Source organism: Acidovorax sacchari, from assembly GCF_042847045.1.
Taxonomy (GTDB): domain Bacteria; phylum Pseudomonadota; class Gammaproteobacteria; order Burkholderiales; family Burkholderiaceae_C; genus Paracidovorax; species Paracidovorax sacchari.
Window position 1 is genome coordinate 2,776,358 of sequence record NZ_AP035783.1, and the last position, 57,671, is coordinate 2,834,028.

General features: G+C 67.4%; 48 protein-coding genes and 1 tRNA gene (2 of these 49 running past the window's edge). 40 read left to right on the plus strand and 9 right to left on the minus strand.

Annotated features, from left to right (window positions below; translation table 11 throughout):
* The 7 genes from ACGHC0_RS12535 to ACGHC0_RS12565 all read left to right on the plus strand — a co-directional run.
* Positions 1–35, plus strand: the 3' end of a protein-coding gene (locus ACGHC0_RS12535; protein ID WP_415268366.1) for an ABC transporter ATP-binding protein. Its footprint begins 661 nt before the window's first position; the window shows 35 of its 696 coding nt (coding positions 662–696); its start codon lies off the left edge, out of view; it ends in the stop codon at positions 33–35.
* Between the two features lie 153 nt (positions 36–188).
* The gene (locus ACGHC0_RS12540) at positions 189–803 is read left to right on the plus strand and encodes an IPTL-CTERM sorting domain-containing protein (protein ID WP_368355507.1); all 615 of its coding nucleotides are present in this window, start codon (positions 189–191) and stop codon (positions 801–803) included.
* A 179-nt stretch (positions 804–982) separates the two neighbouring features.
* Complete coding sequence (locus ACGHC0_RS12545) at positions 983–2,215, plus strand: SpoIIE family protein phosphatase (protein WP_288537211.1); 1,233 nt, start codon at positions 983–985, stop codon at positions 2,213–2,215.
* Positions 2,216–2,256: 41 nt separating this feature from the next.
* Positions 2,257–2,817 carry a SiaB family protein kinase gene (locus ACGHC0_RS12550; protein ID WP_013594777.1) on the plus strand — a complete coding sequence of 187 codons (561 nt, stop codon included), beginning with the start codon at positions 2,257–2,259 and terminating at the stop codon, positions 2,815–2,817.
* Between the two features lie 32 nt (positions 2,818–2,849).
* A complete protein-coding gene (locus tag ACGHC0_RS12555) occupies positions 2,850–3,239 on the plus strand; it encodes a DUF1987 domain-containing protein (protein WP_107129478.1) in 390 nt (129 codons plus the stop codon).
* Positions 3,240–3,242: 3 nt separating this feature from the next.
* Complete coding sequence (locus ACGHC0_RS12560) at positions 3,243–3,995, plus strand: GGDEF domain-containing protein (RefSeq protein ID WP_415268367.1); 753 nt, start codon at positions 3,243–3,245, stop codon at positions 3,993–3,995.
* Entirely contained in the window at positions 3,992–6,241 is a 2,250-nt protein-coding gene (locus ACGHC0_RS12565; protein ID WP_415268368.1) for a putative bifunctional diguanylate cyclase/phosphodiesterase, read from the plus strand. The genes ACGHC0_RS12560 and ACGHC0_RS12565 overlap by 4 nt, the downstream gene beginning before the upstream one ends.
* Here the strand turns inward: ACGHC0_RS12565 and ACGHC0_RS12570 are convergent.
* A complete protein-coding gene (locus ACGHC0_RS12570) occupies positions 6,214–7,560 on the minus strand; it encodes a glycoside hydrolase family 5 protein (protein WP_415268369.1) in 1,347 nt (448 codons plus the stop codon). The two genes, ACGHC0_RS12565 and ACGHC0_RS12570, sit on opposite strands and share 28 nt — an antisense overlap.
* 341 nt (positions 7,561–7,901) lie before the next feature.
* Here ACGHC0_RS12570 and ACGHC0_RS12575 point away from each other — a divergent pair, with 341 nt between their 5' ends.
* The 4 genes from ACGHC0_RS12575 (at position 7,902) to ACGHC0_RS12590 (ending at position 13,660) form a co-directional block, all read left to right on the plus strand.
* Positions 7,902–10,001 (plus strand): 3-hydroxyacyl-CoA dehydrogenase NAD-binding domain-containing protein, encoded by a 2,100-nt coding sequence (locus ACGHC0_RS12575; protein ID WP_415268370.1) that lies wholly within the window; start codon positions 7,902–7,904, stop codon positions 9,999–10,001.
* Between the two features lie 43 nt (positions 10,002–10,044).
* A complete protein-coding gene (locus ACGHC0_RS12580) occupies positions 10,045–11,220 on the plus strand; it encodes an acetyl-CoA C-acyltransferase (RefSeq protein ID WP_368355513.1) in 1,176 nt (391 codons plus the stop codon).
* Positions 11,221–11,227: 7 nt separating this feature from the next.
* Positions 11,228–11,692, plus strand: a complete 465-nt coding sequence (locus ACGHC0_RS12585; protein ID WP_415268371.1) for a PaaI family thioesterase — start codon at positions 11,228–11,230, stop codon at positions 11,690–11,692.
* 72 nt (positions 11,693–11,764) lie between these two features.
* Positions 11,765–13,660, plus strand: a complete 1,896-nt coding sequence (locus tag ACGHC0_RS12590) for an acyl-CoA dehydrogenase (protein WP_368355515.1) — start codon at positions 11,765–11,767, stop codon at positions 13,658–13,660.
* A gap of 75 nt (positions 13,661–13,735) precedes the next feature.
* On the opposite strand, the gene xopG is transcribed toward ACGHC0_RS12590, so the two are convergent.
* Positions 13,736–14,413 carry a XopG/HopH/AvrPtoH family type III secretion system effector gene (xopG, locus tag ACGHC0_RS12595; RefSeq protein ID WP_368355516.1) on the minus strand — a complete coding sequence of 226 codons (678 nt, stop codon included), beginning with the start codon at positions 14,411–14,413 and terminating at the stop codon, positions 13,736–13,738.
* Between the two features lie 277 nt (positions 14,414–14,690).
* Here xopG and ACGHC0_RS12600 point away from each other — a divergent pair, with 277 nt between their 5' ends.
* The 6 genes from ACGHC0_RS12600 (at position 14,691) to ACGHC0_RS12625 (ending at position 19,447) form a co-directional block, all read left to right on the plus strand.
* Positions 14,691–15,482, plus strand: coding sequence for an SDR family oxidoreductase (locus ACGHC0_RS12600; RefSeq protein ID WP_368355517.1), 792 nt, complete (start codon positions 14,691–14,693; stop codon positions 15,480–15,482).
* Positions 15,483–15,579: 97 nt separating this feature from the next.
* Positions 15,580–15,996 (plus strand): PaaI family thioesterase, encoded by a 417-nt coding sequence (locus ACGHC0_RS12605; protein ID WP_368355518.1) that lies wholly within the window; start codon positions 15,580–15,582, stop codon positions 15,994–15,996.
* 71 nt (positions 15,997–16,067) lie between these two features.
* The gene (locus ACGHC0_RS12610) at positions 16,068–17,084 is read left to right on the plus strand and encodes an NADP-dependent oxidoreductase (RefSeq protein WP_368355519.1); all 1,017 of its coding nucleotides are present in this window, start codon (positions 16,068–16,070) and stop codon (positions 17,082–17,084) included.
* The gene (locus tag ACGHC0_RS12615) at positions 17,084–17,554 is read left to right on the plus strand and encodes a GNAT family N-acetyltransferase (RefSeq protein ID WP_368355520.1); all 471 of its coding nucleotides are present in this window, start codon (positions 17,084–17,086) and stop codon (positions 17,552–17,554) included. The genes ACGHC0_RS12610 and ACGHC0_RS12615 overlap by 1 nt, the downstream gene beginning before the upstream one ends.
* A gap of 34 nt (positions 17,555–17,588) precedes the next feature.
* Entirely contained in the window at positions 17,589–18,545 is a 957-nt protein-coding gene (locus ACGHC0_RS12620) for a glutathione S-transferase family protein (RefSeq protein ID WP_415265736.1), read from the plus strand.
* Positions 18,542–19,447 (plus strand): SDR family oxidoreductase, encoded by a 906-nt coding sequence (locus tag ACGHC0_RS12625; protein ID WP_415265737.1) that lies wholly within the window; start codon positions 18,542–18,544, stop codon positions 19,445–19,447. The genes ACGHC0_RS12620 and ACGHC0_RS12625 overlap by 4 nt, the downstream gene beginning before the upstream one ends.
* Before the next feature lie 47 nt (positions 19,448–19,494).
* Here ACGHC0_RS12625 and ACGHC0_RS12630 read toward each other — a convergent pair whose 3' ends face one another.
* From ACGHC0_RS12630 to yedA, 4 genes are all read right to left on the minus strand, one after another.
* A complete protein-coding gene (locus tag ACGHC0_RS12630; RefSeq protein WP_368355523.1) occupies positions 19,495–20,253 on the minus strand; it encodes a 3-hydroxyacyl-CoA dehydrogenase in 759 nt (252 codons plus the stop codon).
* Between the two features lie 127 nt (positions 20,254–20,380).
* Positions 20,381–21,433: an extracellular solute-binding protein gene (locus ACGHC0_RS12635; RefSeq protein ID WP_415265738.1), complete on the minus strand. Its 1,053-nt coding sequence runs from the start codon at positions 21,431–21,433 to the stop codon at positions 20,381–20,383.
* A 229-nt stretch (positions 21,434–21,662) separates the two neighbouring features.
* Positions 21,663–21,968, minus strand: coding sequence for an SWIB/MDM2 domain-containing protein (locus tag ACGHC0_RS12640; RefSeq protein WP_011795954.1), 306 nt, complete (start codon positions 21,966–21,968; stop codon positions 21,663–21,665).
* 209 nt (positions 21,969–22,177) lie between these two features.
* Positions 22,178–23,107, minus strand: coding sequence for a drug/metabolite exporter YedA (gene yedA / locus ACGHC0_RS12645; protein ID WP_415265739.1), 930 nt, complete (start codon positions 23,105–23,107; stop codon positions 22,178–22,180).
* Positions 23,108–23,200: 93 nt separating this feature from the next.
* Here yedA and ACGHC0_RS12650 point away from each other — a divergent pair, with 93 nt between their 5' ends.
* The gene (locus ACGHC0_RS12650; protein ID WP_415265740.1) at positions 23,201–23,692 is read left to right on the plus strand and encodes an Lrp/AsnC family transcriptional regulator; all 492 of its coding nucleotides are present in this window, start codon (positions 23,201–23,203) and stop codon (positions 23,690–23,692) included.
* A gap of 22 nt (positions 23,693–23,714) precedes the next feature.
* On the opposite strand, the gene ACGHC0_RS12655 is transcribed toward ACGHC0_RS12650, so the two are convergent.
* The gene (locus tag ACGHC0_RS12655; protein ID WP_415265741.1) at positions 23,715–24,671 is read right to left on the minus strand and encodes a DMT family transporter; all 957 of its coding nucleotides are present in this window, start codon (positions 24,669–24,671) and stop codon (positions 23,715–23,717) included.
* 64 nt (positions 24,672–24,735) lie between these two features.
* Here ACGHC0_RS12655 and ACGHC0_RS12660 point away from each other — a divergent pair, with 64 nt between their 5' ends.
* The 11 genes from ACGHC0_RS12660 (at position 24,736) to ACGHC0_RS12710 (ending at position 35,014) form a co-directional block, all read left to right on the plus strand.
* Entirely contained in the window at positions 24,736–25,164 is a 429-nt protein-coding gene (locus ACGHC0_RS12660; RefSeq protein ID WP_368355528.1) for a gamma-glutamylcyclotransferase family protein, read from the plus strand.
* A gap of 250 nt (positions 25,165–25,414) precedes the next feature.
* Positions 25,415–26,734 carry an isocitrate lyase gene (gene aceA, locus ACGHC0_RS12665; RefSeq protein ID WP_092833445.1) on the plus strand — a complete coding sequence of 440 codons (1,320 nt, stop codon included), beginning with the start codon at positions 25,415–25,417 and terminating at the stop codon, positions 26,732–26,734.
* 265 nt (positions 26,735–26,999) lie between these two features.
* Complete coding sequence (gene thrS, locus ACGHC0_RS12670) at positions 27,000–28,919, plus strand: threonine--tRNA ligase (RefSeq protein ID WP_368355529.1); 1,920 nt, start codon at positions 27,000–27,002, stop codon at positions 28,917–28,919.
* Positions 28,920–29,006: 87 nt separating this feature from the next.
* Positions 29,007–29,594 (plus strand): translation initiation factor IF-3, encoded by a 588-nt coding sequence (infC, locus tag ACGHC0_RS12675; protein ID WP_074686782.1) that lies wholly within the window; start codon positions 29,007–29,009, stop codon positions 29,592–29,594.
* Between the two features lie 170 nt (positions 29,595–29,764).
* The gene (gene rpmI, locus ACGHC0_RS12680) at positions 29,765–29,968 is read left to right on the plus strand and encodes a 50S ribosomal protein L35 (protein WP_011795946.1); all 204 of its coding nucleotides are present in this window, start codon (positions 29,765–29,767) and stop codon (positions 29,966–29,968) included.
* A gap of 24 nt (positions 29,969–29,992) precedes the next feature.
* Complete coding sequence (gene rplT / locus ACGHC0_RS12685; RefSeq protein WP_011795945.1) at positions 29,993–30,355, plus strand: 50S ribosomal protein L20; 363 nt, start codon at positions 29,993–29,995, stop codon at positions 30,353–30,355.
* A gap of 115 nt (positions 30,356–30,470) precedes the next feature.
* Complete coding sequence (pheS, locus tag ACGHC0_RS12690; RefSeq protein ID WP_415265742.1) at positions 30,471–31,523, plus strand: phenylalanine--tRNA ligase subunit alpha; 1,053 nt, start codon at positions 30,471–30,473, stop codon at positions 31,521–31,523.
* 73 nt (positions 31,524–31,596) lie between these two features.
* Positions 31,597–34,035 (plus strand): phenylalanine--tRNA ligase subunit beta, encoded by a 2,439-nt coding sequence (gene pheT / locus ACGHC0_RS12695; protein WP_415265743.1) that lies wholly within the window; start codon positions 31,597–31,599, stop codon positions 34,033–34,035.
* On the plus strand, positions 34,035–34,400 hold the full coding sequence (locus ACGHC0_RS12700) for an integration host factor subunit alpha (RefSeq protein WP_368355531.1): 366 nt from the start codon (positions 34,035–34,037) through the stop codon (positions 34,398–34,400). Before pheT ends, ACGHC0_RS12700 begins: the two co-directional genes overlap by 1 nt.
* A 116-nt stretch (positions 34,401–34,516) precedes the next feature.
* The gene (locus ACGHC0_RS12705) at positions 34,517–34,909 is read left to right on the plus strand and encodes a MerR family transcriptional regulator (RefSeq protein ID WP_415265744.1); all 393 of its coding nucleotides are present in this window, start codon (positions 34,517–34,519) and stop codon (positions 34,907–34,909) included.
* A 28-nt stretch (positions 34,910–34,937) separates the two neighbouring features.
* Positions 34,938–35,014, plus strand: a tRNA-Pro gene (locus ACGHC0_RS12710).
* A 191-nt stretch (positions 35,015–35,205) separates the two neighbouring features.
* Here ACGHC0_RS12710 and ACGHC0_RS12715 read toward each other — a convergent pair.
* Positions 35,206–35,364, minus strand: a complete 159-nt coding sequence (locus ACGHC0_RS12715) for a DUF3309 family protein (RefSeq protein WP_415265745.1) — start codon at positions 35,362–35,364, stop codon at positions 35,206–35,208.
* A gap of 735 nt (positions 35,365–36,099) precedes the next feature.
* Here ACGHC0_RS12715 and ACGHC0_RS12720 point away from each other — a divergent pair.
* A complete protein-coding gene (locus tag ACGHC0_RS12720; protein WP_368355533.1) occupies positions 36,100–36,375 on the plus strand; it encodes a hypothetical protein in 276 nt (91 codons plus the stop codon).
* A 130-nt stretch (positions 36,376–36,505) separates the two neighbouring features.
* Positions 36,506–37,069, plus strand: coding sequence for a sugar O-acetyltransferase (locus ACGHC0_RS12725; RefSeq protein ID WP_415265746.1), 564 nt, complete (start codon positions 36,506–36,508; stop codon positions 37,067–37,069).
* Positions 37,070–37,123: 54 nt separating this feature from the next.
* Here the strand turns inward: ACGHC0_RS12725 and ACGHC0_RS12730 are convergent, their stop codons facing one another.
* Complete coding sequence (locus ACGHC0_RS12730) at positions 37,124–38,959, minus strand: ABC transporter ATP-binding protein (RefSeq protein WP_415265747.1); 1,836 nt, start codon at positions 38,957–38,959, stop codon at positions 37,124–37,126.
* A 247-nt stretch (positions 38,960–39,206) separates the two neighbouring features.
* Between ACGHC0_RS12730 and ACGHC0_RS12735 the strand changes: the two genes are divergently transcribed.
* The 9 genes from ACGHC0_RS12735 to ACGHC0_RS12775 form a co-directional block, all read left to right on the plus strand.
* On the plus strand, positions 39,207–40,481 hold the full coding sequence (locus ACGHC0_RS12735) for an SLC13 family permease (protein WP_415265748.1): 1,275 nt from the start codon (positions 39,207–39,209) through the stop codon (positions 40,479–40,481).
* Between the two features lie 204 nt (positions 40,482–40,685).
* A complete protein-coding gene (locus ACGHC0_RS12740; protein WP_415265749.1) occupies positions 40,686–43,814 on the plus strand; it encodes an EAL domain-containing protein in 3,129 nt (1,042 codons plus the stop codon).
* Positions 43,783–44,160 carry a YnfA family protein gene (locus tag ACGHC0_RS12745; protein WP_368355538.1) on the plus strand — a complete coding sequence of 126 codons (378 nt, stop codon included), beginning with the start codon at positions 43,783–43,785 and terminating at the stop codon, positions 44,158–44,160. Before ACGHC0_RS12740 ends, ACGHC0_RS12745 begins: the two co-directional genes overlap by 32 nt.
* Positions 44,161–44,462: 302 nt before the next feature.
* A complete protein-coding gene (gene smc / locus ACGHC0_RS12750; RefSeq protein WP_415265750.1) occupies positions 44,463–47,990 on the plus strand; it encodes a chromosome segregation protein SMC in 3,528 nt (1,175 codons plus the stop codon).
* 66 nt (positions 47,991–48,056) lie between these two features.
* The gene (locus ACGHC0_RS12755; protein ID WP_415265751.1) at positions 48,057–49,181 is read left to right on the plus strand and encodes a cell division protein FtsZ; all 1,125 of its coding nucleotides are present in this window, start codon (positions 48,057–48,059) and stop codon (positions 49,179–49,181) included.
* A 57-nt stretch (positions 49,182–49,238) separates the two neighbouring features.
* A complete protein-coding gene (gene ligA / locus ACGHC0_RS12760) occupies positions 49,239–51,437 on the plus strand; it encodes an NAD-dependent DNA ligase LigA (RefSeq protein WP_415265752.1) in 2,199 nt (732 codons plus the stop codon).
* A 298-nt stretch (positions 51,438–51,735) separates the two neighbouring features.
* On the plus strand, positions 51,736–54,252 hold the full coding sequence (locus ACGHC0_RS12765) for a type VI secretion system Vgr family protein (RefSeq protein WP_415265753.1): 2,517 nt from the start codon (positions 51,736–51,738) through the stop codon (positions 54,250–54,252).
* A gap of 35 nt (positions 54,253–54,287) precedes the next feature.
* The gene (locus tag ACGHC0_RS12770) at positions 54,288–54,722 is read left to right on the plus strand and encodes a DUF1795 domain-containing protein (RefSeq protein ID WP_368355543.1); all 435 of its coding nucleotides are present in this window, start codon (positions 54,288–54,290) and stop codon (positions 54,720–54,722) included.
* Positions 54,723–54,772: 50 nt separating this feature from the next.
* A protein-coding gene (locus tag ACGHC0_RS12775) for an RHS repeat-associated core domain-containing protein (RefSeq protein WP_415265754.1) crosses the window boundary here: on the plus strand, positions 54,773–57,671 show its 5' portion. The gene runs 2,126 nt beyond the window's last position; the window shows 2,899 of its 5,025 coding nt (coding positions 1–2,899); it begins with the start codon at positions 54,773–54,775; its stop codon lies beyond the right edge, outside the window.

A 57,671-nucleotide genomic window follows, 5' to 3' on the forward strand; every position in this document is an offset into this window, starting at 1 on the left:
ACACGGCGGTACGCAAGGAATGGCTGGAGGTGTGAAATTCCGAAATTTGGGATTTGTGTTGTTAATTTTGTAAGTTATCGCTTCTAGAATCCCTGCCATCGTCGTCGGGCGGGCATGCATGCATGCATCCAGCCGTATGGTTCTTGGTCCGCGATCGGCGACAGTACCAACCCTCTGGGTGACCGTTCATGACCAAGGCATTGATTCTGCTTCTTTCCCTGTATTCAGGTATGGCCTTCGCCGTGACTTCGACCGTCACGGGTGGCCAGTCATCGACCAACGTGACCTACGCGCCGTCGATTTCCTCGGGGGTCAACACGAACATCACGTCCTATAGTTCCTCGTTCCGGTGGATCTATACGTTGCGGACTTTCCAGGTGTGCCAGTCGGGCGCCTATGCGGCTACTTCCACCACGACCGGCGTCGTCAACACCACGTTCTTCCTGACAGGGACGTATGCCCCGACCACCACATTCCCTCCATCCACGCCCATATCGAATTTCTTCATTTCCGATTTCAGCGGTGGATTCACTGCCACATTCCCGAGCACGAACCCCAGCATGAACCTGACGGCGGGGCAGCAGTATTCGGTTCTGGTTGTCTATAACCAGACCACGGCAGGCTCCTATCCCTACGTCAATACGCTGACGATGGATGGGCCGGGGAAGGTGATTTTCGACGGTAACGGCAGCTGCGAGGTCAGCGTCGCACCAATCCCGACACTGTCGGAATGGGCGAAGATCCTGCTGAGCCTGGGGCTGCTCGGGGTGGCCGGCTGGCACAGCCGCCGATACCTGTCCTGACCCTTCACGCTTTCGAAGCCGGCAGCCACACTGCCGGCTTTTTTCTTTTCGTCCCGTACCGTGCTGGCGACGTGTCCAGTGCTGGTGCCGCACGCAAGGTCCACTGCGCAGCTTCCGTGTCATCAGCTTGAAATGTTTCGTCATTAACATTTTTTGACATCATTTCCGGCGCCGCAGGCATGTCCGAATCCCGTGCGTATCTGACCGAATTCCGCCCCCGTTTCCGTCCCCCGAGCGCTGCAGATCTCTGCACCCCGGTGCCCAGCATGACTGCCGGGCAGACCAACGAAGAGGTCATGGAGGTGTTCAGCCGGCACCGGGATCTCGCCGCACTGCCCGTGGTGGAGGGCGAGCGGCCGATCGGCCTCATCAACCGCAACATCTTCCTCTCGCAGATGAGCAAGCAGTTCCGCATGGAGCTGTACGGCCGCAAGAGCTGCATCGCCTTCATGGACAAGGAGCCCCTGGTCGTGGATGCGGCGATGGACATCGACACGCTCACCCGCCGCACGGTGGAATACGGCGAGAAGGCGCTGTCCGACGGTTTCATCATCACGCGCGAGGGCACGTTCGCCGGCGTGGGCAACGGCCTGCAACTGATGCGCGTGGTCGCGGACATGCAGGCGTCGCGCAACCGGCAGATCATGCACAGCATCGAATACGCCAGCGTGATACAGCAATCCACGCTGCGCACCTCCCGGGATACGCTGGCGCGCGCCTGCCCGCAGGCTGACCTGGTCTGGGAGCCGCGCGACGTGGTCGGCGGCGACTTCTACCAGTTCTGCCTGGAAGGCAGCGGCTGGTTCGGCGCCGTGGCGGACTGCACCGGACACGGCGTGCCCGGCGCTTTCATGACGCTCATCGCGTCCACCAGCCTGGGCCAGGCGATCGAGCGGCACGGACCGCGCGATCCGGCCTGCCTGCTGGGCAGCGTGAACCAGAGCATCAAGCAGGTGCTGGGCCAGGTGGACGGCAAGGACGGAACACCGGGTTCCGACGACGGCATGGACGCCGCCTTCTTCTGGTACGAACCCGCCGCCGAGCGTCTGGTGTTCGCCGGTGCCCGGCTCTCGCTCCATGTGCTGAGGCCCGGTGCCGACGCAGTGGAAACCACCGAAGGCCAGCGCAAGGGCGTGGGATACGTGGACAGCGGTATGGACTACGCCTGGCAGAACCAGGTCCTGCACCTGCCGGCAGGCAGCCTGGTGTTCATCGCCACGGACGGCCTGACCGACCAGGTGGGCGGCCCGCGTGCCATCGCGCTGGGCAAGCGCCGGGTCCGGGAACTGCTGCTGGATCACCGGGACGGCCGTCCCGAAGACATCAACCGTGCCGTGCGGGACGCCCTGCACCAGTGGCAGGGCGATCACGGTCGCCGCGACGACGTGACGTTCCTGAGTTTCCGCACCTGAAACTGCCCGCCATCCACGATTTCCGCAGCAAGGCCTCACCCATGATTTCCAGCAAATACGGCCCGTTCTTCAGCGTGGCCCGCGAGCACCAGGTCATCTTCTACTACGTGGGCTACTTCTCCCAGCACATCGTGGCTGCCATGGCGGACGCGGTGAAGCTGCAACTGGAGGTGGCCGGCATCGCCGGGCCGACGCGTCGCAAGCTGTTCTCGTCCTTCATCGAGATGGCGCAGAACATCATCCATTACTCCTCCGATTCCCTGACGCCGCCCAGCCAGACGGAAGGGGAGTTGCGCCACGGCTCGGTCTGCATCCGCCGCGAGGCCGACGGCCGCTTCCTGCTGCTCTGCGCGAACCCGATCGAGGCGGCCGCAGCCGACGAGCTGCGCGCCAAGCTCGAACAGCTGTGCAGCATGACGCTCGACGAGATCAAGCAGGCCTACCGCCAGACCCTGCGCGAGGAAACGCCCTCGGGCAGCAAGGGAGCGGGGATGGGATTCCTGACTGTCGCCCGCGATGCGAGCGCGCCGCTGGAGTTCGACTTCGAAGCCGCGCAGGGCGCGGCAGGCACGCCGGTCTTCTATCTGAAGGCCGCGATCTGAAGCCGCGGCGGCCGCCCCAAGCAGAGAACACCATGGACAATCTTTACATCGCACCGACCCCCAGCTCCCCCGAGGTGGACTTCCAGTTCGACAGGCACACCCTCCACCTGAGGGGCGAGTCCTATCCCGAGAATGCCGCAGCGTTCTACGGCGACGTCATCGCGCGCCTGCGCGAGTACCTGTCGCAGCAGCGGGAGCAGCGCATCGAAGTGCATATCGCGCTGGCCTACTTCAACAGCTCCAGCACGAAGATGCTGTTCAACCTCATCGATGCGCTGAACGACGCGGCGGAGGAGGGCAACCCCGTCGCGCTGCACTGGTACTACGACGAGGAGGACGACACCATCCTCGAGTTCGGCCAGGAACTGAGCGACGATTTTCCCGACCTCGAATTCTCCAGCCATCCGGTGATGCCGTCCTGAACCATGGACACCATGGCCACGCCACCCGACCTCTTCGAGTCCGAAAACCGCGCGCTGCTCGCCGCCCGGGCCGCCTACGAGGCGTGCCATGCGCCAGCGCACGCGGAGGATTGCCGGCAGGCGCTGGGCGGGCTGCTCGCCGCCTATGAACGGCTCCTGCGCGAAACACGCCGGCTCGTGCGCCGCAGCGACCGCGCCGAACTGGAAATGAACCAGCTCAACCAGCAACTGACGGAACTGGCCGAGCAACTGCACTACCGGGCCACCCACGATCCGCTCACCGGCGTGCTCAACCGCGCGGCCATCATCGAGCAGGTCAATGGCCAGTTCGAGGCCGGCAGCGTCGCGCTCATCGTGCTGGACATCGACCACTTCAAGAAGGTGAACGACAGCTTCGGCCATCCTGTCGGAGACCGGGTCATCCGCGGCGTGGTGGATTGCCTCAAGAGCGTGGTGCCCGGCTCGGCACAGATCGGCCGTGTCGGCGGAGATGAGTTCACGGTGCTGCTGCCCGGCGAGGACGGACAGGCATGCGAGCGCGTGGCCGAGGCGGCGCGCGGGGCCATCGAGGGCGCCGACTTCGGCCTGCCGGACGGCAGCCGTGTCACCGCCAGTTTCGGCGTGAGCTGGCTGCCCGGCGGCTGCGTGTTCGACGATGCCTACGGGCTCGCCGACGAGGCGCTCTACGGCGCCAAGCGCGCGGGCCGCAATCGCGTCGTGTGCGCGGATCCGCCTGCGCACGCGCCGAGTCCATGAGCATCCAGATCGGGGTGGACGGCCTCGTCGCAGAGCCCGACTGCCCGCCGCCCACAGCGCCATGTTCGGCCCCGGCCTGGCAGGTGCTGGTCGTGGACTGCGATCCCGGCATGCATGGCCTGGTCCGCGGGGCGTTCGAAGGCCTGGAGCTGCTGGGCCGTCCGCTCGCCTCCCTGCATGCGTCCACCCGTGCGCAGGCGCGCGCGATGCTGCCCGCAGGGTCCGGCATCGCGGTGGTGCTGCTCGGCGCCCTCGCTGACGGAGACGCCGGCGACGGCGAAATGCTGGACTTCATCCGCCACACGGCCGGACTGAGCGACACCCGCATCGTGCTGTGCACGGTGCAATCAGGCCAGGCGCCGGACCAGGACACGCTGCTGCGCTACGACATCAATGACTTCCGGGCGAAGTCCGAGCTCGCGCAGGGGCGGCTGCTGCCCGTGGTCCTTGCTGCCATCCGCTCCTACGAACAGCGTTGTTCCATCGAGGCGAGCCGCCGCAGCCTGGAGCTCATCGTGCGGTCCAGCGCGGCGCTGCTGGAACAACCCGATCTCCAGGCGTTCGCCGCGGGTGTCATCACCCAGCTGGAGGCCCTGCTGGACGGCGCGGCGCGGGGCATGGTGTGCATGCTGCACGGTGCCGCGGCCGACAGCTGCCGGGTGGTGGCCGCGACGGATCCTTTCGCCGCATTTTCCGGCCGCGCGCTGGACGAACTGCCCGACACCCGCTGCCGGCAACTGCTGGCACGGGCGCTCAAGTTCTGCCAGAACATCCATGGGGAAGAGGGCGGCATCGCCCTGTACTTCGGCGACCGCAGCGAGCGCGGCATGGCCGTCTTCGTGGACACGCCCTATCCGCACAGCGCTCTCGACCGCCAATTGCTGGATGTGTTCTCCATCAACATGCGGACCCTGCTGCTCAACCGCGACCTGCTGGACCGCCTGCGCCGATTCGCCTACTACGACCCGCTGGTCCGCCTGCCCAACCGCGCCCACTTCGTCGAGAAGGTGGATGACTGCGTGCGGCGCGGCGGCGCGCAGGACCACATCCTCGCGCTGATCGATATCGACGATTTCAGCGCGGCGAACGATGTGATGGGCCACACCTTCGGCGACCGGTTGCTGGAGGCCGCGGCCCGGCGCCTGGCCGATGCATTGCCTCCGGGCGTGCTCCTGGCGCGCGTGGGCTCGGACACCTTCGGCGTGCTGGGCGAGGCGCGCCACGTGGCGTTGCCGCAATTGCTGCAGTGCATGCAGCCGCCACCGGTCGTGGACGGCGTGCCGCAGAAGGTGTCGCTCACCTGCGGATACGTGCACCTGCCCTCGGCCGCCCAGGCCGGCGCGGATCTGGTCAAGGATGCGACCATTGCGCTGAAGCGGGCCAAGCGCGACCACCGCGGCCAGCACCTGCAGTACCTCGAGCACATGGGCCGCGAGGCGCGGGACCGGGCCATGCTGCTGTCCGACCTGCGCGCGGCCATCGACGAGGCGCAGCTGTTCCTGGTGTACCAGCCGCAACTGCATCTGGGCACGGGCGCCCTCGTGGGCATGGAAGCCCTGCTGCGCTGGCGCCTGCCCGACGGGCGGTTCGTCTCCCCGGACGATTTCATTCCGATCGCCGAGCATTCGGGCCTCATCGCGCCGCTCGGTCAATGGGTGCTGTCCACGGCCTGCCAGAGCCTGAGCGCCCTGGCCGGTGAAGGCCTGGCGCCCCCGCACATTTCCGTGAACGTGTCGGTGGTCCAGTTGCAGGACCCGGCATTTCCCGACACCGTGCGCGCGGCGTTGGCGGCCAGCGGCCTGCGGGGCAGCCAGCTGGAGCTGGAAATCACGGAGTCCGTCGCGGTGGTGCCCACCCAGCTGCTGCAGTCCACGCTGGCCTCGCTGCGCGCCGATGGGGTCAGTATCGCCATCGACGACTTCGGCACCGGCTATTCATCGCTGAGCTACCTGGAGCGGTTGCCGCTGGACCGCATCAAGATCGACCGCAGCTTCGTGCGCCGCCCCAACGGGGCGCAGGGTGCGCGCATCGCCGAAATGATCCTGAGGCTGGGGCACCAGTTGGGCCTGCGCGTGATGGCAGAGGGCATCGAGGACGCCGCCACGTGGGACGCGCTGCTGCGCATGGGATGCGACGAAGGTCAGGGCTACCACATCGCCGCGCCCATGGACCTGGAGCAACTGCGGGCCTGGCTGGCCGCACGGCCCGCTGCGGCGGATCAGTTCGGGCGCAGCGGCGGCAGGTAGGTCGCCAGGCGTTCCTTGAAGAAGGGCTGCACCGCCGCGATGTTGCCCTTGACCGCGATGGTGTCCGCGCCGGTGTCCCGGCTCATGCCCAGCGGGTCTCCATCCGGCCAGCCCGGGCCGAAGCACCACTGCGTGCTGGGCACGTTGCTCCGCTGCAGGAGCTGCAGCATGCGCCGGGTCGCGACTTCGGCGCTCGCATTGTTTTCCGGATAGCCGTGCTCGCCCAGGAAGCCCCGCTTGCCGTTGTCCTGCAGCCATTGCAGGAAATTCGCCACCATCTTCTCGCCGGTATCCGGGGCCACGGTCTCCTGCGGATTCTTCCAGGCACCACCGCCCTGTCCGTTGTTGTCCAGGTAGTTGTGGGCCTCGTACACGATCAGCCCGTACGGATCGGGAATGGTCGCCAGGGTGTCCGAGTATTTCTTCCACTCGCTGGCGGTCGCGAACTCGTTGCCGCAGATGAAGACGAAGTGCTTGCGGTCGTAGTCGAAGATGCGCGCGGCCGTGCGCGTCGCGGTGCGCTGCCACAGCGCCCGCATGTCCAGCGCGCTCCCATTGGCGTTCTTTTCCTTGCCGGTGTAGGGCTCGTTCATCAATCCCCAGCCGAAGATCGCCGGATGCTCGCGGAACCGCTGCACGAGGCGCAGCCACAGGTCCGGCAGGCCGTCCTCGGTGTAGAGCTTGCAGCCCTGCGTGCCGATCACGCGGTACTCGTAGAGCTTGAGCAACTGGTCCCGGCTGTCGAAATATCCCACGTAGTTGAAGGGCCCCTGCGTGTAGGTGCCGCTCCACACCGCGGCGTCGGCCGGATCGGCCACCGCGCGGCCATCCGGCCCCACGAGCTGGCCCGACTGGATGCGGAAGCCCTGGCGTGTCGCCACCCGCGTGGGCAGGCGCATGTAGTCGTGCAGTTCCAGGATCGCGCGCTTGCCCTGCGCCGCCAGGCGATCCAGCACCGTGCCCACCTGCTTCGTGTACGTCTCGTCCAGGGGCATGCCCTGGCCCGTGCTGAAGCGCTGCGCCGTGGTCGGCAGGCGAAACAGCGGGCAGTCGCCTGCCGCGGCAATGTGCTTGTCGGAGATGTCGCGGTAGTGCGTGCCGATCTGCGCGTTCTCCACGAAGCTGTTCGAACCGAGGCCCGACAGGTTCATGCCCGCCAGGGGCAGCGAGGCGGTGGCGGCGTGTCCCGCCGACCAGCCCGTCGTGGCGGCCCAGGCGGCAGCGCCCAGTCCGCCCTGGAGCACGGAGCGGCGGGGCATGGTGGCGGCGGACGATGCGGAGGGAGCCTGCCGGGCGCCCCGGCGTGGTGGAATGGCCATGGAAAAACCTTTCAATGGGGGATGGAGGGAGGCGGGGACAGCGCAACCGGAGCGGCCGTGCCGGGAGGGCAGGGCGCGCCTGGCGCGTCCCCTGGAACATGGCGCGGACCGGCCCCCGCGGGGTACCCCTTCGCGCCAGCGCCACCTTAACGGGGCAGCAGGAACACGGCTGTAACCGCCTGTTGGCCGTGGCCTTTGCGCCACCCGTACAGGCGGCGCGCCATCCCTCCCGGCCACGCGTTCTGTCCCAGCCGGGACAACCCTGGCTGGCATCCTCGTCCGGACTCTCTAGAATCAAAAAGCACGACCGTTCTTTTCCATACCAAACCAAGGGACAAGCAATGACCGCTGAATACCAAGTCCACGGCGACGTAGCCGTGATCACCCTGGCCAACCCGCCCGTCAACGGGCTGGGCCATGCCACGCGCAAGGGCATCACCGACGGGCTGGCCCGCGCGAACGCCGATGCGGCCGTGAAGGCCATCGTCGTCACGGGGGCCGGCGGCGCGTTCTCCGGCGGCGCGGACATCAAGGAATTCGGCACGGACAAGGCCCTGCAGGAGCCCAACCTGCACTCGGTGATCCGCGCGGTGGAAGGGTCGGCCAAGCCCGTCGTGGCCGCCATCCACACCGTGTGCATGGGCGGCGGCCTGGAGCTGGCCCTGGGCTGCCACTACCGCATCGCCGCCCCCGGCTGCAGCATGGCGCTGCCCGAGGTGAAGCTGGGCCTGCTGCCCGGCGCGGGCGGCACCCAGCGCCTGCCGCGCGTCGTCGGCGTGGAAGCCGCGCTCAACATGATCGTGAGCGGCGAGCCCGTGAAGAGCGAACTGATCGGTGGCATGCCCGGCCAGAAGCTGTTCGACAGGATGGCCGCCTCGGCCGAATCGCTCGCCGAAGAGGCCCTGGCCTTCGCGCGCAGCGTGGCCGACACCCGCCCGCTGCCGCTGGTGCGCAACCTGCCGGCCAGGCACCCGCAGGGCGATGCCTACTTCCAGTTCGCCCGCAACATGGTCAAGGGCATGGCGAAGAACTTCCCCGCGCCGCTCAAGTGCGTGGACGCCGTGGAAGCCGCCACCAAGCGCAAATTCGAAGATGGCCTGGCCTACGAGCGCGAGCTGTTCGTCAACCTCATGTGGACGCCCGAGTCCCGCGCGCTGCGCCACCTGTTCCTGGCCGAACGCGCCGCGAGCAAGATCCCCGATGTGCCTTCGGACACCCCGAAGCGCGAGATCCGCAAGGTGGGCGTGATCGGCGCCGGCACCATGGGCGGCGGCATCAGCATGAACTTCCTGAACGCCGGCATTCCCGTCACCATCCTGGAGACCAAGCAGGAGGCGCTGGACCGGGGCCTGGCCACCATCCGCAAGAACTACGAGGCCCAGGTCGCCAAGGGCAAGCTCAAGCAGGACAAGTACGAGCAGCGCATGGCCCTGCTCACGCCCACGCTGAGCTATGACGACCTGAAGGACGTGGACCTCGTCATCGAGGCCGTGTTCGAAGAGATGGGCGTCAAGGAAACCGTGTTCAGGAAGCTCGACGAGGTCGCCAGGCCCGGCGCCATCCTCGCTTCCAACACCTCCACGCTCGACGTGGACCAGATCGCCGCGTTCACGAAGCGCCCGCAGGACGTGGTCGGCATGCACTTCTTCAGCCCCGCCAACGTGATGAAGCTGCTGGAGGTGGTGCGCGGCAAGCAGACCGCCAAGGACGTGCTCGCCACCGTGATGGCGCTCGCCAAGAAGATCAAGAAGACCGCCGTGGTCTCCGGCGTGTGCGACGGTTTCATCGGCAACCGCATGATCGAGCGCTACAGCCAGCAGGCCGGCTTCCTCCTCGACGAAGGCGCCACGCCCCAGCAGGTGGACAAGGCCATCGAGAAATTCGGCTTCGCCATGGGCCCGTTCCGCATGGGGGACCTCGCCGGCAACGACATCGGCTGGGCGATCCGCAAGCGCCGTGCCGTGGAGCGCCCGGACATGAAGTACAGCCGCACGGCCGACAAGCTCTGCGAACTGGGCCGCTACGGCCAGAAGACGGGCGCCGGCTGGTACGACTACAAGCCGGGCAAGCGCGACGCCATCCCGAGCGACCTGGTGAACCAGATGATCGAGGACCACCGCAAGGAACTCGGCATCACCCCGCGCAAGATCAGCGACGAGGAAATCGTGCAGCGCCTGGTCTATGCCCTGGTCAACGAGGGCGCGAAGATCCTGGAAGAGGGCATCGCCAGCAAGTCCGGCGACATCGACATGGTGTACCTGACCGGCTACGGCTTCCCCATCCACCGCGGCGGCCCGATGCACTACGCGAGCGAAGTGGGCCTCTTCAACGTCGCGCAGTCGATGCAGCGCTTCGCGCAGAACCCGCTGGACGATGCCGCCGCGTGGGAGCCCGCGCCGCTGCTCTCCCGCCTCGCCGCCGAGGGCAAGGCCTTCGCCTGACCCGCGCCGTCCGCATGTTTGCAAAGAACCAGGGAATCCGCACATGACCTCCGCAGTGATCGTTTCCACCGCCCGCACGCCGCTCGCCAAGAGCTGGAAGGGCTCCTTCAACATGACCCACGGCGCCACGCTCGGCGGCCATGCGGTCCAGCACGCCGTGCAGCGCGCCGGCATCGACGGCTCGGAAGTCGACGACGTCATCATGGGCTGCGCCAACCCCGAGGGCGCGACGGGCGCGAACATCGCACGCCAGATCGCGCTGCGCGCCGGCCTGCCCGTCACCACCTCGGGCATGACCGTCAACCGCTTCTGTTCCTCCGGCCTGCAGACCATCGCGCTGGCCGCGCAGCGCATCATCGCGGGCGAGGCCGACGTGTTCGTCGCCGGCGGCGTCGAGAGCATCTCCTGCGTGCAGCAGGAAATGAACACGCACATGCTGCGCGACCTCGAGCTGGCCAAGGCCAAGCCCGAGATCTACTGGAGCATGCTGGAGACCGCCGAGCAGGTCGCCAAGCGCTATCACATCGGCCGCGACGCCATGGACGAATACGGCGCCGCCAGCCAGCAGAAGGCCTGCGCCGCGCAGGCCGCCGGCAAGTTCGACGACGAGATCGCGCCCATCACCGTCACGGCCGGCGTGGCCGACAAGACCCTGGGCCTCATTACCAAGCAAGTGACGGTGAGCAAGGACGAAGGCACGCGCGAAGGCACCACGAAGGAAGGCATCGCCGGCATCAAGCCCGCGCTGCCCGGCGGCGTGATCTCGGCCGGCAACGCCAGCCAGTTCTCGGACGGCGCGGGCGCCTGCGTCATCACGAGCGAAGACTATGCGAGCCGCAAGGGCCTCAAGCCCCTGGGCCGTTTCCTCGGCTTCGCCGTGGCGGGCTGCGAGCCGGACGAGATGGGCATCGGTCCCGTCTTCGCCGTGCCCAAGGTGCTCAAGAAGCTGGGCCTGACGGTGCAGGACATCGACCTGTGGGAGCTGAACGAAGCCTTCGCCGTGCAGGTGCTGTACTGCCGCGACAAGCTCGGCATCCCGGCCGATCGCCTGAACGTGAACGGCGGCGCCATCGCCCTCGGCCACCCCTACGGCGTGAGCGGCCAGCGCCTCACGGGCCATGCGCTCATCGAAGGCCGCCGCCGCGGCGCCAAGCGCGTCTGCGTCACGATGTGCATCGGCGGCGGCATGGGCGCCGCCGGCGTGTTCGAAGTGTTCTGAGCGCGCCATGTGCAGCAGCCCGCAGGAGGTGGCGGCCCGGCCCCGCAGCGATGCCGAATGGCTCGCCCATGGCCGCGAGGTGCTGCCCCGGCAGCCCTTCAGCCAGCTGCTGGGCGCCGAACTGGCCGCCTTCTCTCCGTCGCGCTGCGAGTTGCGCCTGCCTGTCACGCCCCAACTGCTCCAGCAGCACGGCTTCGTGCATGGCGGCGTGGTGAGCTACCTGGCCGACAACGCGCTCACCTATGCGGGTGGCGCGGCGCTGCAGGTTCCGGTGGTCACCTCCGAGCTCAAGATCAACTACCTGCGGCCGGCCCGCGGCGAATGGCTGGTCGCACGGGCGGAAACACTGCACTGCGGGCGGACCCAGGCCGTGTGCCGGTGCGAGGTCTATGCGGTCGCGGACGGGGAGGAAAAGCTCTGTGCCGCGGCGCAGGGCACCATCGCGGCGCTGCCCTCCCGGCCCGGCGGCTGATCCTCCGCCTCCCGCGCCGTGCCGGCAGATCCGGTACGGCGTCCCAACTTCGTTCCCTGCGGAAATGCGTCCATGCCATTGCGTTCCACCCTCGACTTCCTGCTCCACGACTGGCTCGATGCCGCCGCGCTCACGCAGCGGGAGCGATTCGCCGACCATTCGCGCGAAACCTTCGACGCCGTGCTCGACACCTGCGAGCGCATTGCCCGGGAGAAATACGCCCCGTTCAACCGCCTTGTGGACACCGAGGAGCCGCGCATGGAAGACGGGCGCGTCGTGCTGCCCCGCGCCACGCACGAAGCCCGGAGGGCCTATGCCGAGTCGGGCATGCTGAGCGCGGCCCAGGATTACGCCATCGGCGGCATGCAGTTGCCCTACACCCTGGAGGCTGCGGCCAACAGCTTCTTCGCGGAGGCGTCGATCAGCATCGGCTCCAACCTGCTCACTGTCGGCAACGCCAACCTGCTCATGGTGCACGGCACCGAGGCCCAGCGCGAAGTCTTCGCCCTCAACGAATTCAACGGGCGCTGGTCCGGCACCATGTGCCTCTCCGAGCCCCAGGCAGGCTCCTCGCTCTCCGACATCGCCACGCGCGCCGTGCCTGATGGAGACGATTTCGAGTCCGATCCGCTCGGCCCGCGCTACCGCCTGGCCGGCAACAAGATGTGGATTTCCTCCGGCGACCACGAGATGACCGAGAACATCGTCCACCTCGTGCTGGCCAAGATCCCCGGGCCGGACGGCCGCCCGGTGCCCGGCGTGAAGGGTATTTCGCTCTTCATCGTGCCCAAGCATCTGGTGGACCGCTCCGGGCAGCTCACCGGCGAGCGCAACGATGTGGCTTTGGCGGGCCTCAACCACAAGCTCGGCTGGCGGGGCACCACCAACACGCTGCTCAATTTCGGGGAGGGCACGTACCCCGTGCGGGCAGGGCAGGGGCCGGGCGGGCTGGACGGCCGCGGCGCGGGCGCCATCGGCTACCGGGTGGGCGGGCCGGGCGACGGCCTGAAGTGCATGTTCCACATGATGAACGAGGCACGCATCGGCATCGGCATGGCCGCCACCATGCTCGGCCTGGCCGGCTACCGCGCGAGCCTGCAGTACGCCAAGGACCGCACCCAGGGCCGGCCGATCGTGCCGCGCTCGGCAGCGGGCGACGGCAAGGCCGGCAAGGACGCCTCCGCGCCGCCCGTGCGCCTCATCGAGCACGCCGACATCCGGCGCATGCTGCTGGCGCAGAAGAGCTACGGCGAAGGCGCGCTGGCCCTCAACCTCTACTGCGCGCGCCTCGTGGACGAGCAGCACACGGGCAGCCCGGATGCCGCCGACGAGGCGCGGCTGCTGCTGGAGGTGCTCACGCCCATCGCCAAGAGCTGGCCCAGCGAATGGTGCCTGGAAGCCAACTCCCTGGCCATCCAGATCCACGGCGGCTACGGCTACACGCGCGACTTCCCGGTGGAGCAGTACTGGCGCGACAACCGCCTCAACATGATCCACGAAGGCACGCACGGCATCCAGGCGATGGACCTGCTGGGCCGCAAGGTGGTCATGGAAGGGGGGCGCGGCCTGCAACTGCTTGCCGGGCGCGTGAACGCCACCATCCAGCGCGCCATGGAGCAGCCCGAACTTGCCGCGCATGCCAATGAGCTGGCCCGCGCGCTGTCCGAAGTCGGCGCGGCCACCAAGGCGGCCTGGGCCACGGGCGAACCTGCCGAGGCCCTGGCCAACGCCGTGCCCTACATGCAGGCGGCCGGGCACATGGTGCTGGCCTGGATATGGCTGGACATCGCGGTCGCCGTGCTCGCCCGGGCTGCGGCGTCTGCGTCGCCCCTGGCAGCCGACGACACGGGCCGGCTGGGTGCCATGCGCTATTTCTTCCGCTATGAGCTGCCCAGGATCGGGGCCTGGCTGAACGTCGTCCGCACCCGCGACATGACCTGTGTGGAGATGCCTGAAAATGGATTCTGATCGCTGCAGCCGGCTGCGCGCGATGATGGAGTTCGCGCCTCCCCATGGTTCATGGGAAGGGCGTTGTCTGCTCCGTCAGTCGCTTCGGTAACCTGAATGATGGTAGCTTTTTCTTTTCGGCAAGCCGTGTTCCGCCCTGACCGAGTTTTCAGAAGGTTCACCGGTTGCCGAATATTTATATTCTCCGAGTCCGACCGCTCGCAACTCTTCTTTGCCAGCAGGTGATTCAGGGTCGGTGGGATCACCGGAATTTCCTATCCAGGTACCGGCCATCATGTGTTTGGCATGCACGAGTTCATGGGCCAGAAGGCTCACCTTGTCCGTATGGCTGGCGCACGGGCCCGTGGGGTCTCCATCCGGGTCCAGTCCCATACTGGTCTGATGTGCTGTCCAGGATACCAGCGCGCTCGAGCCTTCATTGGGGCCGCTGCGGGTCTTGATGGCATACCGCTCCTCGGCAATTTCATTGATCTTGCTGAAACTGGTTGCGTTGGAGTGCCTTTCCAACTGATGGCGGGACAGCACGCCTTGCGCGCGCGGCCCTGCTCTGGAGGGCTCCATTTCGTGAATGGTGAGCTTGTGGTTCCGCCTGTCGCCGATCTCTGCCAGTTCTCTGAGCAACTGGCCGCCTGAAGGGCGGGACTGAATGGCATGCAGATGGACGTTCACTTCAGCGGTGAATCTTTGCAGCTCGCGTTCTTCGTTTCGAATGCTCTGAGCGTAAATATTTCTGTAATTTGTTTCTATGGGCATATGTCAGCCTGACAGTCTGGTTAATCCTATTCTCGATATGTCCGGGCATGAACGGCTGAACCGCGACGAATGGATTGAATGCCAGGCGAAGCGATCTTCCTGATTGCAGTGCACGGTGCGGTGGTTCCTGAGTGGATTCCCTACCGTCCCACCAATCTTCGCGCTGCCATTGGGCACGGGCCCGACAATCACTCTCGCGACAATGCCATCCATTCGGCCCTCCCATAATGGCCCGGCACATCAATCCGCATCCCATTACTCCAGGAGACGCATACCCATGACCCGCACGGTCCAGCAACTTTTCGACCTTTCCGGCAAGACCGCCCTCGTCACTGGCGGCTCGCGCGGCCTCGGGCTGCAGCTGGCCCAGGCGCTGGGCGAGGCGGGCGCGAAGATCATGCTGACGTCCCGCAAGGCGGCCGACCTGGAGGAGTCCGCTGCCACGCTGCAGGCCGCGGGCATCGATGCGCGCTGGATCGCCGCCGACTGCGGGCAGGAGGCCGACATCCAGCGCCTCGCGCAGGAAACGCTGCAGCGCATGGGCGATATCGACATCCTCGTGAACAATGCCGGTGCCAGCTGGGGCGCTCCCGCCGAGGACCATCCCACCGCGGCGTGGGACAAGGTCATGAACCTCAACGTGCGCGGCTACTTCCTGCTGTCGCAGGCCATCGCCAAGCAAAGCATGATCCCGCGCCGCAGCGGCCGCATCATCAATGTGGCCTCCATCGCAGGGCTGGGCGGCAACCCCGTCCAGATGAAGACCATCGCCTACAACACCTCCAAGGGTGCAGTGATCAACTTCACGCGTGCGCTGGCGGCGGAGTGGGGCGTCCACGGTATCAATGTCAACGCCATCTGCCCGGGCTTCTTCAAGACCAAGATGGCCTCGGTGCTCATCGAGACCCTGGGCGAGCAGAAGATGGCAGAGCACGCGCCGCTGCGCCGCCTGGGCGACGAGGAAGACCTCAAGGGCCTGTGCCTGCTCTACGCCTCGGATGCCGGCAAGCACATCACCGGCCAGTGGATGGCCGTCGATGGCGGCGTCAGCGTGGTGACCGGAGGCTGAGGCTGTACAGCGCACGGCACAGTGCAACGCCTGCATCGCTGCGGCGACTGCGTTCGCTATGCTGGCAGCTTCCCCAGATCCTGATGGAGTGTTCCCCGTGTTGAGCTTCGGCGCCGAAATTCCCTTTGTCAGCCACCTCGGCTTCACCCTGCACCATATGCAGGGCGGAGAATCCGAACTGCACTACACCGCGCAGCCGGACCACCTGAATTCCTTCGGCGTCACCCACGGCGGCGCCACCATGACCCTGATGGATGTCGCCATGGCCACGGCGGCCCGCAGCGACATACCGCCCGACATCGGCGTGGTCACCATCGAGATGAAGACCAGCTTCATGCAGGCGGCCCGCGGGCCGCTGGTGGCGCGGGGCCGGCTCCTGCACCGCACGACCGCGCTCGCGTTCACGGAAGCCAGCATCTACGACGCCGAAGGCCGCCTCTGCAGCCACGGCACCGGTACCTTCAAGTACATGAAGCGGCCCGCACAGCCCGCGGCATCGGTTCCCACCGACTGACCCGTCACCCGCGCCGCCATCCACGCCGTTTCCCACGCCTATCTGTTTTCCCGAACACAAGGAGATACCCCATGCCACGCAACCAGCAGATCCTCCTGGACAACCGCCCGCAGGGCGAAGCCAGCACCGGCAACTTCAAGCTCGTCGCCACCGACACGCCCGCGCTGCAGGACGGCCAGGTGCTCGTGCGCCACCATTACCTGAGCCTGGACCCGTACATGCGCGGCCGCATGAACGACAGCAAGAGCTACGCCGCGTCCCAGCCCCTGGGCGAAGTCATGATCGGCGGCACCGTCGGCGAAGTGGCGGAAAGCCGCCACCCCAAGTTCGCCGTGGGCGACAAGGTCGTCGGCATGGGCGGCTGGCAGGAGTGGAGCGTGGTGGACGGCAACGCTCCCGGCATGCTGCGCAAGGTGGACACCACCCACGTGCCGCTGTCGCACTACCTCGGCGCGGTGGGCATGCCCGGCGTGACCGCCTGGTACGGCCTCGTGAAGATCATCGAACCCAAGGCCGGCGAGACCATGGTGGTAAGCGCCGCCTCGGGTGCCGTGGGCAGCGCCTTCGGTGCCCTTGCCAAGGCACGCGGCTGCCGCGTGGTGGGCATTGCCGGCGGCCCTGAAAAGTGCCGCTATGTGACCGAGGAACTGGGTTTCGATGCCTGCATCGACCACCGCGAGCACGGCGACCTCAAGAGCATGTCCCAGGCCCTGAAGCAGGCCTGCCCCCAGGGCATCGACGGCTACTTCGAAAATGTCGGCGGCTACATCCTCGATGCCGTGCTGCTGCGCGCGAACGCCTTCGCGCGCGTGGCCATCTGCGGGATGATCGCCGGCTACGACGGCCAGCCCCTGCCGCTGCAGAACCCGGCCCTCATCCTGATCAACCGCATGAAGGTGCAGGGCTTCATCGTCAGCGAGCACATGGAGATCTGGCCCGAGGCGCTCAAGGAACTGGGCGGGCTCGTCGGCTCGGGCAAGCTCCGCCCGCGCGAGACGATCGCGGAGGGCATCGCCGCCGCGCCGGAAGCCTTTCTCGGCCTGCTCAAGGGCAAGAACTTCGGCAAGCAGCTGGTCAAGCTGGTCTGATGGCCGCGTCCCTGCTATGGCACTGGTCCCGCTTCGACGATCTCGGCGTGCATGCGCTGCACGATGCGCTCGCCCTGCGCTGCCGCGTGTTCATCCTGGAGCAGGGCCCCTACCAGGACCCCGACGGTGCCGACAAGTGCGCGTGGCACCTGCTCGGGCGTGACGCCGGAGGGCACCTGCTGGCCTACCTGCGCGTGGTCGATCCCGGGGTGAAGTACATGGAGCCGGCCATCGGCCGCGTGGTCACGGCGCCCGAGGCCCGCGGCTCGGGCGCCGGCCGCCTGATCGTGCGCGAAGGCCTCGCGCGCTGCGCGGCCGCATGGCCGGGCAGGGCGGTGCGCATCAGTGCGCAGGCCCACCTGCAGCGCTTCTACCGCGAGGCCGGGTTCACCACGGTCTCGCCCGAATACCTGGAGGACGGCATCCCCCACGTCGAGATGCTGTGGACGCCGACCTCCGCTCCGGCGTAACCTGCGCCTGCCCGGAAACCCACCAGGAGAAGCCATGGCCCCGTCCCTGCCCGAACCCATCCTGCACCACTATCCCTCGTCGCCGTTCTCCGAAAAGATCCGGCTCGCCCTCGGCTTCAAGCAACTGGCCTGGAAGTCGGTGATCGTTCCCAGCATCGCGCCCAAGCCCGACGTGGTCGCGCTCACGGGCGGATACCGCCGCACGCCGTTCCTGCAGGTCGGCGCCGACATCTATTGCGACACGGCCCTCATCTGCGACGTGCTGGAGCACCTGCAGCCCGAGCCGGTGCTGTATCCCCTGGCCCTCAAGGGCGTGTCCCGCGTGTTCGCCCAATGGTCGGATACGACCCTGTTCTGGGCCGCCATGGCCTACAACCTCCAGCCGCGGGGCGCGGCCGAGCTGTTCGCCAACCTGCCGCCCACGGCCGCCCAGGCCTTCGGTGCCGACCGCAAGGCCATGAGCGCCGGCATGAACCGCCTGCGCCCGCAGGATGCCACGGCCGCCTACCGCTCCTACCTGCGGCGCATCGCCCACATGGTCGAGGAGCACGACTACCTCTTCGGCGCAGAACCCTGCGTGGCCGATTTCGCCGCCTACCACCCGCTGTGGTTCACCCGGCAGTGCGTCCCGGTGATGGCCGACATCTTCAAGGCCACCCCTGCCGTGCTGGAGTGGATGGACCGCATCGCCGCCATCGGCCATGGCCGCATGGAGAAATTCAGCGCCCAGGATGCCATCACGGTGGCCGCCGGGGCGGAGCCGCTGCCGCTCGTGGACGACGTCTTCCAGGACGAGCACGGCATACCGCTGGGTGCGCACGTGTCGATCGCCGCGGAGAGCTTCGGCACCGAGCCGACCGAAGGCCGCCTCGTCGCCGCCACCCGCACGCGCTACACGCTGGCGCGCACCGACCCTCGCGCGGGCACGCTCCACGTGCACTTCCCGCGCATCGGCTACACGCTCACTTCCACGGAGACAACCACACCATGATCGAAGACTTCCAGGGCAAGACCGCCGTGCTCACCGGCGCCGGATCGGGGTTCGGGCTCGAATGCGCCCGCATCGGCGCGCAACGCGGCATGCGCCTCGTGCTGGTCGACGTGCAGCAGGACGCGCTGGACCGGGCCGAGGCCGAGATCCGGGCCGCCGGAGCCGACGTGCTGGCCAGGCGGGTGGATGTTTCCGACGCCGGGCAGATGGAGCGGCTCGCCTCCGACGTCCGGGAGCGTTTCGGTGCCCCGCATTTCGTCTTCAACAATGCCGGCGTGGGAGCCGGGGGACTGGTGTGGGAAAACACCGTCGCCGACTGGAACTGGGTGCTCGGCGTGAACCTCATGGGCGTGGTGCATGGCGTGCGCCTCTTCACACCCATGATGCTCGATGCCGCACGGCAGGATCCGGCCTGGCGTGGCCACATCGTCAACACCGCCAGCATGGCCGGCCTGCTCACGCCCCCGAACATGGGCATCTACAACGTGAGCAAGCACGCCGTGGTGAGCCTTACCGAAACGCTGTACCAGGATCTGGCCCTGGTCACGGACCAGATCAGCGCCAGCGTGCTCTGCCCGTATTTCGTACCCACCGGCATCGGCCGCAGCGAGCGCAACCGGCCGGACGCGGTGACCGCGCCCCCCACGCGCAGCCAGCTCATCGGCCAGGCCATGACCGACAAGGCCGTGGGCAGCGGCAAGGTCACGGCCGCCGAGGTGGCGCAGATGGTGTTCGACGGCATCTCCGCCAACCGCTTCTACCTCTTCAGCCATCCCCAGGCGCTGGGCAACGTGCAAAGCCGCATGGAAAGCATCGTCGGCGTTCGCAATCCTCCGGACCCGTTCTTGGAGCGCCCTGACATCGGCCTGCGCCTGCGCGAGCAACTGCGCGCATCGACCTGACACCCGCACCCTGTCCTGCCCTGGCGGTTGCCTCCCGCCCGGCCCCTTCAGCGCGGTGCGAGGCGGATGGCGCCGTCCAGCCGGATCACCTCGCCATTGAGCATGTCGTTCTCGAAGATGTGGCGGGCCAGGCGGGCATAGTCTTGCGGCGTGCCGAGCCGGCTCGGGAAGGGCACGCCTGCGGCCAGCGCGTCCTGCACCTCCTGCGGCATGCCGAACAGCATCGGCGTGCCGAAGATGCCGGGCGCGATCGTCATGTTGCGGATCCCGTTGCGCGCCAGGTCGCGCGCGATGGGTAGCGTCATGCCCACGATGCCGCCCTTGGATGCGGAATAGGCCGCCTGGCCGATCTGGCCGTCGTAGGCCGCCACGCTGGCCGTGGAAATCAGCACCCCGCGCTCGCCGGTGGACTCGGGCTCGTTGCGGGCCATGGCCTCGGCCGCGAGGCGGATCATGTTGAAGCTGCCGATCAGGTTCACCGTCACCGTCTTGGCGAACAGCGCCAGTCCATGGGCACCGTTCTTGCCCACCGTCTTCTCGGCGGGGGCGATGCCCGCACAGTTGACCAGTCCCATCAGCTTGCCCTGCGCCACGGCCTGCGTCACCACCGCCTGGCCGTCGGCCTCGCTCGTCACGTCGCAGCGCACGAAAGTGCCGCCGATATCGCGTGCCACGGCTTCGCCCTTGTCCGCCTGCATGTCCGCGACGACCACGCGGCCGCCTGCAGCGGCGAGCATGCGTGCCGTGCCTTCGCCCAGGCCCGACGCGCCGCCCGTGACGATGAATACCTTGCCCTGGATCTCCATGGAACTGTCTCCTTGATAGTTTGACGTTGACGTAAACGTCAATTATGAACCAGAAAACAGCCACGCCACACGTACGAAAGCCCGGCAGGCCGGGCTTTCGTGGGGTGAGGGCGGCGCGGAACGCGGCTTACTTGAAGCCGACCCGGTCCAGCATCTGCTGCACCTTGGGCATGTGCTCGCCCACGGCACTGATCGGGATCGTCTCGCTCTTGAACGGCTGGCCGCCGGTCATGGCACGCAGCGCGGGATTCTCGGACACCACGCCCTTGGCCGCCGGCCACTCGTTGTTGCCGTTCGCGAAGTAGTTCTGGGCCACGGGACTGGCCAGGTACTCGAGGAACTTGACCGCATTGGCCTGGTTCTTCGAATACCGCGCCACGGCACCGCCCGCGATGTTCATGTGCGTGCCCCACGACTGCTGGTCGGGGAACACCACCGCCACCTTGCTGGCCACGTCCTTGTCCTCCGGCTTGTCCGACCGCATGATGCGGGCCAGGTAATAGCTGTTCGTGACGGCGATGTCGCATTCGCCCGCCGCCACGGCGCGGATCTGGTCGGTGTCACCGCCCTTCGGGGGACGCGCGAGGTTGGCGACCACCCCCTTGAGCCAGGCTTCGGCCTTCTGCTCGCCCAGATGCTCCGTCACCGCGCCGAACAGGCTCAGGTTGTAGGGGTGCGAGCCCGAGCGGATGCAGATCTTGCCCTTGTTCTTCGGGTCGCCCAGTTCTTCGTAGGTGTCCACGTCGTCCTTGTTCACCTTCGCCTTGTTGTAGACGATGACGCGTGCGCGGGTGGACAGGCCGAACCAGGCGATGCCGCCATCGGCGGCAGGACGCGCGCGCAGGTTCGCGGGAATCGCGTCTTCCAGGGCCTTGGATTGGATCGGCAGGAAGAGGCCGTCCACCTCGCCGCGGTAGAGGCGGGCCGCGTCCACCAGCAGGATCACGTCGGCCGGGGAGGCGGAGCCTTCGGCCTTCAGGCGCGCCATGATCCCCGCGTCATCGGCATCCACCCGGTTGACCTTGATGCCGGTGGCCTGCGTGAATCCGCTGTAGAGCGCCTCGTCCGTCGCGTAATGGCGTGCCGAGTACAGGTTCACGACCTGTTCCTGGGCGAGCGCGGTGCCGGCGATGGCCAGCAGGCTGGCGGATGCGATGAAGCTCAGGATGCGGTTGCGCATGCGGTGGTTCTCTCTCTCTTGGTGGTCGGTGGAAGATGGTCCCGGAAGAGCGGGAATGATATGGCAGACGCGAATCATTCGCGATAAAGACCGGCGCCAGCCCATGGCATTGCAGGACCGGCCTGCCATCGGCGCCTCACGGGCAAAGAAAAAGCCGGCAGGGCCGGCTTCTTCCTTGAGGGGCGACCGGAAACCGGCCACCTTCGGCCCCGCATGGGGCCGAGGCACGTCACTTCACGTGCTTGCCGATCAGGCCGGCCATCTCGAACATGGAGACCTGCGGCTTGCCGAACACTTCCTTCAGCTTCGCGTCGGCGTTGATCATGCGCTTGTTGGCGGCGTCCTGCAGGTTGTTGGCCTTGATGTAGGCCCACAGCTTGCTGATGATCTCCGTGCGGGGCAGCGGGTCGGAGCCGACCACGGCGGCCAGCGCCGGGCTGGGCGTCAGGGCCTTCATGAAGGCGGCGTTGGGCGTGCGCTTCTTGGCGGGCGCCGCGGCCTTGTCGGCAGCCGGAGCTTTCTTTGCAGTTGCCATGTTGGTTTTTCCTTGTTGGGAGTGAAATAGCGGTGACCAGCGAAAACCTGCTGTTCACTGGTTCGGCGAATGCTAATGGCAAAAAAACGCCTTTCCAAGGGAAGAGCGCGTTTTTTTGCCTCCAGTTGTTGCGACCCGGCCGTCGAAAGCGGCGTACGTTTCGAGGTGCGGAAAATCAAGGCCTGCGATACGTCCTCCGACGCCTGCCTCTAACGGCTCCGTACCCGGCGCTGGCCCAGCAGGATCATTCCCACGGCGAGCAAAATCACCGCGCAGGCCCAGCCCTCGCGGGAGGAAATCGCTTCGCCGGCCAGCGCGCAGCCCAGGGCGAGCGCCACCGCGGGGTTCACGAACGCATAGCTGGACGCCAGCGCCGGGCTGGCATGGGCGAGCAGGTACAGGTATGCGCTGAAGGCGACCAGGGAGCCGAACACCACCAGATAAGCCCAGGCGGCGAGCGCCGCTGCGCTGGGCGGCCAGGCGGGGCGTTCTCCCAGGGCGAAGGAAATCGCCATGAGCACGGCACCGCCGCACAGCATCTCGCTGGCAAACCCCATCGGCCCGGGAGCCAGCGGCAGGCGCGTAGTGGAGAGCACCGAGCCGAGCGACCAGCATGCCGTGGCCGCCAATGCGCACGCCACGCTGGCCGGGGCTGCGGAGAAACTCTCGCCCCGCATCAGCAGCGCCACGCCCAGCGCGCCGAGGCACACCCCGGCCAGTTCCCAGGCACCCGGGCGGCGTCCCCAGAACAGGCCCCAGCCGGTAACCATCAGCGGCACGGAGGCGACGCATGTCGCGATCAGCCCGGAGCCCACGTGCAGGCTGGCCGTGGCGATGAGTCCCATTCCGGCCCCGAGCATCAGGCTGCCCACGATGAACGCGTTGCGCCATTGCCGCGCAGTGGGGAGCAGGGCAGCGACTCCCGCACTGCGGCCTCGCCAGGCCATGAACAGCGCCAGCAGCACGCCCGCCAGCAGGAACCGGGAGCCCATCTGGAAAAACGGCGGGAAGCTCTCCAGCGCAATCCGGATCGCCAGGTAGGTGGAACCCCAGACCAGATAGCAGCACAGCAGGGCCAGCAGCGTGCCTGCCGGAAGGCGGGCCGTGGTGAAAAAAGTCGGAGCGGTGGTGGTCGGCATGGCCCATATCCTATGAAAGCTGTCGGGCGCACAACAGGGCAATCCAAAGGTTAAATGGCTGCCTTGCCGGTGTTTTCATGGCAAAATGGCAGGATGACCGAAAAGACAGACATCGACGGCTACGATGCCCGCATCCTTGCGGCCCTCCAGCAGGATGGCCGCATCACCATGGCCGAACTGGGGCGGCAGGTGCATCTCAGCCAACCTGCGGTCACCGAGCGGGTGCGCAAGCTCGAGGCGGCCGGCATCATCCGGGGCTATGGCGCCCGGGTGGACCATGCCGCCCTGGGCTATGGCATCCGCGCCATCATCCGGGTGGGGCGCGCGGAGTATGCGCGCGTCGTGCGGCTCATCGAGCAGACGCCCGAGGTGGTCAATGCCTACAACGTGACCGGTGACGACAGCTGGATCCTGGAGATCGTGGTCATCGACGTCAGCCACCTCGACGCGGTCGTGACCGCGTTCTGCCTGCTGGCCGAAACCTCCACCTGCATCGTGCTCAACGCGCCGCGGGAAAACGCCCCGGTACTGCCGGCCCGCCGCGACAGCATCAGGCCGCCCTTCCGCAAGGTCACGGGCCGCTGAGGCCGCGCGGCAGGTTGTCCGCTCAGGCCTGCGGTGGCTGCCCGCCGGACGCCGCCGGTTTCCGGCGCCCTGGCAGCGTGGCCAGCACCACGCTCGCCACCGCGATCCCGAAGGCCACCAGTTGCAGAGGGGTGAACCGCTCGCCCAGCACCACCACGCCGACCAGCGCTGCACTGACAGGCAGCATCACGGTGAAGACACCGCCCTGTGCGGCAGGAACGACCTTCAGTCCGGTCATCCACAACCAGACGGTCCACACGCTCGCGGCCAGCGCATAGAACACCAGCAGCAGCCACATACCCGGCTTGAGCGACGAGAAATCGAACTGCAGCGCCACATACAGCCCCATCGGCGTGGCCAGCAGGAACCCCCACAGGTTGATCAGCGCCGTGATGCGGCGCGGGCCCAGCGTGCCCGTGAGCTTCTTGCCGATCACCGAGTAGGCCGCCTCGCAGATCACCGCGCCGATCAACAGCAATTGCCCGAGCCAGACGAGGTGGCGGGGCTGGGCAACGCCCTGCGTGCCGGAATCGGCATGCGCGCCGGCTCCCGGCTGCGCCACGGAAAACAGCGCGATGCCCAGTACCGCGAGGCCTACGGCCGCCCAGGTGCGGCGGGGCACCCGCTCCTTCAGGAAACACCAGCTCATCACCGCGACCGCCGCCGGAATGCCCGCCATGGTGACGCCGGCAGTGACCGCGCTGGTCAGCCCGACGCCCGAGATCATGCACAGCGTGAACAGGAAATTGCCCAGGAACGATTCCAGGAACAGCAGGCGGCGCACCTGCGCAGACATGGGGGGCTCGTCCGCCGGCTTGCGCAGCCACGACAGCATGCCCAGGCCACCGATCCCGAACCGCATCCATGCCAGCAGGAAGACCGGCAGCGCCTGGGACAGGGGTTTGGAAAGTGCGACATAGCTGCCCACCAGGATCATGCTGAGGGCAAGGCAGAGATAGGCGACTGGACGGCTGGGCATGCGGCGATCGCGGCCCGGCTCGATAGACTGCAGGGCCGACGCTGATTTCTAGGACCCATGCATCATGCCTCAGCCGCCGCGCTCCGATTCCGCTCGCCATGTATTCGTCTACGGCACCCTGCGCCGCGGAGGGAGCAACGACATCACCCGGCTCGATCCGCCACCGGTGCCCGTCGGCACGGCAGCGGTGCCCGGCGTGCTCTACGACCTCGGTGCCTACCCGGGCATCGCGCTGACCGGCCCTGCATCCGAAGGGGAAGGGCGGGTGCCCGTGCTGGGAGAGGTCTATGCAATCACCCCCGCGCTCGAGCGCTGCCTGGACCGGATCGAGGAGATCTGGCCCGAACCGTCCGGCGAATACGTCAAGCGCGAGGTGGTGGTTCGCCTCAAGGAGGGTGGGGCGGAGCTTTCGTGCCTGATATATGAGATCGCGCCAGCTTTCCTGCGGGGTGCGCCCAGGCTTCTACATGGGGACTGGATGGCAGCGCGCTGAAATTTCACCCACGAAACGCCCATGCCGTATTGTGAAAAGGTGAAATGTTGCGGTGCCGCATAATTTCTCGATACGAGAAAATGCATTTTGCAATTCGAAATTAGACACGTAAGTCATTGATTTTATTGGATAAAATTTTATGTCTTATATAAGACATAAGAGCTTGCGCGGGTCTTCTACAAGACCTAAAGTTGTCTCCAAGGACGGCACACACCGCCTTCGTGTTTCCACCCACTTCCTGGAGATGACCATGCCCCAAACCTTCAATGAGCAACTGAGCCGTGAACAGCAAATCGCCGCCCTGGAAAAAGACTGGGCGCAGAACCCCCGCTGGAAGGGGATCAAGCGCGGCTACAGCGCCGCCGATGTCGTGCGGCTCCGCGGTTCCTTCCAGGTCGAACACACGCTGGCGCGCCGCGGCGCTGAAAAGCTCTGGAACCTCGTCCACAACGAACCCTACGTGAACTGCCTCGGCGCTCTGACCGGCGGCCAGGCCATGCAGCAGGTCAAGGCCGGCATCAAGGCGATCTACCTGTCCGGCTGGCAGGTGGCCGCCGACAACAACGAGTACGCCGCGATGTACCCCGACCAGTCGCTGTACCCCGTGGATTCCGTGCCGAAGGTCGTGGAGCGCATCAACAACAGCTTCACCCGCGCCGACGAGATCCAGTGGGCCAAGGGCGTGAACCCCGGCGACGCAGGCTTCATCGACTACCACGCCCCGATCGTGGCCGATGCCGAGGCCGGCTTCGGCGGCGTGCTCAACGCCTATGAACTCATGAAGGCCATGATCCGGGCCGGCGCCGCGGGCGTGCACTTCGAAGACCAGCTCGCATCGGTCAAGAAGTGCGGCCACATGGGTGGCAAGGTGCTGGTGCCCACGCAGGAAGCCGTGCAGAAGCTCATCGCCGCGCGCATGGCCGCCGACGTGTACGGCGTGCCCACCCTGGTCATCGCCCGCACCGACGCCGAGGCCGCGGACCTCATCACCAGCGACTACGACGAGAACGACAAGCCCTTCCTGACGGGCGAGCGCACCGCCGAAGGCTTCTACAAGACCCGCAAGGGCATCGACCAGGCCATCAGCCGGGCCGTGGCCTATGCCGACTACGCGGACCTCGTCTGGTGCGAGACCGGCACGCCGGACCTGGAGTTCGCCCGCAAGTTTGCCGAGGCCGTGCACGCCAGGCACCCGGGCAAGCTGCTCGCGTACAACTGCTCGCCGTCGTTCAACTGGAAGAAGAACCTCGACGACGCGACCATCGCCAAGTTCCAGCGCGAGCTGGGCGCCATGGGCTACAAGTACCAGTTCATCACGCTGGCCGGCATCCACAGCATGTGGTTCAACATGTTCGACCTGGCGCAGGATTACGTGAAGCGCGGCATGTCCGCCTATGTGGAAAAGGTGCAGGAGCCCGAATTCGCGGCCCGCGAGCGCGGCTACACCTTCGTGTCCCATCAGCAGGAGGTGGGCACGGGCTACTTCGACGAGGTGACCACCGTGATCCAGGGTGGCAAGTCCAGCGTGACCGCGCTGACCGGCTCCACCGAGGAAGAGCAGTTCCATTGATCATCCGCCGCGGGCGGGCCCTTGCGGCCCGCCCGCGGGCACGGGTTAGAATGCCTGCATCAACCACTTGCAAGGGCGAGAAAGGCATGACGGTTATGACACCGCGAACTACGGAGATCTCCTCCAGCAGCCGCTAGGCTGCATGTTCGCGCCTGCACGTCACTCATTGTTGCCTGCACCCCCGAAAAAGCGCGGACATCGTTCCGCGTTTTTTTTCGCCTTCGCTTTTCTCGCGCACCCTCCCGTCGAACCAAGGCTCCATCACATGATCCGGATCACGCTCCCCGACAACTCCCAACGCGAATACGCCGGCCCCGTCTCCGTGGCCGACGTGGCCCAGTCCATCGGGCCGGGGCTCGCCAAGATGACCGTGGCCGGCAAGGTCGATGGCCGCCTGGTGGACGCCAGCGATGTGATCGACCACGACGCGCGCCTGCAGATCATCACTCCGCGGGACCAGGAGGGCGTGGAAATCATCCGCCACTCCTGCGCCCACCTGGTGGGCCATGCCGTCAAGCAGCTCTACCCGACGGCGAAGATGGTGATCGGCCCGGTGATCGAGGAGGGCTTCTACTACGACATCGCCTATGAGCGTCCCTTCACGCCCGAAGACCTCGCGGCGATCGAGCAGCGCATGAAGGAACTCATCGCGCAGGATTACGACGTCGTCAAGAAGATGACGCCCCGCGACGAGGTGATCGAAGTCTTCCGTGAGCGTGGCGAGGAATACAAGCTGCGCCTCGTGGAGGACATGCCCGACGAGAAGGCCATGGGCCTGTACTACCACCAGGAATACGTGGACATGTGCCGCGGCCCGCATGTGCCGAACACCCGCTTCCTGAAAGTGTTCAAGCTCACGCGCGTCTCCGGCGCCTACTGGCGCGGCGATGCCAAGAACGAGCAGCTGCAGCGCATCTACGGCACCGCCTGGGCCGACAAGAAGGACCTGGAGGCGTACGTCAAGCGCATCGAGGAAGCCGAAAAGCGCGACCACCGTCGCCTCGGCCGCGAGCTCGACCTGTTCCACATCGACGAGCACTCCCCCGGCACGGTCTTCTGGCACCCGAAGGGCTGGACGATCTGGCAGGGCGTGGAGCAGTACATGCGCCAGGTGTACCGCGACAACGGCTACCAGGAGGTCAAGGGCCCGCAGATCCTCGACAAGCACCTTTGGGAGAAGACGGGCCACTGGGACAAGTACCGCGAGAACATGTTCACGACGGAGAGCGAGAAGCACGACTACGCCCTCAAGCCGATGAACTGCCCCGGCCACATCCTGATCTTCAACCAGGGCGTGAAGAGCTACCGCGACCTGCCGCTGCGCTACGGCGAGTTCGGCCAGTGCCACCGCAACGAACCCACGGGCGGCCTGCACGGCATCATGCGCGTGCGCGCCTTCACGCAGGACGACGGACACATCTTCTGCACCGAGGACCAGATACAGCAGGAGTGCATCAACTTCACGGCCCTGCTGCAGAAGGTCTACAAGGATTTCGGCTTCACCGACATCATCTACAAGGTGGCGACGCGCCCTGAAAAGCGCATCGGCTCGGAAGAAAGCTGGGACAAGGCCGAGAATGCCCTCATCGAGAGCCTGAAGGCCTCGGGCTGCGACTACCAGATCGCGGTGGGCGACGGCGCGTTCTACGGCCCGAAGCTCGAGTACACGCTGCGCGACGCGATCGGCCGCCACTGGCAGTGCGGCACCATCCAGGTGGATCCGTCCATGCCGGAGCGCCTGGGCGCGGAATATGTGGGGGAGGACGGCCAGCGCCACCGTCCCATCGTGCTGCACCGCGCCATCGTCGGCAGCCTGGAGCGTTTCATCGGCATCCTGATCGAGCAGCACGCGGGCGCACTGCCCGTCTGGCTGGCCCCGGTGCAGGTGGCGGTGCTCAACATTACAGGCGCGCAGGACGATTACTGTCGCGAAATTGCCGCAAAGCTCCAAAAAGCGCTGCCGAATCAAGGCCTTAGGGTAGAGCTGGATCTGCGCAACGAGAAGATTACGTATAAAATACGAGAGCATTCGTTGCAAAAGCTGCCCTATATCCTCGTCGTCGGTGACAAGGAGAAGGCGGCTGGAGCCGTTGCCGTGCGGGCGCGGGGTAACCGTGATCTGGGTGTGATGCCGCTGGAGGCCTTCATTTCCCTGATCGGGCAGGACATCGCCGACAAGGTCTGATGTGCTGCCGGGTACGCCGCAGAGATCCCGCCATGCCACGGCGTATCGCCACATTTTTCGTGGCTTGTTGATTGAAGGAATACAGCCATCGCTACTGAATTTCGTGACCGTCGCCAGCGCGAGGAGCGCAAGCACCGCCTGAACCGTGAAATCATGGCTCCCGAGGTTCGCCTCTCCGGGCCGGACAACGAGCCGCTCGGGGTGGTCAGCCTCATGGAAGCCCTCCGCATGGCGGGCGAGCTGGATGTGGACCTGGTGGAGATTGCCGCTACGGCCAACCCTCCCGTGTGCCGCCTTGTGGACTATGGAAAGTTCAAGTACCAAGAGCAGAAGCGCGCGGCCGAGGCCAAGGCCAAGCAGACGGTCATTGAAATCAAGGAAGTGAAGTTCCGTCCCGGTACGGACGACGGCGACTACAACATCAAGCTGCGCAACATCCGCCGTTTCCTCGCCGAAGGCGACAAGTGCAAGATCACGCTCCGCTTCCGCGGGCGTGAAATCACCCACCAGGAAATCGGCCTCGCGCTGCTCAACCGCATTCGCGACGACCTCGGTGACACCATCGTGGTCGAACAGTTTCCGAAGCTCGAAGGGCGCCAGATGATCATGATGATCGCGCCCGGCAAGCGCAAGCCCGCCGCGAAGGCGGTGGCGGAAGGGGCCCCGGCCACCTGAGTGGCGGGCCAGGAGTGTCTCCGGATGCATGCGAGTGCATCCGGGCATGGCATGGGTCTCGTACCCTGCCGCGGCCGTCCATGGCGGCCGCAAAAGAAGTGGCTCGGGGCCTGCAAGTTTGCAGATGGGTCTGCAAACGCCTCGCGAGCACGACAAAAAGGAGCATTGAAATGCCCAAAATGAAGACCAAGAGCAGCGCGAAAAAGCGTTTCCGCGTTCGTCCCGGTGGCACCGTCAAGCGCGGTCAAGCCTTCAAGCGTCACATCCTGACCAAGAAGACCACCAAGAACAAGCGTCACCTGCGCGGTGCCGTGTCCGTGCATGAGACCAACATGGGTCACATGGCACAGATGCTGCCCTTTGCCGGCCTCTGATTCAGACGAACAAGGAGTACACACATGCCTCGCGTCAAACGTGGTGTAACGGCACGCGCCCGTCACAAGAAAGTTCTGGCCCTCTCCAAGGGTTTCCGCGGCCGCCGCGGCAACGTCTTCCGCATCGCCAAGCAGGCGGTGATGAAGGCAGGCCAATACGCCTACCGTGACCGCCGTACCAAGAAGCGCGTGTTCCGCCAACTGTGGATCGCCCGTATCAATGCCGCTTCTCGCGAACTGGGCCTGACCTACAGCCAGTTCACGAACGGCCTGAAGAAGGCTGCCATCGAGATCGACCGCAAGATGCTGGCCGACCTCGCGGTGCACGACAAGGCTGCCTTCGGCAGCATCGTGGAACAAGTCAAGGCCAAGCTGGCCGCCGCTTGATCTCACGATCGGCAGCTATCCTCTCCGGGTAGCTTGCCTGCGCAACAACAGCAAGGGCTAGGGCTTGAAAAGGCGCTAGCCCTTGTTTATTTCTCCAAGACGACAAAGAGTTGGTATGAACGAGCTGGATTCCCTGGTAGATGCCGCCCGCAGGATGTTCGCGGACGCGGCCACGCCCACCGACCTGGAAAATGCCAAGGCCCAGTTCCTGGGCAAGGCCGGGCGGGTGACCGAACTCCTCAAGGGCCTGGCCCAGCTGACGGTCGAGGAGAAGAAGTCCCGGGGTGCCGCGGTGAACGTGGCCAAGCAGGCCATCGAGCAGGCCCTGAACGAGCGCCGCCAGGCCCTGGCCGACGCCGAACTGCAGGCGCAACTGCAGGCCGAGGCGCTCGACGTCACGCTGCCCGGCCGCCAGCGGGGGCAGGGCGGTCTGCATCCTGTCTCGCTCACCCTGGAGCGCATCGAGGGCATCTTCGGGTCCATGGGATTCGACGTGGCGGACGGCCCGGAAATCGAATCCGACTGGTTCAACTTCACGGCATTGAACACGCCCGAGGACCATCCCGCGCGCTCGATGCACGACACCTTCTACGTGGAAGGCGGCACCGCATCCGCCCCGTTGCTGCTGCGCACGCACACGAGTCCGATGCAGATCCGCCATGCCGTCCAGCACGTGAAGAAGCACCGCGCGCTGCTGGACGCCGGCCAGCCGATGCCCGAGATCCGCGTGATCGCGCCGGGCCGTACCTACCGGGTGGACAGCGATGCCACGCACTCGCCGATGTTCCACCAGTGCGAAGGGCTCTGGATCGGCGAGAACGTCAGTTTCAAGGACCTGAAGGTCGTGTTCACCGCCTTCTGCCGCACCTTCTTCGAAAGCGACGATCTGGTGCTGCGGTTCCGCCCGAGCTTCTTCCCCTTCACCGAGCCGAGCGCCGAGATCGACATCCAGTTCCAGGACGGTCCGCTGGCAGGCCGCTGGCTGGAAGTGGCGGGATCCGGGCAGGTGCACCCCAACGTGGTGCGCAACATGGGTCTCGATCCCGAGAAGTACATCGGTTTCGCGTTCGGCATGGGCCCCGACCGGCTGACCATGCTGCGCTACGGCGTCAACGACCTGCGCCTGTTCTTCGACGGGGATATCCGTTTCCTTTCGCAGTTCCAGTAATCGCCGAACCCCTTTCCGACTTCGCCGCGCGGGCCCGGCCTCCGCGGCGCCGGTCGTTCCTTTTGAACCGACTATGCAATTTCCTGAATCCTGGCTGCGCGAATTCTGCAACCCGCCCCTGTCCACGGCAGAGCTGGCCGAAACCCTCACCATGGCAGGCCTTGAGGTGGAGGAGCTGTCCCCCGTCGCGCCCCCGTTCCATGGCGTGGTGGTGGGTGAGATCAAGGAGGCGGTGCAGCATCCCAATGCCGACAGGCTGCGGGTGTGCCAGGTCGATGTCGGCCAGCCCGCGCTGCTGAACATCGTCTGCGGTGCGGCCAACGCCCGCGTGGGCATCAAGGTGCCCTGCGCCACGGTGGGCGCCGAATTGCCCCCGGGCGAGGACGGCAAGCCCTTCGCCATCAAGGTGGGCAAGCTCCGCGGCGTGGAGAGCCAGGGCATGCTCTGCTCCGCGCGCGAGCTCAAACTCTCGGAAGACCATGAGGGCCTGTTCGAGTTGCCGTCGGATGCGCCGGTGGGGCAGGACATCCGCCAGTATCTTGCGCTCGACGACACGTTGTTCACGCTCAAGCTCACGCCCAACCTGGCCCACGCCCTGAGCGTGTACGGCATCGCGCGCGAAGTTTCGGCATTGACGGGCGCACCGCTGCGCGAGCCCGTGTTCACCGCGGCTCCGGTGGGCAGCGCCGATGTGCTGCCCGTGAAGATCAGTGCGCCGGACCTGTGCGGACGTTTCTCCGGCCGCGTGGTGCGGCACATCAACGCGAAAGCGTCCACGCCCCGCTGGATGCTGGACCGCCTCGCGCGCTGCGGCCAGCGAGGCGTGTCGCCGCTGGTGGACATCTCCAACTATGTGATGTTCGAACTGGGTCGGCCTTCGCACATCTTCGACCTGGAGAAGATCCATGGCGGGCTGGACGTGCGCTGGGGCCGCGAGGGCGAGTCGCTGAAGCTGCTCAATGGCGCCACGGTCGATGTCGATGGCCAGGTCGGCGTGATCGCCGACGAACGGCAGGTCGAGTCGCTGGCCGGCATCATGGGCGGGGACGCCACCGCGGTGTCCGACGGCACGCGCCACATCTACATCGAGGCGGCCTTCTGGTGGCCCAAGGCGGTGGCAGGCCGGTCGCGCCGCTTCAACTTCTCCACCGATGCGGGCCATCGTTTCGAACGCGGCGTGGACCCGCGGTTGACGGTGGAGCATATCGAGCGCATCACGCAACTGGTGCTGGAGATCTGCGGCACGCCCGAGACGGTCTGCGGCCCGATCGACGACCAGGCGCCGAACATGCCCCAGGCCCGGCCGGTGACGCTGCGCGTCGATCGCGCCGCGAAGGTGATCGGCATGCCGCTCACGCTGGCGCAGTGCGCCGATGCCCTGCGCAAGCTCGGGTTGCAGCCGGAGGAAGGCGACGGCCGGCTCACGGTCACGCCGCCGTCCTATCGTTTCGACCTCGCAATCGAGGAAGATCTCATCGAGGAAGTGGTGCGCATCGTGGGCTACGGCCAACTGCCCGAGACGCCGCCCCTCGCGCCGATCACGCCCAAGCTGCGGCGCGAAGACCGCCGCAGCGCATTCGCGGTGCGCCGCGAGCTGGCGGCTCTCGGTTACCAGGAGACCATCAATTTCAGCTTCGTGGAAGAGCAGTGGGAGCGTGATCTCGCGGGCAATGCGGAGCCCATCCGGCTGCTGAATCCCATCGCCAGCCAGATGAGCGTCATGCGCTCGTCGCTGCTCGGATCGCTGCTGCAGGTGCTGAAGTTCAACCTCGACCGCAAGGCGCCCCGGGTGCGCGTGTTCGAGCTGGGCCGCGTGTTCCTGCGCGATGCGGGCGTGGCCGGCTCCGACACCACGGTCGAAGGTTTCCACCAGCCGATGCGTGTCGCAGGCGCGGCCTACGGGGCAGCGGATGTGCTGCAGTGGAGCCGCAAGGACGACGCAGTGGACTTCTTCGACGTCAAGGGCGACGTGGAAGCGCTGCTTGCCCCGCGCAAGGCCGTGTTCGAGCCCGCCGAGCATCCGGCGATGCACCCGGGGCGTTGCGCGCGCGTGCTGCTGGAAGGGCGCAGCATCGGCTTCGTCGGCGAGCTCCATCCCAAGTGGCGCCAGCAGTGGGACTTTGCCCAGGCTCCGGTACTGTTCGAACTCGAGCTGGATGCGGTGCTGGCGCGCGATGTCCCCCGTTTCGCCGCGGTGGGCAAGCAGCAGGCGGTGGAGCGCGACATCGCCATCGTCGTGTCCGAGCAGACGACCCATGCGGATGTGATGCGCGTGATCGGTGGCGCGCTGCCCGCCACGCGCCTGCGCTCGGCGGTGCTCTTCGACGTGTTCCGGCCCAGGCGCGGCAAGGATGGCGAGCCCGTGGCCGGCTTTGCCCCCGGAGAAAAAAGCTTCGCGGTGCGGCTGGCTTTGGGCGATGGCGTGACGGCCCTTACCGACGCGGAGATCGACGAATCGCTCCAGGCGGTGTTGCGGCAGCTGGAGCAGCAACTGGGGGCGCGACTGCGGTGATGACTTTGACCAACACTTCCAAGGGCTCGGACATGATGGAACTGGCCGTGGAGAGCCTGGAGACGCCTGCGCTGACCAAGGCGCAGCTCGCGGAACTGCTGTTCGACCAGATCGGCTTGAACAAGCGGGAGTCCAAGGACATGATCGACGCGTTCTTCGACCTGATCGCGCAGCGCCTGGTGGACGGCCAGGACGTGAAGATTTCCGGTTTCGGGAACTTCCAGATCCGCACCAAGGCACCGCGCCCGGGGCGCAACCCGCGCACGGGGGAAGCCATTCCGATCCAGGCGCGCCGGGTGGTCACTTTCCATGCCAGCACCAAGCTGAAGGAGCAGATCCAGAGCGGCGGGTCGTCCGCCGCCTGACGAGGGCGGGGACGGGGCGCGTGCACCTTTCGGCCGGCACCTGCCCGAGTCGCTGGCGCGTTCCCCGCCCCTGCAGTACCCTTCCCGCCGTCCGCTTCTACCCTCTGCGCACTCCCATGGGCACGCCGCTTCCTTCCATTCCCGCGAAAAGGTACTTCACCATCGGCGAAGTCGCCGAGCTGTGCGGAGTCAAGCCCCATGTGCTGCGGTACTGGGAGCAGGAGTTCACGCAGCTGCGCCCCATGAAGCGCAGGGGGAATCGCAGGTACTACCAGCACCACGAGGTGCTGATGATCCGGCGCATCCGCGAACTGCTGTACGACCAGGGCTTCACGATCAGCGGCGCGCGCAACCGCCTGCAGGAAGTGGACAGCCATGGAGAGGGCGAGGAGGCCGATGCGCCGGTGGCGATGGGCAGCGCAGGGGCCCTGTCGGAACGCGGCGGCCTGTCCCTGGAAGGGGTGCGGAAAGAATTATTGGAAATTCGTGCACTTTTGTCCGACCACTGATTTTTTGCCTATATAATCTAAGTCTTGTCGGCGTGTAGCGCAGCCTGGTAGCGCACTTGCATGGGGTGCAAGGGGTCGCGAGTTCGAATCCCGCCACGCCGACCATTGATGTGAGAGGCCCAGCTTTGAAAGAAGCTGGGCCTTTTTTCTTTGGCGGGCCTTGGGCCCGACCTCGGTTCGCTCCAGGTTGCTGGCTCTGCCTGGCGCTGCATCCTCCCTCAAAGAAAAAGGCCCGGTGCAATGCACCGGGCCTTGTCGCTTGGAGCCTCCCAGAGGCCCTCGGACGCCTGGGGCGGTCAGATGCGTCCCATCAGCAGCAGGATGAGCAGAATCACCACGACCAAGCCCACGCCGCCGCTGGGCCCATAACCCCAGGAGCGGCTGTGGCCCCAGGTCGGCAGCACACCGATCAGGATGAGGATCAGGATGAGGATCAGGATGAGGGAGATCGACATGGTGTTGCCCTTCCGTATGTTGTGGAGAGTTGGTGTGGAGGCATTGTTGAAGGGGGCCGGGGGGCGTGCGGCAGGCCGGAAGCGCTCGCGGGCGTAGGAGGGGATCGACGCAGCCGGCGCAGGCGCTTCCTTTTTCGGATGCATGGGGCCCGCTTCGCGGCGATCGCGCCCCCGGTATTTCGCGCCCCGCACACTGGTGTGCAATACATCCATCGTCTCTATGCCATGAACGCACGCACCGGCGCTCTCTCATCACCGTTGTCGGCCCTGCGCCAGCCGCTGTCCAAGGAGGCGGATGCCGCGCCTCCGCCACCGCGAACCGAATCCCGGAAGGGCCCCGATGCCCCGGCAGGGCTGTTCGGGCGTGAGCGGCCTGCATCCAGTGGGGGCCAGGCAGCCCTGCCGCCGCGTGGCCGGTTGCTGGCGAGTCCTTCCAGCCTGCGGGGCAATGCGCTGTTCCAGCGGCAGCGCGCTTTGCACAACCCGGAGGAAACGCCTGCGACAGCGGCATCCCGCCAGGAGGCCGCCCCGGAAAGCACGGAGCATCCATTGCCTGCACACGGCCGCCCTGCAGCGGTGACAACGCTGCATGCCGTGCCGCCACCGCACGCGGAGGGTGGCGAGCCCGCCGAACCCCTGGCAGCGTCCGGCGGAAAAGCCCACGGACATGCCGGCGAAGACATTCCATTCGATGGGGACGGCGGCCTGCCGCATGGAATGGGGCCGGATTTCTCGATGCCTCACTTCCCGCCGACTCCGTCCCACCCGTCCTTCGGCCATGGCGACGATGATCCGGAAGACGGTGAGGGCGATCCGCACCGGCCCGATGGCTCCACACGCCGGGCCATCACGGCGCAGGAGCAGCAGATGGCGAACCAGAACGCGCTCACCGAAGCCTCCGTGCGGGCGCAGATGCAGGCTGCGCTCAACGAGTTCACGATCAAGAGCAGCGAAGGCGTCGCCAAGGCCATCAAATCGCTGGGCAAGTCCCAGGCCGATCTGATCACCTGATGCGTGCAATGGGTCCCTGCACCCGGGGCCTGCACGGCAGGTGCCGGCACCTGCCGATCGCCTTGCATGGCCGTCGCGATTCGGGTGGGTTTCCGACAGGCGCCCCCCAATCGCCGGACCACAATGCGCCATGGCGACCGAGAAACAGAAAATGCTGGCCGGCGAGCTCTACCATGCCGGTGATCCTGAACTGCAGGCCGACATGGCCGCCGCGCGCCGCTGGATGGCCCGGTACAACGACATGACGGCCCATGCCCGCCTGGATGCGCGCGGGCGGCACATGCTGCTGGTGGAGGGGCTGGGTTCCGTGGGCGAAGGCACGGCGGTGCGGCCGCCGTTCCATTGCGACTACGGTTTCAACATCCACCTGGGATCGGGCGTGTTCCTGAACTTCAATTGCGTGATCCTCGACGTGGTCGAAGTGTGCATCGGCGACGGAACACAGATCGGGCCCGGCGTGCAGATCTACGCGGCGGACCACCCCCGCGACGCAGCCACCCGAGCCACCGGGCTCGAGTCGGGCAGGCCGGTGCACATCGGCCGCGACGTCTGGATCGGCGGCGGGGCGATCCTGCTGCCGGGCGTGACGGTGGGGGATGGCGCGGTGATCGGTGCGGGCAGCGTCGTCACGCGCGACGTGGCGGCCGGGGCCACCGTGGGCGGCAATCCCGCGCGGCCGCTGCGCCCCCGCTGAGAGGAACGCCGCGAGACCGCTGCCCGGCGACGGCTTTTCCTTTGCCGCCGGCGGTCAGGTGCCGTCGGGCTCTCCCAGGAAGCCGCCGCTCTGGTGCGCCCACAGCCGGGCATACACGCCTCCCTGGGCCAGCAGTTCGGCATGGGTACCCTGCTCCGCGATGCGGCCGGCGTCGAGCACGATGAGCCGGTCCAGAGCCGCGATGGTGGAGAGGCGGTGGGCGATGGCGATGACGGTCTTGCCCTGCATCAGGGTGTCCAGGCTTTGCTGGATGGCGGCTTCCACTTCCGAATCGAGCGCGCTCGTGGCCTCGTCCAGCAGCAGGATGGGCGCATCCTTCAGCATGACCCGGGCGATGGCCACGCGCTGACGCTGGCCGCCCGACAGCTTCACTCCGCGCTCGCCCACCTGCGCGTCGTAGCCGCCGCGGCCCTGCAGGTCGGTGAGCTGTTCGATGAAGGCTGCGGCTTCCGCGCGTTCGGCGGCCTCGTGCATCTGCGCGTCCGTGGCGTCGGGGCGACCGTAGAGGATGTTGTCGCGCATCGAGCGATGCAGCAGGGATGTGTCCTGCGTGACCATGCCGATGGACTGGCGAAGGCTGTCCTGGGTCACGTGGGCGATGTCCTGGCCGTCGATGAGCACGCGGCCGGCCTGCACGTCGTGGAAGCGCAGCAGCAGGTTCACGAGCGTGGACTTGCCCGCGCCGGAGCGTCCGATCAGGCCGATGCGCTCGCCGGGCCGGATGGTCAGGTGCAGGTCGTCGATCACGGGGCGGCCCGGCTGGTAGCCGAAGGTCACGCCCTCGAACGTCACCTCGCCGCGCGTCACCGCCAGGGGGTGGGCGTCCGGCGCATCCACCACGGTGCGGGGGCGGGTGAGGGTGTTGATGCCGTCCTGGATGGTGCCGACGCTCTCGAACAGCGTGGTCACTTCCCACATGACCCAGTGCGCATGGCCCGAAACCCGCAGCGCCATGGCCGTGACGGCCGCCACCGCGCCCGCGCCCACCTGGCCCATGGACCAGAGCCACAGCGCCGTGCCGCAGGCTCCCAGGATCATGGCGACCACCAGCACATGGTTGACGATCTCGAACGTGCTCACGAGACGCATCTGCGCATAGCCCGTGTGCTTGAACGCGTCCATGGCCGCGCGGGCGAATTCCGCCTCTCGCCGGGTGTGGGAGAACAGCTTCACGGTGGCGATGTTGGTGTAGGCGTCGGTGATGCGGCCCGTCATCACGGAACGGGCATCGGCCTGTGCCTTGCCCACCTTGCCCAGCCGGGGGACGAAGTACCAGCAGGCGGCGGCATAGCACAGCACCCACAGCGCGAAGGGCAGGAGCAGCCGGGCGTCGAAGCCGGCGGCCAGCGCAAGGATGGTGACCAGGTAGACGCCCATGCCGATCACCACATCGGTGGTCGTGAAGATCATGTCGCGCACGGCGAGCGCCGTCTGCATGATCTTGGTGGTGATGCGGCCGGCGAATTCGTCCGCATAGAAGGACATGCTCTGGCCGAGCATCAGGCGGTGGAAGTTCCAGCGCAACCGCAGCGGGAAGTTGATGGCGAGCACCTGGTGCTTCACGCTCGTCTGCAGGACCACCAGCCCGATGCTGGCCACCATGAGGCCCGCGATCAGCCAGAGGGCGCCCCGGTGCCCCGTCCACAGGCTGTCGGGCGCCGTGCCGGACAACCAGTCCACCAGGTGCCCGAGGACCGAGAACAGGAACGCCTCATAGACGGCGATGGCTGCCGACAGCCCCGCCATTGCCATCACATGGCCGCGCAGGCCTTGTGTGCAGGCCCACACGAAAGCCATGAAGCCCTTGGGCGGCAAGGTGGGTTCGGTGGAGGGGTAGGGGGGGACGCGGTTTTCGAAATACTGGAACACGGGCAGGCTCTCTCCTGATCAGGCCGCAATGGTAGGTGGGCTGCGCGCCACACATGCGGAAGGGGTCAATCGGCGCCGTGTAGGCCAAGGTCGCGTTCTGGGCGGCGAGGGCCATTCCCGGCGATGGCCACTGCCGCGTTCCCTAGAATCCGCGTCCGACAGGCGGCACCGCCCCTGAGAGAGAACCATACAACAGCGCGCGCCGAGGGCTGCCCCGGCGGCCGCGCACAGAAAGGAACCGCTTTCCATGCTGACAATGGCCCATCCCGGGTGGACGTGGGGCGTGATCGCCGTCGCCACCGCTGCCGTCATCCTGCGGCCTGCACGCGTTCCCGAGGCCGTGTGGGCCGTGGGCGGCGCCCTCGTGCTCGCCGTGTCCGGCCTGTTGCCCTGGGCGGAGGCATGGAAGGGCGTGCTGCGTGGGCACGACGTGTATCTGTTCCTGGCCGGCATGATGCTGTTGTCGGAAATGGCCCGCCGCGAAGGGGTGTTCGACTGGCTGGCCATCGAGGCGGCGCGCCGGGCGCGGGGCTCCGGCGAGCGCCTTTTTGCATGGGTTTTCGGCGTCGGGACGCTCGTGACCGCGACGCTGTCCAACGATGCCACCGCGGTCGTGCTCACGCCGGCCGTGATCGCCGTGGCGCGGGCCGTGGGCGCGGCGCCGCTGCCGTATCTGCTGATCTGCGCTTTCGTGGCCAACGCGGCCAGTTTTCTTCTGCCCATCTCCAATCCGGCCAACCTCGTCCTGTGGGGCGGTGGGCAGATGCCGTCGCTGCCCCATTGGCTGGCGCTGTTCGGCCTGCCGTCCGTCGCGGCGATCGGCGCCACGTACTGGGTCCTGAAATGGCGCGTCCGGCGGGAGATCGACCGGCCTGTGGCTGCTGAGCTGCCCGCCCGCCCGCTGGGTGCCGGTGGGCGTCTGGCGGCCGCAGGTCTGGCGGTGTCGGCGGTGGTGCTCGTGGGGTGCGCCTGGTGGCGGATTCCGCTGGGCGCTCCGACGCTGGGGGCGGCTCTGCTGACGTTGGTGTTGCTGCGCGCGGGCTGCGGCCACCAGGTGGGGCCGGTGTTGAAGTCGGTGTCATGGGGCGTACTGCCGCTGGTGGCCGGGCTCTTCGTTTTCGTGCAGGCGCTGGAAGTCACCGGTGTGGTGGGGCATCTGGCCCGCATGCTGTCCGAGGCCGCAACGGCCGCGCCGCTGGCTGCGGGCCCGGCGCTCGGGGCCTTGCTGGGCTTCGGCGCCAATCTGGTGAACAACCTGCCGGCCGGCCTGCTGGCTGGTGCCGCACTGGAGGCTGCCCATGCCGCAGAGCCGCTGCGCGCCGCGGCCCTCATCGGGATCGATCTCGGCCCCAACCTTTCCATTACCGGCTCGCTCGCGACCCTCCTGTGGCTGGCCGCACTGCGGCGCGAAGGCATCGAGGTGAGTGCGCTGCAGTTCCTGAAGTTCGGTGCCTGGGTGATGCCTCCCGCGCTTGCGGCAGCCCTTCTGGTGCTGACGGGCATGACCGCTGCCGGGCTGTAGGCCGTTGCCGCCCGGCCCGGCATCTCTGCAGAGCAGTACGTAACCGGTGAAAGCTATGAGGGCCGGGTACATGATTGTCACAAAAAAGCCCAAACGGCTCCAGCTCGCAAAAACGGCGCTCCGTTGAAGCTATCCTCAGACGTTTCATTCCATCCCGCTGTGCCGCATCCACGTGCTCCGCGCGTGTTCCGCTTTCTGCCGCCCATGCCTTCGCCCCTCGCTTTGCGCCCGCCTGCACGGTTTCCGTGGCTGGGCATTTCTGCGGTGCTGCTGGCGCTGCTGGCGCTGGGCGTGGGGGCCGGGCTCTGGGAATGGCAGCGGATGTCGGTGGAAGCCATTGCGCAGGCGCGCTTCGAGCGCAAGGCTTCGGCGGCCACCGTCGCGCTCGAGGCCCATGTCGGGCGCTACCTCGGACTGCTCACGGGGGTGCGCGGGCTCTTCATCGTCAATCCCCACCTGACCCGAGCCGAGTTCGACAACGCCTTGCGCGAACTGCGGCTCTGGCCCCAGTACGCGGGCATCGTCAACCTGGCGTTCACGCGCTACGTGCTGCATGCCGACAGGGCCGCGTTCGAAGCATCGGTGCGGGCCGATGCCTCCCTGGCCGCCGACGGCATGCCGGAGTTCGCCATACGTCCGAAAGGCGATCGCCCGGACTACTACATCGCGGACTACGTGTGGCCACGGTCGGGCAACATGGGGGTCGTGGGACTGGACATCGGGGCCGTGCCCTCCACCATGGAATCCGTGCGCTACAGCCGCGACAGCGGCAGCGCCATCGCTTCCGCCCCTTATGACATGCTGCAGGTCTCCGAGCACCGCGCCGCGTTCAGCCTGCGCCTGCCGGTGTTCACCGACGCAGGGGGCGGCCCGCGCTATGTGGGTTCCGTGGCCGCCGCGATACGGTTCCATGACCTTGTCAACGCGTTGCGCGAGGAAGGGCGCCTCGCAGGGCTGGCCCTGGGTGTGCAGGATGTCGGCTCGGTACGAGGTGCGCAGCCCTCCGGCGCCCGGACGATGCTGGATCTGCCGGCCACGGCGTCCGGCACACATCGCTACGAGCGCGAACTGCAGATCTACGACCGCCGGTGGAAGCTGACGTTCGTTTCGGAGGGCAGTTTCCTTTCTGCCGCCGAGCAGGCGGTGCCCTGGCTGGCCGCCACGGCGGGAGCGCTTGCAACCTTGCTGCTGGTGCTCCTGGCGGTCTCCTGGCGCTGGCGCAGCGCTGCGCTGAAAGATCCTTTCCAGACGCTGTTCGACCAGGCCGCCGTGGGCGTGGCGCAGGTGGATACCGCAACCCGGCGTTTCGTGCGCGCGAACGCGCGTTTCTGCGAGATCCTGGGCTATGAACCCCAGGAGTTGCTGGCACTCACGGTGCGCGACGTGACCCACCAGGACGACCAGGCCGAGACGGAAGCCGTGATCGACCGCCTCGCGGCTGGCGGGCAGCAGGAATACCGGTACGAGAAGCGCTACCGCCGCAAGGATGGCCAGATGGTCTGGGCCGAACTGCGCCTGGCTCCGATGCGCGACGACCGCAGGCAGCCGGCCCAGCACATCGCCCTGGTTCAGGACATCAGCGACCGCAAGCACATGGAAGCGGCGCAGCGCGATAGCGAGGAGCGGCTGCGGCAGATACTCTACCGCCTGCCGGTGGGGGTCTGCCTCGTCGCTCGGGACGGAACGCTGAGCTTCCGCAACGAGCGCTTCGAGCAGATCTGCCGCCATGCCGACGCAGCACCTTCCACGGTGCGCGAGTGGTGGCAGGCGGTGCAGCCGGACCCGCTGCGCCGGGAGCAGGCCATGGCGGACTGGGAAGCCGCATGCACCGCTGCACGGGCCGGCGACGGCACGCTGCCATCGCGCGAGTACGCCATCACCTGCGGCGATGGCTCCGTGCGCACGGTGGACATGGCCGGGGTGCTGCTGGACGGTGCCTGCCTCATCACGATGATGGACCTGAGCCAGCACAAGGCCGCTGAGGAGGAGATCCACTATCTGGCCTACTACGACCCCCTGACGCAGTTGCCCAATCGGCGGCTGCTGGTGGACCGGCTGCAGCAGGCACTGGCTGCCAGTGTGCGCCGCGGACGGTGCGGCGCGGTGCTCATGCTGGACCTGGATAACTTCAAGACCCTCAACGAGACCCAGGGGCACGAGCGCGGCGACATGCTCCTGCGCCAGGTGGCCCAGCGCCTGCGCGGCTGCGTGCAGAACGAGGACACGGTGGCGCGGCATGGGGGCGACGAGTTCGTCGTGGTGCTGGAAGACCTGGGGCAGAGCCCGCAGGGCGCTGCTGCCCGGGCGGAGGAGATGGGGCAGAAGATCCTGGCGGCGATGCGGCATCCGTTCATGCTGGAGGGCGAGGCCCACCATACCACCCTGAGCATGGGCGTGACCGTGTTCCAGGGAGCGCGGGAGACGGTGGACGAGCTGCTGCAGCGCACGGACCTGGCCATGTACCAGGCCAAGGCCAGTGGCCGCAATGCGCTGCGGTTCTACGATCCGCAGATGCAGGCATCGGTCGCTGCACGCGCGGCCCTGGAAACCGACCTGCGGGACGGCCTGGGCCGTGGCGAATTCGAACTGTTCTACCAGCCCCAGGTGCACCACGGCCATATCGTGGGGGCCGAAGCCCTGCTGCGGTGGCGCCATCCGGGCCGCGGTTTCGTCTCGCCTGGCGAGTTCATTCCGCTTGCGGAGGAAACCGGGCTCATCCTCCCCCTGGGGGAATGGGTGCTGCGTGCCGCGTGCGAACGGCTGGCCCAATGGTCGCGCCATCCGGTGCTCTCCCAGATCAGCCTGTCGGTGAACGTGAGCGCACGGCAGTTCCACCAGGGCGGCTTCGTCGGGCAGGTGCTTGCGGCGCTGGCGGGCACGGGCGCGGAAGGGCGTCGCCTCAAGCTCGAGATGACGGAAAGCCTTCTGCAGCAGGACCTGGAAGACACCATCCAGAAGATGCAGCAGTTGCGTGCCTACGGCGTGGGGTTTTCCCTGGACGATTTCGGTACCGGATATTCGTCGCTGGCCTACCTCAAGCGCCTGCCGCTCGATGAGCTCAAGATCGACCAGAGCTTCGTGCGCGATGTGCTCACGGATCCGAACGATGCATCCATTGCCCGGACCATCGTGGCCCTGGGCACCAGCCTGGGGCTGCGGGTCATCGCCGAAGGCGTGGAGACGGAGGCGCAGCGCGTCTTCCTGGAGCGCAACCATTGCCACGCCTGGCAAGGGTATCTGTTGAGCCGCCCCGTGAGCGCGGACGACTTCGAGCGCCTGGTCCTTTCGTTCCCGCCACCGGATGCAGCTGGCGCTCCCCCGGCAATGGACTGACGTGGCAGGCGCGGCGGAATTCAAGACCCTCGTGCTGTACACCGTGACGGCGCTGGCGGAAATCGCGGGATGCTACCTGCCGTGGCTGTGGCTGCGCCAGGGCCGCAGTGCCTGGCTTCTGGTGCCGGGGGCTGCGTGCCTGGCCCTGTTCGCCTGGCTGCTCACCCTGCATCCTGCAGCAGCCGGACGCGTCTATGCTGCCTATGGAGGGGTGTACGTGGCCGTTGCGCTGGGCTGGCTCTGGGCGGTGGACGGCATCCGGCCCGACCGCTGGGACCTTGCCGGCGCAGGGGTGACGCTGGCGGGCATGGCCATCATCGCCTTCGCGCCCCGCGGCGCGGCCTGAGAGGGCTCCCGGCCCGCCGGCCTGCGCCCGTCGCGGCGGTTGCATTTCGAAGGAAGAACGATCGCAGTTCTCTGGCGGACATGCCGCGGCCGATGGCCTCCTGCCAAGGCGACAGGCCAGCCACCGGCCCTCGCGGGCGAAGCATCGGCGGCACGCGCGAAGCCCGGAAACGGCTGGCGGGCCGGTGGGCCACGGTATCATCCGGCGCTGACCCGCAGGCACGGGAGGCTTTGCCGTCCGTCCGCTCCGGGCATTGCCTTGCCGCCCTTTGCCACGCTGCACCCAAGCCTGCCGCCCCATCCGTGCGCCTCAACTCCATCAAACTCGCCGGCTTCAAGTCGTTCGCCGAACCCACGCACTTCGTGCTCCCGGGGCAGCTCGTGGGCGTGGTGGGCCCCAACGGCTGCGGCAAGTCCAACATCATGGACGCGGTGCGATGGGTACTGGGAGAGTCCAAGGCGAGCGAGCTGCGCGGCGAATCGATGCAGGACGTGATCTTCAATGGAACCACGCACCGCAAGCCCGCCAGCCGCTCGAGCGTGGAACTGGTCTTCGATAACGCGGACCACCGGGCTGGCGGGCAATGGAACCAGTACGCCGAGATTGCCGTCAAGCGCGTGCTCACGCGCGAGGGCAACAGCAGCTATTTCATCAACAACCAGCCCGTGCGCCGCCGCGACGTGCAGGACGTGTTCCTGGGCACCGGCCTGGGGCCCCGCGCGTACGCCATCATCGGACAGGGGACGATCAGCCGCATCATCGAATCGCGTCCGGAAGAGCTGAGGCTTTTCCTGGAGGAGGCGGCGGGCGTCTCCAAATACAAGGAGCGCCGCCGCGAGACCGAGAACCGCCTGGCCGACACCCGCGAGAACCTCACGCGCGTGGAGGACATCCTGCGCGAGCTGAACGCGAACCTGGAACGCCTGGAAAAGCAGGCGGAGGTGGCGGCCCGCTATAACGCCCTGCAGTCGGACGTGACGCTGCGGCAGCACCAGCTCTGGTTCCTCAAGCGCGCCGATGCGGAAGCCGAACAGAACCGCGTTCGCACGGAAGGGCTGCAGGCGGTGAACGACCTGGAATCCCGCATGGCCGACCTGCGCCATGTGGAGGCGGATCTGGAAACCATCCGCCAGGCCCACTATGCCGCCGGTGACCAGGTCAACCAGGCGCAGGGCCGGCTCTACGAGGCGACCGCGGAGGTCGGCAAGCTGGAGGCGGAGATCCGCTATGTGGTGGAAGGGCGCCAGCGCGTGGAGCAGCGGCTGGCCCAGTTGGCCGAGCAGATCGTGCAATGGTCGGCCCGCAAGGAAGAGGCCGAGGCCGAGATGGAAAACCTCGCCGGCGCCGGGGTGGATGCGGAGGAGCGCGCGGAGATGCTCGCCGCCCAGGTCGAGGAACAGGCGATGCAGATGCCCGACCTGGAGGAAGCCCTGCGCCAGGCGCAGCAACGCTCCGAAGCGCAGCGCGCGTCGGTGGTACAGGTGCAGCAGCAGATCCAGGTGCTGGCGGCCGAGCAGCGCAGCCTGCAGGAGCAGCGGCGGCAGGCGGAATCGCGGCACGAGCGCCTGCGTGCCGATCGCAATGCCCTGGCGGCCCCCGACGAAGCGCGCCTGGCCAACCTGAACGGGCAATTGCAGGAGGCCGAGGAGGCCGCCGAAATGGCGGAGGCACGGCTGGCCGAACTGCAGGACAGCGTTCCCCAGCTGGACGAAGAGCGCCGCCAGCGGCAGCAGGCCGCGAACGCCGAAGGCGCCCGGCAGGCAGACCTCTCGGCACGCCTGGAGGCGCTCAAGGCTCTGCAGGAGAAGGTCCGCACGGACGGCAAGCTCAAGCCGTGGCTGGCCCGGCACGGGCTGGACGGGCTGCAGGGCCTGTGGAGCCGACTGCACATCGAGCCCGGCTGGGAGAACGCGCTGGAAGCCGCGCTGCGCGAGCGCCTGGGGGCGCTGGAGGTCGGGCGCCTGGATACCGTCCGCGGCTTCCTCGGCGCCGGCGGGCAGGATGCACCTCCCGCCCGCCTGGCCTTCTACAGCGCGCCGTCCGCCGCGGGCGCGTCCGGTACGGCATCGGCCGCGGCGCGGCTGGCCGACCTGCTGCGTGTGCCGGAGGCCGGCCTGCGTGCCGTGCTGGAGGACTGGCTGCAGGGATGCCAGACAGCCGCCACGCTGGACGAGGCGCTGGACCGCCGGACCCAGCTGCGGCCGGGCGAGGCGATATACGTTCCCGGCGGGCATGCGGTCAGCGCGCACGGCGTGAGTTTCTATGCGCAGGATTCGGAGCAATCGGGCCTGCTCGCGCGCGCCCAGGAAATCGAGCACCTCGAGAAAGAACTGCGGGCACAGGCGCTCATCCACGAGGAATCGCGCACCGCGCTGGTCCGTGCCGAAGCGGCTTATGCAGATGCCTCGCAACGGCTGGTGGCGGCCCGGCGGGAGGCCAGCGAAGCCCAGGGCCGGCGCCACGAATTGCAGGTCGAGAGCCTGCGCCTGAACCAGCTGGCGGAGCAGGCCCGGGCACGGAGCGAGCAGATCGGCGCCGACCTGGCCGAGGTGGAGGCCCAACTGGCGGACCTTCAGGAGCGTTCGGTGGCTTCGGAGGCGCGTTTCGAAGAACTGGACATGCAGCTCGCCGACAGCCAGGAGCGCCATGCCCAGCTGGGCGACCGCGTGATCGAGGCCGAGCGGCGCCTGAACGAGTGCCGCGAGCAGCAGCGGGCCCTGGAGAGGCAGGCGCAGGAAGCGACTTTCTCCCGCCGCAGCCTGGAAGCGCGGCGGGCCGAACTGGCGCGCACCATCGACACCGCGCGCACGCAGGTCGCATCGCTGGAGGACGAGCGCCAGCGCGCCCAGGACGAAATGGGCCGCCTGTCTTCCGCGGCGGCGCAAGGCGGCCTTCAGCAGGCGCTGGAGCTGAAGATGGAGCGCGAGAAGGCCCTGGCCGCGCAGCGCAGCGAATACGACGATCTCACGGCCCGACTGCGCGCGAGTGACGAGCGGCGGCTGCAGCTGGAGCGCGCGCTCGATCCGCTGCGCCAGCGCATCACCGATTTCCAGCTCAAGGAGCAGGCGGCGCGGCTGGGCCTGGAGCAATACACCAGCCTGCTCGCGGATGCACAGGCCGACCTGGACGCCGTGGCGCGCTCCATCGAAGAGGGCGGCGTGCGAGCCGCCGGCCTGCAATCCGAGATCGACCGGCTCCACCGCGAGATCACCGCCCTGGGCGCGGTCAACCTCGCCGCGCTGGACGAGTTGCAGCTGGCCCGCGAGCGCAAGACCTTCCTCGACGCGCAGACCGAAGACCTGACCCTGGCGATGAACACGCTCGAGGACGCGATCCGCAAGATCGACGCCGAGACGCGCACGCTGCTGTCCGGCACCTTCGAGACCGTGAACGGCCATTTCGGCCGCATGTTCCCCGAACTGTTCGGCGGCGGGCAGGCGCGGCTCATCATGACCGGTGACGAAATCCTCGACTCCGGCGTGCAGGTGATGGCGCAGCCTCCGGGCAAGAAGAACCAGACCATCCACCTGCTTTCCGGCGGAGAGAAGGCGCTGACGGCCATCGCGCTGGTCTTCGCCATCTTCCAGCTCAACCCGGCGCCGTTCTGCCTGCTGGACGAGGTGGACGCGCCGCTGGACGACGCGAACACCGAACGCTATGCCAAACTCGTCGCGAGCATGAGCCGCGGCACGCAGTTCCTTTTCATCAGCCACAACAAGATCGCCATGGAAATGGCCGAGCAACTCATCGGCGTGACGATGCAGGAGCAGGGGGTTTCGCGCATCGTCGCCGTGGACATGGAGTCCGCGCTGTCGATGGCCGAGGCCTGATGTCCTACAGCAAATCCGCATGAAGCAGGGCAGCCGGCCACCGCGTTACATCGTTTCACTCACACCATGAGCAATTTCCAACTCGGCCTCATCATCGCGGGTGGCGTGGTATTGGCCATCGTCGTCGCCTACAACGCCTGGACCACCCACCGCAATGCGCCCAAGCGGGCCAGTCCGCAGGAGGGCCCCGAGGCAGGCGGCGCCGATCCGCTGGTGCGCCAGGAGCCGGGTTTCGACCTGCCTGCCGGACCGGTGGGCGGCCTGTCCCCGGGCTCGCCCCAGCCGGTATCCGCAGGCGAGGACCGCCAGGGCGGCCATTCCGTGGATTGGCAGGATTCGCTCCAGATGCCCGTGCCTCCCACCGAACGCAGGGGAGGGCTCGACCCGCTGATCGATGCCATCGCACCGATCGTTCCCGAGCAGGTCGTCTCCGGCGACGCCGCGCTGGCCGCGTTGCCGACCACCCGCCGGGCCGGCAGCAAGCCGTTCGCCATCGAAGGCTTCAACGAGGCGGCCCAGCAGTGGGAAACGCCCGTGCCCGGACAGCGCTACACCCAGTTCCAGGCCGGGGTGCAACTCGCCAACCGCGTGGGAGCCCTCAACGAGATCGAGTTCTCCGAGTTCGTGCTCAAGGCCCAGGGCTTCGCGGATGCGATCAACGCCACGCCTGATTTTCCCGACATGCTGCACGAGGTCGCCCGTGCCCGGGAGCTGGACCAGTTCGCCAGCGACCATGACGCACAGCTGGCATTCTGCCTGCGCGCCCGCCATGCGGCATGGAGCCCGGGCTACGTGCAGCAGAATGCGCTGCGCCAGGGCTTCACGTCCGGCGCCATGCCCGGCCGCCTGGTCCTGCCGGCCGGCGGGCAGGGGCTGCCACCGGTGCTCACGCTGTCCTACGACACCCAGGCTGCCCTGTCGGAAGATCCAGAGCAGTCGGCGATCCGCGACATCACGCTCAGCCTGGACGTGGCGCAGGTCCACCGCAGCGAGCAGCCTTTCGCCCGGCTGCGGGAGGTGGCTGCGTCCCTGGGCCAGGCCATGGATGGCGTGTTGTGCGACCAGAACGGTACGCCGCTGCCTGCCATGACCATGGACCCGATCGCCGCGGACCTCGAACTGCTCTACGACAAGCTCGACAGCCGCGAGCTGTCGGCCGGTTCAGTGCTGGCACGGCGGCTGTTCAGCTGAACATCGCACGGCGGCCCGGCGGCGGCCCGCCGTGCCCCTTTTCGAAAGACGATCGCCATGGCCGAACATCCCGACCTGTTTTCCGCTCCCGCCCAGGACGACCCTGGGGACCTGGGCCGCCGCGTCGCCGCGCTGCGGGCGCAGTTGCACCAATGGGCACACCAGTACTACGTACTGGATGCGCCCACCGTGCCGGATGCCGAATACGACCGCGTCTTCCAGACGCTGCAGGCGCTGGAGACGGCCCATCCCGAGCTCGTCACGCCCGACTCGCCCACGCAGCGCGTGATCGGCGCGGTGATGGAGGGCCTGACGCCCGTTCGCCACACGGTGCCGATGCTCAGCATCCGCACCGAGACCGATACCGAGGCCAGCGGCGCCGAGACGTTCGACGCCCGCGTGCGCCGGGAGCTCAAGCTCGCGCCCGATGCACCGCCGATCGAATACGTTGCCGAGCCCAAATTCGACGGCCTGGCCATGAGCCTGCGCTACGAGAACGGCCGCCTGGTACAGGCCGCCACGCGTGGCGACGGCGAAGTGGGTGAGGACGTGACCCACAACATCCGTACCATCCGCCAGATTCCCCTCACGCTGCCCACGGGCGGACGCCAGGGCGTGCCGCCTGTGCTCGAGGTGCGGGGCGAGGTCTACATGCGCCGGGCGGATTTCGACCGGCTCAACGAGCGCCAACGCGAGGCCGGCGGCAAGACTTTCGTCAACCCGCGCAACGCGGCGGCCGGCGCGGTGCGCCAGCTCGACTCGGGCATTGCCGCGCAGCGGCCCCTGAGCTTCTTCGCCTATGGGCTGGGCGACATCACTCCGGCGACAGAAGGCGGTCCCGACTTCGCGACCCATTTCGACATGCTGCAGCAGCTCAAGGCCTGGGGCTTCCCGGTCGCTGCGCAGGTGCGGACCGCGCAGGGCGCGGCCGAGCTGGTCGCTTTCCACCAGGAGGTGGGCGCGAGCCGCGACCAGTTGCCCTACGACATCGATGGGGTGGTGTACAAGGTCAACAGCCTGGCGCTGCAGCGCCAGCTGGGGTTCGTGACCCGCGAGCCGCGGTGGGCCGTGGCGCACAAGTACCCGGCGCAGGAGATGGTCACCCGCGTGGAGGGGATCGACGTGCAGGTCGGCCGCACCGGCAAGCTCACCCCCGTGGCGCGGCTGGCTCCCGTCTTCGTGGGCGGCGTCACCGTCACCAACGCCACGCTGCACAACCTGTTCGAGATCCGCAAGAAGGGCGTGCGCGTGGGCGACCAGGTCATCGTGCGCCGCGCGGGCGATGTGATCCCCGAAGTGGTGGGCACGGTGCCAACGGCCCTGCTGCCCGTGGCGGGTGCACTGCAGGGCTCCGATGCGCTGGTGGACGCCGCATCCGGGGCCGATGGCACGGCATCCGGGGCCGATGCTGCGCGTGCCGCACCGCGGTCGCCCTACGTGCCGAACTTCCGCATGCCCCGCCAGTGTCCCATCTGCGGCAGCGCGGTGGTCCGGGAGAAAGGCGAAGCCAACCACCGCTGCACCGGGGGGCTTTTCTGCCCGGCCCAGCGCAAGGAGGCGCTGCTCCACTTCGCCCAGCGCCGGGCCATGGACATCGAAGGCCTGGGGGAAAAGCTGGTGGACCAGCTGGTGGAAGGCCAGGTCATCCGCACCCTGCCGGACCTGTACCGGCTGGGCCTGACGGCGCTCAGCAGCCTGGACCGCATGGCGGAGAAATCCGCGCAGAACGTGCTGGCAGCCCTGGAGAAGTCCAAGCACACCACGCTGCCGCGCTTCCTGTTCGGCCTGGGCATCCGCCATGTGGGCGAAGCCACGGCCAAGGACCTTGCGCGCCATTTCGGCGGCCTGGACGCCATCATCGGCGCCAGCGTGGAGCAACTGCTCGAGGTGAACGACGTCGGCCCCATCGTCGCGGAGGCCATCCACACCTTCTTCGCACAGCCTCACAACCGCGAGGTGGTCGAGCAGTTGAGGGCCTGCGGCGTCACCTGGAAGGAAGGCCCGCCCGCCGAGCGCACCACCTTGCCGCTGGCCGGGAAGACCTTTGTTCTCACCGGCACGCTGCCGACCCTGAGCCGTGAGGACGCCAAGGAGCGGCTCGAAGCCGCGGGCGCGAAGGTCGCAGGGTCGGTCAGCAAGAAGACGCACTACGTCGTGGCCGGAGAAGAGGCCGGCAGCAAGCTCACCAAGGCGCAGGAGTTGGGTGTGCCGGTCCTGGACGAGGCGGGCATGCTCGCCCTCCTGCAGGGCAGCTGAGCCAGGGCGCGGAAATGGCGTGGCAGCGGGTTGGGACCCGCTGCATTTCAGGGGGTGAGGTCGCACTCCGGCAGCGCCCGGGGCCGGACAGCCTGCTTCACGTTTGCTCGAATTAATCCGCCTTGCGCGACTATCAGGCTGTTTTTATCAAATTGACGGTCGAGCTTCAGTAATCGAATGGGTATAAGCACCCAATATTCCATGATTGCCGGCGGAGCGATCGCGGCTATGATTTGGCGCTCGCACCATTTCCTGAAACAGGAAAACAAATAATACTTTCAATACGTTTGGTTGCACCATGACACGTCGAGTCACCATTCAAACGCCGCTGGGCGATGCGCTGAATTTCCGGGAGCTCAAGGGCCGGGAGGAACTGAGCCAGGTTTTCAGCCTGGACATCGACCTGCTGAGCGAGGACAAAAGCATCGACCCGAAGGCGCTGCTGGGCAAGAGCGCCACGGTGGTGGTGGAGACCGAAGGCGGCGGCCGGCGCTACCTCGACGGGATCGTCACGCGCTTCGGCACGCAGGGTCAGGACCACCGCTTCTATGCCTACCGCCTGCAGCTGCAGCCTTGGGTTTGGCTGGCCTCGCGCAAGAGCGATTTCCGGATATTCCAGAACAAGAGCGTGCCGCAGATCATCGAAGAGGTGCTGGGCGCGTACGGATATCCGATGGAAAAGAAACTCAGCCGCAGCTACCGCACGTGGGAATACTGCGTGCAATATGACGAGAGCGACCTGCAGTTCGTCTCGCGGCTGATGGAGCACGAGGGCATCTATTACTACCACCAGCATGCGCAGGGCCAGCACACCCTGACGCTGGCCGACGACATCGTGGCCTCGCACCAGCCGCTGCCCGGGGCGGCCACGATTCCCTTCCATCCGCCGGAGAAGTCGGCCACGGCGGACCGCGAGAACATCCACGCGTGGGAGCTGCACGAGGAGATCCACTCGGGCCGCTTCTACAACGACGACTACGACTTCAAGAAACCCAAGGCGGACCTGGCGAACATGCGGCAGATGCCGCCGGGGCACAGCCACGACGCCTACGAGACCTACGAGTGGCCCGGGGGCTACACGGAGTTCGGCGACGGCGAAGCGTATGCGCGGGTACGGCTGCAGGAAAACCTGAGCGGTCGCAGCACGGTGCGCGGCGAATCGCGCCACCGCTCCCTGGCCACGGGCTACCTCTTCACGCTGGAGAACTACCCGCGCGGGGACCAGAACCAGCAGTACCTCATCACTGGCCTGCAGTACCACTTCAAGGAGAACCCGCGGGTGAGCGCGGCGAACCCGGGGCAGAAGGGGACGGTGCAGGAAGAGGGCTCGTTCCAGCGGTTCACGTTGCAGGCGCAGCCCACGAGCCTGCCGTACACGCCGGCACGGGTGACGCCCAAGCCGAAGACCACGGGGCCGCAGACCGCGGTGGTGGTGGGCCCGCCGGGCGAGGAGATCTGGCCGGACCAGTACGGGCGGGTGAAGGTGCAGTTCCACTGGGACCGGCAGGGCAAGTTCGACGAGCAGTCCAGCTGCTGGATCCGGGTGTCGCACGGCTGGGCGGGGCAGAACTACGGGAGCATCTACCTGCCGCGCATAGGGCAGGAAGTGATCGTGGACTTTTTGTCCGGAGACCCGGACCAGCCGATCATCACGGGGCGGGTGTACAACGCGGACCAGATGCCGCCGTGGAAGCTGCCGGAGCACAAGACGCAGTCGGGCACGCTCACGCGCTGGAGCAAGGGAGGGGGCGGGGCGAGCATGCTGCGCTTCGAGGACCAGAAGGGGATAGAGCACCTGGAGCTGTCGAACACGTACGGCAACACGTACCTGAACATGGGGTACCTGATGCACCAGGGCACGGGGTCGCAGCGGGGGTATGGCTTCGAGCTGCGCACGGACCTGTGGGGCTCGATCCGGGCGGACAAGGGCCTGCTCATCACCACGTACAACCAGGACTTCACCTCCCGCGTCTCGGTGAACAACCCGGACGGTTTCGAGCACATGGGAGCGACGCTGGCCAACACCGCTTCGCTCATGCAGGAAGCCGGACAGGCGGTTTCCTCGGCGCAGTCCACCATCGGTACGCTCAATGCGGCGAAATCCTCGCAGATCTCCAGCCTGGGATCGGCCATCGCCGCGATCACGGGGGGCGGTGCGGGCGGAGCCGCCTCGCTCGCCAAGATGGCCTCGGCGCTTTCGGGCGATGGCGGTGGCGCGGAAACCGCCATGCCCACCGACACCGACCCTGCCATGGCCGACGCGCGCAGCCTGATGGACCTGTCGCGGGACATCACCAAGCCGGTGGTCTCGATCGTGAGCCCGGAGGGCCAGAGCCTCATCAGCCCCAAGCCCATCGTGGTCAGCTCCGGCCAGAGCACCTCGGTGCGCGCGCAGCAGCACGTGACCGTATCGAGCGGTGCGCAACTCACCCAGCTGGCCAAAAGCGGCATGCTCACCCATGTCACCGAAGGCGGGCAGACCAATATCGTCTCGGCCGGCGACGTGGCCTCCGTCGCCAAGACCGGCCACATGAACCTCGTTGCGGAGCAGAACATCACCGTGTCGTCCACGGCGCTCAACGCCCACCTGCTGGCCAAGGAAAACACCGTGGTCAGCGCGGAAACCGACACGGTCTTCGTCAGTGCGGGCAAGCACATCACCGAGGTGGCCGGCGAGAGCATCACGCTGGTGTGCGGCAAGGCGTCCATCACCCTCAAGTCCGACGGCACCATCGTGCTCAACGGCGTGAAGGGCGTCTTCAATTTCGAGGACGACCTCGATCAGTTCGGCAAGAAGATCAACCTGAATTGCTGAAAGCAGCACACCGACCAGAGAAAGCAGACCACCGCATGCGCTACCACTTCCAAGAAGGCCACATCGAAGCCCCGGACCATGTCACCGACCGCACCGTGCACCTGCTCGCGCCCACACCCGGCACGGGCGAGATGACCGTCGCCATTTCCAAGGACCTGCTCGAGGCCGGCGAAACCCCGCCGGAATTCCTGCAGCGGCAGCTCGGCGACCTGTCGCGGCAGGTCGCCAAGTTCAGCCGGGGCGAGGTGCAGCCGGCCACGCTCGGCGCGCCGGAACAGAAGATCGGCGGCTCGAAATTCACCGTGAGCTACAAGCAGCAGGGGCGCATGGTGCACCACGTGCAGTCGCTGTTCCTGCTGCCTGACAGCCGCACCGTGCTCAATCTCACCTTTTCGCTGCCGGTGCCCTTCACGGAAGAACACCTGCGGCAGGTCGATGGCGTGCTGGCCAGCTTCGTGCTGCGCCAGTGACGCCGGTGGCAAGGTAGGCCGCGAAGAACACACGACAGGAGAACAGCAGCATGGGAGGGATGGCGGCGGCGAGGCAGGCGGACGAGATAGGACACGTGTCGGTGTGGGCGAGGCTGGCGCGTGTGGGTTTGCGGCTGGCGTCGGGGATGGTGGAGACGCTGCTGGTGGCGGGGGTGGTGGCGCTGGCGGCGGGGGTGTCGGTGGCGACGATGGGGTGTGGTGCGATCCTGGCGTGCGGGTTGCTGGCGGGGTTCATCGGGGGTGCGACGGGCTGGAGCGACTACAAGGAAAAAAAGATCCAGGAGATGACCGAGGACATCGGGGAGCTGGACATCACGGGCACGCTGGGCATCCGTGGGGCGGCGACGGTGCGCATCAATGGCCGGGCTGCGATGCGGGCGGTGGCGGACGCGGCCGTGTGCCGCGACCATGGGCAGCCCAACCCGAACTTCATCGCCGAGGGCTCGGACTCGGTCTTCATCGAAACCTATCCTGCTGCCCGCAAGGGCGACAAGATGATGTGCGCCGCGCAGATCGCCAGCGGCTCGGACGACGTGCTGGTGGGGGGCAACAAGACGGCGTACCTGGAGATCGCCGACGACCGGGCGTGGTGGGAGACGGCGCTGGAGATCGGTGTGGGCCTGGCGATGGGCCGGGGCAACTTCCTGGGCAAGGTGGGGTGCCTGGCGCTGGGGGCGGTGGTGGGCATGGCGGGCGACGCGCTGGGGCGGGGCTTCCGGGCGCTGATCGGCTACCCGGTGCACCCGGCCACGGGCGGCAAGGTGCTGGACGGCAGCGAGGACACGGACTTCGTGCTGCCCGGGCCGCTGGGCATTGCCTGGCGGCGCTTCTACAGCAGCCACGACCACCGGGGCGGCACCCTGCACGGCGCGGGCTGGAGCGTGCCCTACGAGATCGAGCTGCACGTGGAGCGGACAGCTGCCGGTGCGCCGCCTTCGCGCATCACCTACGTCAACCCGCAAGGGCGGCACATCGAGCTGCCGGATGTCGGGCCGGGCACGGCGCTCTTCAACGTCGGCGAAGGCTTCACCCTGGGCTGCACGGCGGGTGGGCACTACGAGGTGGGCGAGCTCGACCACGTGGCCTGGCAGTTCGGCCCGGCGCCGCAGGAGGCGGGCAGGCATGTGCTGAAACTGCTGCGCATCCGCGACCGGTTCGGGCACTGGGTGGGGCTGCGCTACGACGGCGAGCGGCGCCTGGCGGGCATCGCGGACCACCTGGGGCGGCTGCTGCGGCTGGACTATGAGGCGGGCAGCCGGCGGCTGGTGGCGATCCACCTCGTGCAGGCGGCGCCGGGCGAGCAACTGGGCCTGCTGGCGGCCTACCGCCATGACGCGGGCGGCCAACTGGCCGAAGTGCAGGACCGCACGCGCGCGACCGTGCGGCGCTTCGCCTACGCCGAAGGCCTGATGGTGCGCCAGGAGGATGCGGCCGGCTTCGCGTGCCACTACGCGTGGGAGAGCGAAGCGGGGGCGAGCGGCCCCGAGCGCCAGGACGGTGCCCGCGGGCCCGATGGCCGGCGCCTGCGCGACCGCCGGGTGGTGCGGCACTGGACGGAGGATGGTGAGAGCTATGCCATCGCCTATGGCTTCGATGGCAGCTCCGATGGCAGCCCCGCTGGCGAGGCCGGCGGCTGGACAAGGTCAACCGACCAGCTCGGGCGCGAAGAGCGCTGGCAGTGGGACCGCTGGCACAACCTCACGGCCTACACCAACGCGCTGGGCGCCACGTGGCGGCTCGCGTGGAACGAGCGGCGCGAGCTGCTGTCGTGCACGCGGCCCTCGGGGGCGACCACCACCTTCCAGTACGACGACAACGGCATGCAGACGGGCGTGGTGGACCCGCTGGGGCGGCTCACGCGCACGCTCTGGGACAGCCGGTGGCTCGAGCCGCTGCGCACCACGGGCCCGGACGGGGCCACGTGGCGCTACGAATACGACCGCCAGGGCCTGCGGGTGCAGGAGACGGCGCCCGATGGCGGGGTGACGCGCTACGCCTACGACGCGCAGGGCCAGGTGGTGCAGATCGAGGATGCGCTGGGCGGTGCCAAGACCCTGCAGTGGAACGAGCGGGGCCTGCTGGTGCGGTACACCGACTGCTCGGGGCGCACGACGCGCTACGGCTGGGACGGCTGGGGCCAGCTGCAATCGGTGACCGATGCGCTGGGCCTGCAGACGCAGGGCGTGGTGGATGCGCGCGGGCAACTGCGCTCGCTGAGACTGCCCGACGGCAGCAGCCAGGGGTTCGAATACGACGCGGGCGGGCGGCTGGTGGAGCACACGGACGCGCTCTCGCGGGCCACGCGCTACGGGCACAACGTGCGCGGCCAACTGCTGTGGCGGCGCGACGCGCAGGGCCGGGAGATCGGGGCGGCGCACGACGGGGCGCACCGGCTCTCGGCGCTCGCCACGGAAAACGGTGGCGTCTATCGGTTCCGCTACGACGACGCGGACCGGCTGGTGGAAGAAGAGCGCCTGGACGGCACGCGGGTGGGGCTGGAGTACGACGCGGACGGGCACGTGGTGGCGGTGGTGCACCACCCGGCGCGGGGCGACGATGTGTTCCACGAACTGCAGACCCAGGCGCAGGACGGCACGCTGCGGGAAGGCCCGGCAGCCCGGAACGCTCAAACACCGCGGCGCACGGAACTGCAGCGCGACGCGCTGGGGCGGCTGGTGCAAAAGCGGGTGGGCGGCAGCGTGCTGCGCTACCGCTACGACGCGGGCGGGCGGCTGGTGGAGGCATCGCGCTGGCGGCGCCAGGCCGGGGCGCCAGCCGAAACGGACAACGAGGCGCTGGAGCTGCAGCACACCACGCGCTTCGAATACGACGTGCTGGGCCGCATCGTGGCCGAGCACGCGCAGGATGCAGCCAGCGGGCAGGTGCACACGCTGCGGCACGAACACGACGCGCTGGGCAACCGCACGC

Coding starts and splice junctions, on each gene's coding strand:
- ACGHC0_RS12540 (WP_368355507.1), top strand. CDS start 189: ATGACCAAGGCATTGATTCTGCTTCTTTCCCTGTATTCAGGTATGGCC.
- ACGHC0_RS12545 (WP_288537211.1), top strand. CDS start 983: ATGTCCGAATCCCGTGCGTATCTGACCGAATTCCGCCCCCGTTTCCGT.
- ACGHC0_RS12550 (WP_013594777.1), top strand. CDS start 2,257: ATGATTTCCAGCAAATACGGCCCGTTCTTCAGCGTGGCCCGCGAGCAC.
- ACGHC0_RS12555 (WP_107129478.1), top strand. CDS start 2,850: ATGGACAATCTTTACATCGCACCGACCCCCAGCTCCCCCGAGGTGGAC.
- ACGHC0_RS12560 (WP_415268367.1), top strand. CDS start 3,243: ATGGACACCATGGCCACGCCACCCGACCTCTTCGAGTCCGAAAACCGC.
- ACGHC0_RS12565 (WP_415268368.1), top strand. CDS start 3,992: ATGAGCATCCAGATCGGGGTGGACGGCCTCGTCGCAGAGCCCGACTGC.
- ACGHC0_RS12570 (WP_415268369.1), bottom strand. CDS start 7,560: ATGGCCATTCCACCACGCCGGGGCGCCCGGCAGGCTCCCTCCGCATCG.
- ACGHC0_RS12575 (WP_415268370.1), top strand. CDS start 7,902: ATGACCGCTGAATACCAAGTCCACGGCGACGTAGCCGTGATCACCCTG.
- ACGHC0_RS12580 (WP_368355513.1), top strand. CDS start 10,045: ATGACCTCCGCAGTGATCGTTTCCACCGCCCGCACGCCGCTCGCCAAG.
- ACGHC0_RS12585 (WP_415268371.1), top strand. CDS start 11,228: ATGTGCAGCAGCCCGCAGGAGGTGGCGGCCCGGCCCCGCAGCGATGCC.
- ACGHC0_RS12590 (WP_368355515.1), top strand. CDS start 11,765: ATGCCATTGCGTTCCACCCTCGACTTCCTGCTCCACGACTGGCTCGAT.
- xopG (WP_368355516.1), bottom strand. CDS start 14,413: ATGCCCATAGAAACAAATTACAGAAATATTTACGCTCAGAGCATTCGA.
- ACGHC0_RS12600 (WP_368355517.1), top strand. CDS start 14,691: ATGACCCGCACGGTCCAGCAACTTTTCGACCTTTCCGGCAAGACCGCC.
- ACGHC0_RS12610 (WP_368355519.1), top strand. CDS start 16,068: ATGCCACGCAACCAGCAGATCCTCCTGGACAACCGCCCGCAGGGCGAA.
- ACGHC0_RS12615 (WP_368355520.1), top strand. CDS start 17,084: ATGGCCGCGTCCCTGCTATGGCACTGGTCCCGCTTCGACGATCTCGGC.
- ACGHC0_RS12620 (WP_415265736.1), top strand. CDS start 17,589: ATGGCCCCGTCCCTGCCCGAACCCATCCTGCACCACTATCCCTCGTCG.
- ACGHC0_RS12625 (WP_415265737.1), top strand. CDS start 18,542: ATGATCGAAGACTTCCAGGGCAAGACCGCCGTGCTCACCGGCGCCGGA.
- ACGHC0_RS12630 (WP_368355523.1), bottom strand. CDS start 20,253: ATGGAGATCCAGGGCAAGGTATTCATCGTCACGGGCGGCGCGTCGGGC.
- ACGHC0_RS12635 (WP_415265738.1), bottom strand. CDS start 21,433: ATGCGCAACCGCATCCTGAGCTTCATCGCATCCGCCAGCCTGCTGGCC.
- ACGHC0_RS12640 (WP_011795954.1), bottom strand. CDS start 21,968: ATGGCAACTGCAAAGAAAGCTCCGGCTGCCGACAAGGCCGCGGCGCCC.
- yedA (WP_415265739.1), bottom strand. CDS start 23,107: ATGCCGACCACCACCGCTCCGACTTTTTTCACCACGGCCCGCCTTCCG.
- ACGHC0_RS12650 (WP_415265740.1), top strand. CDS start 23,201: ATGACCGAAAAGACAGACATCGACGGCTACGATGCCCGCATCCTTGCG.
- ACGHC0_RS12655 (WP_415265741.1), bottom strand. CDS start 24,671: ATGCCCAGCCGTCCAGTCGCCTATCTCTGCCTTGCCCTCAGCATGATC.
- ACGHC0_RS12660 (WP_368355528.1), top strand. CDS start 24,736: ATGCCTCAGCCGCCGCGCTCCGATTCCGCTCGCCATGTATTCGTCTAC.
- aceA (WP_092833445.1), top strand. CDS start 25,415: ATGCCCCAAACCTTCAATGAGCAACTGAGCCGTGAACAGCAAATCGCC.
- thrS (WP_368355529.1), top strand. CDS start 27,000: ATGATCCGGATCACGCTCCCCGACAACTCCCAACGCGAATACGCCGGC.
- rpmI (WP_011795946.1), top strand. CDS start 29,765: ATGCCCAAAATGAAGACCAAGAGCAGCGCGAAAAAGCGTTTCCGCGTT.
- rplT (WP_011795945.1), top strand. CDS start 29,993: ATGCCTCGCGTCAAACGTGGTGTAACGGCACGCGCCCGTCACAAGAAA.
- pheS (WP_415265742.1), top strand. CDS start 30,471: ATGAACGAGCTGGATTCCCTGGTAGATGCCGCCCGCAGGATGTTCGCG.
- pheT (WP_415265743.1), top strand. CDS start 31,597: ATGCAATTTCCTGAATCCTGGCTGCGCGAATTCTGCAACCCGCCCCTG.
- ACGHC0_RS12700 (WP_368355531.1), top strand. CDS start 34,035: ATGACTTTGACCAACACTTCCAAGGGCTCGGACATGATGGAACTGGCC.
- ACGHC0_RS12705 (WP_415265744.1), top strand. CDS start 34,517: ATGGGCACGCCGCTTCCTTCCATTCCCGCGAAAAGGTACTTCACCATC.
- ACGHC0_RS12715 (WP_415265745.1), bottom strand. CDS start 35,364: ATGTCGATCTCCCTCATCCTGATCCTCATCCTGATCCTCATCCTGATC.
- ACGHC0_RS12720 (WP_368355533.1), top strand. CDS start 36,100: ATGCCTCACTTCCCGCCGACTCCGTCCCACCCGTCCTTCGGCCATGGC.
- ACGHC0_RS12725 (WP_415265746.1), top strand. CDS start 36,506: ATGGCGACCGAGAAACAGAAAATGCTGGCCGGCGAGCTCTACCATGCC.
- ACGHC0_RS12735 (WP_415265748.1), top strand. CDS start 39,207: ATGCTGACAATGGCCCATCCCGGGTGGACGTGGGGCGTGATCGCCGTC.
- ACGHC0_RS12740 (WP_415265749.1), top strand. CDS start 40,686: ATGCCTTCGCCCCTCGCTTTGCGCCCGCCTGCACGGTTTCCGTGGCTG.
- ACGHC0_RS12745 (WP_368355538.1), top strand. CDS start 43,783: ATGCAGCTGGCGCTCCCCCGGCAATGGACTGACGTGGCAGGCGCGGCG.
- ACGHC0_RS12755 (WP_415265751.1), top strand. CDS start 48,057: ATGAGCAATTTCCAACTCGGCCTCATCATCGCGGGTGGCGTGGTATTG.
- ligA (WP_415265752.1), top strand. CDS start 49,239: ATGGCCGAACATCCCGACCTGTTTTCCGCTCCCGCCCAGGACGACCCT.
- ACGHC0_RS12765 (WP_415265753.1), top strand. CDS start 51,736: ATGACACGTCGAGTCACCATTCAAACGCCGCTGGGCGATGCGCTGAAT.
- ACGHC0_RS12770 (WP_368355543.1), top strand. CDS start 54,288: ATGCGCTACCACTTCCAAGAAGGCCACATCGAAGCCCCGGACCATGTC.